At 70.3% G+C, this 49,915-nt stretch carries 82 protein-coding genes and 2 pseudogenes (1 of these 84 cut by a window edge); 64 read left to right on the top strand and 20 right to left on the bottom strand.

All coding sequences use genetic code 11. The annotated features are described in order from the left end of the window. Positions 1-185 carry the 3' portion of a tyrosine-type recombinase/integrase gene (locus tag ACFWVV_RS24770; RefSeq protein WP_384354531.1) on the top strand. Its footprint begins 853 nt before the window's first position, so 185 of the gene's 1,038 nt are visible here — the last part of the coding sequence; its start codon lies off the left edge, out of view; the stop codon is at positions 183-185. Further along, the gene (locus ACFWVV_RS24765; protein ID WP_384354533.1) at positions 182-1,333 is read left to right on the top strand and encodes a hypothetical protein; all 1,152 of its coding nucleotides are present in this window, start codon (positions 182-184) and stop codon (positions 1,331-1,333) included. Before ACFWVV_RS24770 ends, ACFWVV_RS24765 begins: the two co-directional genes overlap by 4 nt. A gap of 4 nt (positions 1,334-1,337) precedes the next feature. Here ACFWVV_RS24765 and ACFWVV_RS24760 read toward each other — a convergent pair whose 3' ends face one another. The 3 genes from ACFWVV_RS24760 to ACFWVV_RS24750 form a co-directional block, all read right to left on the bottom strand. Then, positions 1,338-1,541 carry a DUF6011 domain-containing protein gene (locus ACFWVV_RS24760; RefSeq protein WP_384354535.1) on the bottom strand — a complete coding sequence of 68 codons (204 nt, stop codon included), beginning with the start codon at positions 1,539-1,541 and terminating at the stop codon, positions 1,338-1,340. A gap of 139 nt (positions 1,542-1,680) precedes the next feature. Then, a complete protein-coding gene (locus ACFWVV_RS24755; protein WP_384354537.1) occupies positions 1,681-2,061 on the bottom strand; it encodes a hypothetical protein in 381 nt (126 codons plus the stop codon). 11 nt (positions 2,062-2,072) lie between these two features. Further along, the gene (locus ACFWVV_RS24750; protein WP_384354539.1) at positions 2,073-2,489 is read right to left on the bottom strand and encodes a hypothetical protein; all 417 of its coding nucleotides are present in this window, start codon (positions 2,487-2,489) and stop codon (positions 2,073-2,075) included. 226 nt (positions 2,490-2,715) lie between these two features. Between ACFWVV_RS24750 and ACFWVV_RS24745 the strand changes: the two genes are divergently transcribed. The 48 genes from ACFWVV_RS24745 (at position 2,716) to ACFWVV_RS24510 (ending at position 31,069) form a co-directional block, all read left to right on the top strand. Then, positions 2,716-3,231 (top strand): hypothetical protein, encoded by a 516-nt coding sequence (locus tag ACFWVV_RS24745; protein ID WP_384354541.1) that lies wholly within the window; start codon positions 2,716-2,718, stop codon positions 3,229-3,231. Between the two features lie 83 nt (positions 3,232-3,314). Continuing rightward, the gene (locus ACFWVV_RS24740; RefSeq protein ID WP_384354543.1) at positions 3,315-4,304 is read left to right on the top strand and encodes an ERF family protein; all 990 of its coding nucleotides are present in this window, start codon (positions 3,315-3,317) and stop codon (positions 4,302-4,304) included. 52 nt (positions 4,305-4,356) lie between these two features. Then, a complete protein-coding gene (locus tag ACFWVV_RS24735; protein WP_384354545.1) occupies positions 4,357-5,907 on the top strand; it encodes a DNA cytosine methyltransferase in 1,551 nt (516 codons plus the stop codon). An 85-nt stretch (positions 5,908-5,992) separates the two neighbouring features. Next, positions 5,993-6,361 carry a hypothetical protein gene (locus tag ACFWVV_RS24730; RefSeq protein WP_384354547.1) on the top strand — a complete coding sequence of 123 codons (369 nt, stop codon included), beginning with the start codon at positions 5,993-5,995 and terminating at the stop codon, positions 6,359-6,361. A gap of 2 nt (positions 6,362-6,363) precedes the next feature. Further along, entirely contained in the window at positions 6,364-6,600 is a 237-nt protein-coding gene (locus ACFWVV_RS24725) for a hypothetical protein (protein ID WP_384354549.1), read from the top strand. Next, positions 6,593-7,579: a WhiB family transcriptional regulator gene (locus tag ACFWVV_RS24720; RefSeq protein WP_384354551.1), complete on the top strand. Its 987-nt coding sequence runs from the start codon at positions 6,593-6,595 to the stop codon at positions 7,577-7,579. The genes ACFWVV_RS24725 and ACFWVV_RS24720 overlap by 8 nt, the downstream gene beginning before the upstream one ends. Further along, positions 7,576-8,040, top strand: a complete 465-nt coding sequence (locus ACFWVV_RS24715) for a hypothetical protein (RefSeq protein WP_384354553.1) — start codon at positions 7,576-7,578, stop codon at positions 8,038-8,040. The genes ACFWVV_RS24720 and ACFWVV_RS24715 overlap by 4 nt, the downstream gene beginning before the upstream one ends. Continuing rightward, a complete protein-coding gene (locus ACFWVV_RS24710) occupies positions 8,037-8,501 on the top strand; it encodes a hypothetical protein (RefSeq protein ID WP_384354555.1) in 465 nt (154 codons plus the stop codon). Before ACFWVV_RS24715 ends, ACFWVV_RS24710 begins: the two co-directional genes overlap by 4 nt. A gap of 1,193 nt (positions 8,502-9,694) precedes the next feature. After that, on the top strand, positions 9,695-11,002 hold the full coding sequence (locus tag ACFWVV_RS24705; RefSeq protein WP_384354557.1) for a helix-turn-helix domain-containing protein: 1,308 nt from the start codon (positions 9,695-9,697) through the stop codon (positions 11,000-11,002). Beyond that, complete coding sequence (locus tag ACFWVV_RS24700) at positions 10,995-11,789, top strand: DciA family protein (RefSeq protein ID WP_384354559.1); 795 nt, start codon at positions 10,995-10,997, stop codon at positions 11,787-11,789. The genes ACFWVV_RS24705 and ACFWVV_RS24700 overlap by 8 nt, the downstream gene beginning before the upstream one ends. 446 nt (positions 11,790-12,235) lie before the next feature. Beyond that, complete coding sequence (locus ACFWVV_RS24695) at positions 12,236-12,895, top strand: ParA family protein (RefSeq protein ID WP_384354561.1); 660 nt, start codon at positions 12,236-12,238, stop codon at positions 12,893-12,895. After that, positions 12,895-14,076: a ParB/RepB/Spo0J family partition protein gene (locus ACFWVV_RS24690; RefSeq protein WP_384354563.1), complete on the top strand. Its 1,182-nt coding sequence runs from the start codon at positions 12,895-12,897 to the stop codon at positions 14,074-14,076. The genes ACFWVV_RS24695 and ACFWVV_RS24690 overlap by 1 nt, the downstream gene beginning before the upstream one ends. A gap of 738 nt (positions 14,077-14,814) precedes the next feature. Next, positions 14,815-15,123: a hypothetical protein gene (locus ACFWVV_RS24685; RefSeq protein ID WP_384354565.1), complete on the top strand. Its 309-nt coding sequence runs from the start codon at positions 14,815-14,817 to the stop codon at positions 15,121-15,123. 209 nt (positions 15,124-15,332) lie between these two features. Further along, positions 15,333-15,875 (top strand): hypothetical protein, encoded by a 543-nt coding sequence (locus tag ACFWVV_RS24680; protein WP_384354567.1) that lies wholly within the window; start codon positions 15,333-15,335, stop codon positions 15,873-15,875. 112 nt (positions 15,876-15,987) lie between these two features. Beyond that, a complete protein-coding gene (locus ACFWVV_RS24675) occupies positions 15,988-16,221 on the top strand; it encodes a hypothetical protein (protein WP_384354569.1) in 234 nt (77 codons plus the stop codon). 168 nt (positions 16,222-16,389) lie between these two features. Continuing rightward, positions 16,390-16,728 (top strand): hypothetical protein, encoded by a 339-nt coding sequence (locus tag ACFWVV_RS24670; protein WP_384354571.1) that lies wholly within the window; start codon positions 16,390-16,392, stop codon positions 16,726-16,728. A 113-nt stretch (positions 16,729-16,841) separates the two neighbouring features. Then, positions 16,842-17,279 (top strand): hypothetical protein, encoded by a 438-nt coding sequence (locus tag ACFWVV_RS24665; RefSeq protein ID WP_384354573.1) that lies wholly within the window; start codon positions 16,842-16,844, stop codon positions 17,277-17,279. 35 nt (positions 17,280-17,314) lie between these two features. Further along, positions 17,315-17,578 carry a hypothetical protein gene (locus tag ACFWVV_RS24660; RefSeq protein WP_384354575.1) on the top strand — a complete coding sequence of 88 codons (264 nt, stop codon included), beginning with the start codon at positions 17,315-17,317 and terminating at the stop codon, positions 17,576-17,578. Further along, positions 17,575-17,922, top strand: coding sequence for a DUF6181 family protein (locus ACFWVV_RS24655; RefSeq protein WP_384354577.1), 348 nt, complete (start codon positions 17,575-17,577; stop codon positions 17,920-17,922). Before ACFWVV_RS24660 ends, ACFWVV_RS24655 begins: the two co-directional genes overlap by 4 nt. After that, complete coding sequence (locus ACFWVV_RS24650) at positions 17,919-18,299, top strand: hypothetical protein (protein WP_384354579.1); 381 nt, start codon at positions 17,919-17,921, stop codon at positions 18,297-18,299. The genes ACFWVV_RS24655 and ACFWVV_RS24650 overlap by 4 nt, the downstream gene beginning before the upstream one ends. Next, a complete protein-coding gene (locus ACFWVV_RS24645) occupies positions 18,296-18,421 on the top strand; it encodes a hypothetical protein (protein ID WP_384354581.1) in 126 nt (41 codons plus the stop codon). Before ACFWVV_RS24650 ends, ACFWVV_RS24645 begins: the two co-directional genes overlap by 4 nt. Beyond that, on the top strand, positions 18,418-18,996 hold the full coding sequence (locus ACFWVV_RS24640) for a hypothetical protein (RefSeq protein ID WP_384354583.1): 579 nt from the start codon (positions 18,418-18,420) through the stop codon (positions 18,994-18,996). The genes ACFWVV_RS24645 and ACFWVV_RS24640 overlap by 4 nt, the downstream gene beginning before the upstream one ends. Continuing rightward, positions 18,989-19,723 carry an HNH endonuclease gene (locus ACFWVV_RS24635; protein ID WP_384354585.1) on the top strand — a complete coding sequence of 245 codons (735 nt, stop codon included), beginning with the start codon at positions 18,989-18,991 and terminating at the stop codon, positions 19,721-19,723. The genes ACFWVV_RS24640 and ACFWVV_RS24635 overlap by 8 nt, the downstream gene beginning before the upstream one ends. Next, positions 19,716-20,750 carry a phage Gp37/Gp68 family protein gene (locus ACFWVV_RS24630; RefSeq protein ID WP_384354587.1) on the top strand — a complete coding sequence of 345 codons (1,035 nt, stop codon included), beginning with the start codon at positions 19,716-19,718 and terminating at the stop codon, positions 20,748-20,750. Before ACFWVV_RS24635 ends, ACFWVV_RS24630 begins: the two co-directional genes overlap by 8 nt. Next, entirely contained in the window at positions 20,743-21,087 is a 345-nt protein-coding gene (locus ACFWVV_RS24625) for a hypothetical protein (protein WP_384354589.1), read from the top strand. Before ACFWVV_RS24630 ends, ACFWVV_RS24625 begins: the two co-directional genes overlap by 8 nt. Then, on the top strand, positions 21,080-21,331 hold the full coding sequence (locus ACFWVV_RS24620) for a hypothetical protein (RefSeq protein WP_384354591.1): 252 nt from the start codon (positions 21,080-21,082) through the stop codon (positions 21,329-21,331). The genes ACFWVV_RS24625 and ACFWVV_RS24620 overlap by 8 nt, the downstream gene beginning before the upstream one ends. Further along, on the top strand, positions 21,324-21,614 hold the full coding sequence (locus tag ACFWVV_RS24615; RefSeq protein WP_384354593.1) for a hypothetical protein: 291 nt from the start codon (positions 21,324-21,326) through the stop codon (positions 21,612-21,614). Before ACFWVV_RS24620 ends, ACFWVV_RS24615 begins: the two co-directional genes overlap by 8 nt. After that, positions 21,611-21,841, top strand: a complete 231-nt coding sequence (locus ACFWVV_RS24610) for a hypothetical protein (RefSeq protein ID WP_384354595.1) — start codon at positions 21,611-21,613, stop codon at positions 21,839-21,841. The genes ACFWVV_RS24615 and ACFWVV_RS24610 overlap by 4 nt, the downstream gene beginning before the upstream one ends. Then, the gene (locus ACFWVV_RS24605; RefSeq protein ID WP_384354597.1) at positions 21,838-22,596 is read left to right on the top strand and encodes a hypothetical protein; all 759 of its coding nucleotides are present in this window, start codon (positions 21,838-21,840) and stop codon (positions 22,594-22,596) included. Before ACFWVV_RS24610 ends, ACFWVV_RS24605 begins: the two co-directional genes overlap by 4 nt. Beyond that, positions 22,596-23,195: a hypothetical protein gene (locus ACFWVV_RS24600; RefSeq protein WP_384354599.1), complete on the top strand. Its 600-nt coding sequence runs from the start codon at positions 22,596-22,598 to the stop codon at positions 23,193-23,195. The genes ACFWVV_RS24605 and ACFWVV_RS24600 overlap by 1 nt, the downstream gene beginning before the upstream one ends. Before the next feature lie 5 nt (positions 23,196-23,200). After that, positions 23,201-23,674, top strand: a complete 474-nt coding sequence (locus ACFWVV_RS24595) for a WhiB family transcriptional regulator (protein ID WP_384354601.1) — start codon at positions 23,201-23,203, stop codon at positions 23,672-23,674. Next, the gene (locus tag ACFWVV_RS24590; RefSeq protein WP_384354603.1) at positions 23,671-24,237 is read left to right on the top strand and encodes a hypothetical protein; all 567 of its coding nucleotides are present in this window, start codon (positions 23,671-23,673) and stop codon (positions 24,235-24,237) included. Before ACFWVV_RS24595 ends, ACFWVV_RS24590 begins: the two co-directional genes overlap by 4 nt. 160 nt (positions 24,238-24,397) lie before the next feature. Continuing rightward, the gene (locus ACFWVV_RS24585) at positions 24,398-24,577 is read left to right on the top strand and encodes a hypothetical protein (RefSeq protein ID WP_384354605.1); all 180 of its coding nucleotides are present in this window, start codon (positions 24,398-24,400) and stop codon (positions 24,575-24,577) included. Positions 24,578-24,591: 14 nt separating this feature from the next. Further along, the gene (locus tag ACFWVV_RS24580; protein WP_384354607.1) at positions 24,592-24,855 is read left to right on the top strand and encodes a hypothetical protein; all 264 of its coding nucleotides are present in this window, start codon (positions 24,592-24,594) and stop codon (positions 24,853-24,855) included. Next, positions 24,852-25,079 carry a hypothetical protein gene (locus tag ACFWVV_RS24575; RefSeq protein ID WP_384354609.1) on the top strand — a complete coding sequence of 76 codons (228 nt, stop codon included), beginning with the start codon at positions 24,852-24,854 and terminating at the stop codon, positions 25,077-25,079. The genes ACFWVV_RS24580 and ACFWVV_RS24575 overlap by 4 nt, the downstream gene beginning before the upstream one ends. Beyond that, positions 25,076-25,492 carry a hypothetical protein gene (locus tag ACFWVV_RS24570; RefSeq protein ID WP_384354611.1) on the top strand — a complete coding sequence of 139 codons (417 nt, stop codon included), beginning with the start codon at positions 25,076-25,078 and terminating at the stop codon, positions 25,490-25,492. Before ACFWVV_RS24575 ends, ACFWVV_RS24570 begins: the two co-directional genes overlap by 4 nt. Then, a complete protein-coding gene (locus ACFWVV_RS24565) occupies positions 25,489-26,007 on the top strand; it encodes a hypothetical protein (protein WP_384354613.1) in 519 nt (172 codons plus the stop codon). The genes ACFWVV_RS24570 and ACFWVV_RS24565 overlap by 4 nt, the downstream gene beginning before the upstream one ends. Next, entirely contained in the window at positions 26,004-26,543 is a 540-nt protein-coding gene (locus ACFWVV_RS24560) for a helix-turn-helix domain-containing protein (protein WP_384354615.1), read from the top strand. The genes ACFWVV_RS24565 and ACFWVV_RS24560 overlap by 4 nt, the downstream gene beginning before the upstream one ends. Positions 26,544-26,638: 95 nt before the next feature. Next, positions 26,639-27,076: a hypothetical protein gene (locus tag ACFWVV_RS24555; RefSeq protein WP_384354617.1), complete on the top strand. Its 438-nt coding sequence runs from the start codon at positions 26,639-26,641 to the stop codon at positions 27,074-27,076. After that, positions 27,073-27,252, top strand: a complete 180-nt coding sequence (locus ACFWVV_RS24550) for a hypothetical protein (protein WP_384354619.1) — start codon at positions 27,073-27,075, stop codon at positions 27,250-27,252. Before ACFWVV_RS24555 ends, ACFWVV_RS24550 begins: the two co-directional genes overlap by 4 nt. Before the next feature lie 14 nt (positions 27,253-27,266). After that, the gene (locus ACFWVV_RS24545; RefSeq protein ID WP_384354621.1) at positions 27,267-27,671 is read left to right on the top strand and encodes a hypothetical protein; all 405 of its coding nucleotides are present in this window, start codon (positions 27,267-27,269) and stop codon (positions 27,669-27,671) included. Next, positions 27,668-28,573 (top strand): hypothetical protein, encoded by a 906-nt coding sequence (locus ACFWVV_RS24540; RefSeq protein ID WP_384354623.1) that lies wholly within the window; start codon positions 27,668-27,670, stop codon positions 28,571-28,573. Before ACFWVV_RS24545 ends, ACFWVV_RS24540 begins: the two co-directional genes overlap by 4 nt. Then, complete coding sequence (locus tag ACFWVV_RS24535) at positions 28,570-28,734, top strand: hypothetical protein (protein WP_384354625.1); 165 nt, start codon at positions 28,570-28,572, stop codon at positions 28,732-28,734. The genes ACFWVV_RS24540 and ACFWVV_RS24535 overlap by 4 nt, the downstream gene beginning before the upstream one ends. Then, positions 28,731-29,012, top strand: a complete 282-nt coding sequence (locus ACFWVV_RS24530) for a hypothetical protein (protein WP_384354627.1) — start codon at positions 28,731-28,733, stop codon at positions 29,010-29,012. The genes ACFWVV_RS24535 and ACFWVV_RS24530 overlap by 4 nt, the downstream gene beginning before the upstream one ends. Beyond that, the gene (locus ACFWVV_RS24525; protein WP_384354629.1) at positions 29,012-29,407 is read left to right on the top strand and encodes a DUF4326 domain-containing protein; all 396 of its coding nucleotides are present in this window, start codon (positions 29,012-29,014) and stop codon (positions 29,405-29,407) included. Before ACFWVV_RS24530 ends, ACFWVV_RS24525 begins: the two co-directional genes overlap by 1 nt. Then, positions 29,404-30,042, top strand: a complete 639-nt coding sequence (locus ACFWVV_RS24520) for a hypothetical protein (RefSeq protein WP_384354631.1) — start codon at positions 29,404-29,406, stop codon at positions 30,040-30,042. Before ACFWVV_RS24525 ends, ACFWVV_RS24520 begins: the two co-directional genes overlap by 4 nt. After that, on the top strand, positions 30,039-30,395 hold the full coding sequence (locus tag ACFWVV_RS24515; protein ID WP_384354633.1) for a hypothetical protein: 357 nt from the start codon (positions 30,039-30,041) through the stop codon (positions 30,393-30,395). Before ACFWVV_RS24520 ends, ACFWVV_RS24515 begins: the two co-directional genes overlap by 4 nt. Further along, complete coding sequence (locus ACFWVV_RS24510) at positions 30,392-31,069, top strand: nuclease-related domain-containing protein (protein ID WP_384354635.1); 678 nt, start codon at positions 30,392-30,394, stop codon at positions 31,067-31,069. Before ACFWVV_RS24515 ends, ACFWVV_RS24510 begins: the two co-directional genes overlap by 4 nt. 28 nt (positions 31,070-31,097) lie before the next feature. Here the strand turns inward: ACFWVV_RS24510 and ACFWVV_RS24505 are convergent, their stop codons facing one another. Beyond that, entirely contained in the window at positions 31,098-31,307 is a 210-nt protein-coding gene (locus tag ACFWVV_RS24505) for a hypothetical protein (protein ID WP_384354636.1), read from the bottom strand. 55 nt (positions 31,308-31,362) lie between these two features. Beyond that, entirely contained in the window at positions 31,363-31,614 is a 252-nt protein-coding gene (locus ACFWVV_RS24500) for a hypothetical protein (protein WP_384354638.1), read from the bottom strand. Positions 31,615-31,720: 106 nt separating this feature from the next. On the opposite strand from ACFWVV_RS24500, the gene ACFWVV_RS24495 reads away from it, so the two are divergent. The 7 genes from ACFWVV_RS24495 (at position 31,721) to ACFWVV_RS24465 (ending at position 35,860) form a co-directional block, all read left to right on the top strand. Continuing rightward, positions 31,721-32,086 (top strand): hypothetical protein, encoded by a 366-nt coding sequence (locus ACFWVV_RS24495; RefSeq protein ID WP_384354640.1) that lies wholly within the window; start codon positions 31,721-31,723, stop codon positions 32,084-32,086. Between the two features lie 5 nt (positions 32,087-32,091). Beyond that, positions 32,092-32,424 carry a DUF6233 domain-containing protein gene (locus ACFWVV_RS24490; RefSeq protein WP_384354642.1) on the top strand — a complete coding sequence of 111 codons (333 nt, stop codon included), beginning with the start codon at positions 32,092-32,094 and terminating at the stop codon, positions 32,422-32,424. A gap of 119 nt (positions 32,425-32,543) precedes the next feature. Continuing rightward, positions 32,544-33,065 (top strand): hypothetical protein, encoded by a 522-nt coding sequence (locus ACFWVV_RS24485; RefSeq protein WP_384354644.1) that lies wholly within the window; start codon positions 32,544-32,546, stop codon positions 33,063-33,065. Positions 33,066-33,091: 26 nt separating this feature from the next. After that, positions 33,092-33,421, top strand: coding sequence for a hypothetical protein (locus ACFWVV_RS24480; RefSeq protein ID WP_384354646.1), 330 nt, complete (start codon positions 33,092-33,094; stop codon positions 33,419-33,421). A 71-nt stretch (positions 33,422-33,492) separates the two neighbouring features. Next, positions 33,493-34,041, top strand: coding sequence for a hypothetical protein (locus ACFWVV_RS24475; protein WP_384354648.1), 549 nt, complete (start codon positions 33,493-33,495; stop codon positions 34,039-34,041). After that, positions 34,038-34,907: a hypothetical protein gene (locus tag ACFWVV_RS24470; RefSeq protein ID WP_384354652.1), complete on the top strand. Its 870-nt coding sequence runs from the start codon at positions 34,038-34,040 to the stop codon at positions 34,905-34,907. Before ACFWVV_RS24475 ends, ACFWVV_RS24470 begins: the two co-directional genes overlap by 4 nt. An 80-nt stretch (positions 34,908-34,987) precedes the next feature. After that, complete coding sequence (locus ACFWVV_RS24465; protein WP_384354654.1) at positions 34,988-35,860, top strand: hypothetical protein; 873 nt, start codon at positions 34,988-34,990, stop codon at positions 35,858-35,860. A 10-nt stretch (positions 35,861-35,870) separates the two neighbouring features. On the opposite strand, the gene ACFWVV_RS24460 is transcribed toward ACFWVV_RS24465, so the two are convergent. From ACFWVV_RS24460 to ACFWVV_RS24440, 5 genes are all read right to left on the bottom strand, one after another. Next, complete coding sequence (locus tag ACFWVV_RS24460) at positions 35,871-36,920, bottom strand: PhlD (RefSeq protein WP_384354656.1); 1,050 nt, start codon at positions 36,918-36,920, stop codon at positions 35,871-35,873. A 322-nt stretch (positions 36,921-37,242) separates the two neighbouring features. After that, positions 37,243-38,064 (bottom strand): helix-turn-helix domain-containing protein, encoded by an 822-nt coding sequence (locus tag ACFWVV_RS24455; protein WP_384354658.1) that lies wholly within the window; start codon positions 38,062-38,064, stop codon positions 37,243-37,245. A 519-nt stretch (positions 38,065-38,583) separates the two neighbouring features. Continuing rightward, complete coding sequence (locus ACFWVV_RS24450; protein ID WP_384354660.1) at positions 38,584-38,766, bottom strand: hypothetical protein; 183 nt, start codon at positions 38,764-38,766, stop codon at positions 38,584-38,586. Between the two features lie 46 nt (positions 38,767-38,812). Continuing rightward, on the bottom strand, positions 38,813-39,061 hold the full coding sequence (locus ACFWVV_RS24445) for a hypothetical protein (RefSeq protein ID WP_384354662.1): 249 nt from the start codon (positions 39,059-39,061) through the stop codon (positions 38,813-38,815). Then, positions 39,058-39,363 (bottom strand): hypothetical protein, encoded by a 306-nt coding sequence (locus tag ACFWVV_RS24440; RefSeq protein ID WP_384354664.1) that lies wholly within the window; start codon positions 39,361-39,363, stop codon positions 39,058-39,060. The genes ACFWVV_RS24445 and ACFWVV_RS24440 overlap by 4 nt, the downstream gene beginning before the upstream one ends. A 112-nt stretch (positions 39,364-39,475) precedes the next feature. Between ACFWVV_RS24440 and ACFWVV_RS24435 the strand changes: the two genes are divergently transcribed. Together ACFWVV_RS24435 and ACFWVV_RS24430 are read left to right on the top strand one after the other, a co-directional pair. Then, positions 39,476-39,823 carry a hypothetical protein gene (locus ACFWVV_RS24435; RefSeq protein WP_384354666.1) on the top strand — a complete coding sequence of 116 codons (348 nt, stop codon included), beginning with the start codon at positions 39,476-39,478 and terminating at the stop codon, positions 39,821-39,823. Positions 39,824-39,901: 78 nt separating this feature from the next. Next, entirely contained in the window at positions 39,902-40,111 is a 210-nt protein-coding gene (locus ACFWVV_RS24430; RefSeq protein ID WP_384354668.1) for a hypothetical protein, read from the top strand. Between the two features lie 100 nt (positions 40,112-40,211). Here ACFWVV_RS24430 and ACFWVV_RS24425 read toward each other — a convergent pair whose 3' ends face one another. From ACFWVV_RS24425 to ACFWVV_RS24380, 10 genes and pseudogenes are all read right to left on the bottom strand, one after another. Next, positions 40,212-40,664: a hypothetical protein gene (locus tag ACFWVV_RS24425; protein WP_384354670.1), complete on the bottom strand. Its 453-nt coding sequence runs from the start codon at positions 40,662-40,664 to the stop codon at positions 40,212-40,214. Positions 40,665-40,773: 109 nt separating this feature from the next. After that, positions 40,774-41,223, bottom strand: coding sequence for a hypothetical protein (locus tag ACFWVV_RS24420; RefSeq protein WP_384354672.1), 450 nt, complete (start codon positions 41,221-41,223; stop codon positions 40,774-40,776). Between the two features lie 108 nt (positions 41,224-41,331). After that, a complete protein-coding gene (locus ACFWVV_RS24415) occupies positions 41,332-41,712 on the bottom strand; it encodes a hypothetical protein (protein WP_384354674.1) in 381 nt (126 codons plus the stop codon). A 217-nt stretch (positions 41,713-41,929) separates the two neighbouring features. Continuing rightward, positions 41,930-43,120: pseudogene (locus tag ACFWVV_RS24410) on the bottom strand (dihydrofolate reductase family protein). Positions 43,121-43,167: 47 nt separating this feature from the next. Further along, the gene (locus ACFWVV_RS24405; protein ID WP_384354713.1) at positions 43,168-44,175 is read right to left on the bottom strand and encodes a DNA-binding protein; all 1,008 of its coding nucleotides are present in this window, start codon (positions 44,173-44,175) and stop codon (positions 43,168-43,170) included. Between the two features lie 252 nt (positions 44,176-44,427). Next, positions 44,428-44,637 (bottom strand): annotated as a pseudogene (locus ACFWVV_RS24400) (multiprotein-bridging factor 1 family protein); the annotation flags it as partial. Between the two features lie 357 nt (positions 44,638-44,994). Next, complete coding sequence (locus ACFWVV_RS24395; RefSeq protein WP_384354676.1) at positions 44,995-45,171, bottom strand: hypothetical protein; 177 nt, start codon at positions 45,169-45,171, stop codon at positions 44,995-44,997. A gap of 168 nt (positions 45,172-45,339) precedes the next feature. Then, positions 45,340-46,614 carry a hypothetical protein gene (locus tag ACFWVV_RS24390; RefSeq protein ID WP_384354678.1) on the bottom strand — a complete coding sequence of 425 codons (1,275 nt, stop codon included), beginning with the start codon at positions 46,612-46,614 and terminating at the stop codon, positions 45,340-45,342. A gap of 207 nt (positions 46,615-46,821) precedes the next feature. After that, a complete protein-coding gene (locus ACFWVV_RS24385) occupies positions 46,822-47,118 on the bottom strand; it encodes a hypothetical protein (protein ID WP_384354680.1) in 297 nt (98 codons plus the stop codon). A 159-nt stretch (positions 47,119-47,277) separates the two neighbouring features. After that, on the bottom strand, positions 47,278-48,063 hold the full coding sequence (locus ACFWVV_RS24380; protein ID WP_384354681.1) for a GntR family transcriptional regulator: 786 nt from the start codon (positions 48,061-48,063) through the stop codon (positions 47,278-47,280). Between the two features lie 195 nt (positions 48,064-48,258). Here ACFWVV_RS24380 and ACFWVV_RS24375 point away from each other — a divergent pair, with 195 nt between their 5' ends. The 5 genes from ACFWVV_RS24375 to ACFWVV_RS24355 all read left to right on the top strand — a co-directional run bounded on the left by ACFWVV_RS24375 (position 48,259) and on the right by ACFWVV_RS24355 (position 49,798). Further along, entirely contained in the window at positions 48,259-48,585 is a 327-nt protein-coding gene (locus ACFWVV_RS24375) for a hypothetical protein (protein ID WP_384354683.1), read from the top strand. Then, positions 48,585-48,959, top strand: a complete 375-nt coding sequence (locus ACFWVV_RS24370) for a hypothetical protein (protein WP_384354685.1) — start codon at positions 48,585-48,587, stop codon at positions 48,957-48,959. Before ACFWVV_RS24375 ends, ACFWVV_RS24370 begins: the two co-directional genes overlap by 1 nt. Next, entirely contained in the window at positions 48,959-49,366 is a 408-nt protein-coding gene (locus ACFWVV_RS24365) for a hypothetical protein (protein ID WP_384354687.1), read from the top strand. The genes ACFWVV_RS24370 and ACFWVV_RS24365 overlap by 1 nt, the downstream gene beginning before the upstream one ends. 14 nt (positions 49,367-49,380) lie before the next feature. Further along, positions 49,381-49,557, top strand: coding sequence for a hypothetical protein (locus ACFWVV_RS24360; RefSeq protein ID WP_384354689.1), 177 nt, complete (start codon positions 49,381-49,383; stop codon positions 49,555-49,557). A gap of 73 nt (positions 49,558-49,630) precedes the next feature. Then, positions 49,631-49,798, top strand: coding sequence for a hypothetical protein (locus ACFWVV_RS24355; protein ID WP_384354691.1), 168 nt, complete (start codon positions 49,631-49,633; stop codon positions 49,796-49,798). The last annotated feature ends 117 nt before the right edge of the window (positions 49,799-49,915 follow it).

Below are 49,915 nucleotides of genomic sequence, written 5' to 3'. Positions count from 1 at the left end.
ACCTGTTCACCGGGCATTCCGTGCGCTCCGGGTTCGCCACGGAGGCCCGCCGGGCAGGCAAGGACCGCAAGGCGATTGCCGCCGTCACCGGCCACAGGGAGGGCTCCAAGGTGCTCGACGGGTACATGCAGATCGTCGACCAGTGGGACGAGAAGGACAACGCACTGATCGGGCTCGGCTTGTGACCGGGCAGGGCCGCACCCACGCACCCTCGGTACGCCAGCTCCACGCGCTGATCGACACCGTGGAGGCGGACGTGTCGGCGTCGCGGCTGCGGCAGCTGCGGATGGTCGCGGACATGTTCGGGCGGGCGGTGGGCCGCGAGGAGTTGCCCGCCCGGGCGGAACGCACGGTGGCCCAGCTGTTCACGTGGGCGGCGCTGCCCCCGTTCTGGGAGCTGGCGGTGGCGGGAGAGCTCGCGGAAGACGGGAGGTCCTCGGGGGTGCCGATGCCACTGGCGACGCAGCGCATTGTGCGGGACTGCCTCGCCCGGCTGGCCGAGTTGGCAGTGCCGGACAAGAAGGTGTCGCTGCCTCAGGTGCCGCAGTCGGCTGCCAGGGCGACGGTGCCCGCTGAACAGTTGGTGCCGTTGTACCGGCGGCTGGTGGAGATGGCGGGTATCGGCCCGCTGGACCGGCAGGGGGTCGGGTTGTCCTTCGAGGACCGGACGCGGTTGCTGGCCATGGTGGCGGTGGTGCTGGATACGGGGTCGCGGTCGGGGGAGCTGGAGCGCCAGCGGATGTCGGACCTGGCGGACGGCGAGAAGGCGCTGCGGGTGGAGCGGCGGCCGCAGAATGCGACACATCTCCCGGCCCTGGAGCGGGTGTGGCCGTTGCGGAACGGCACGCAGGTGGCGCTGCGGCGGTGGCTGGAGGTGCGCGAGAAGCTGGTGTACGGCGTGGACGGGGGCCGGGAGGCGCTCTGGGTGACGCTGGTGGCTTCGCCGGCCGGGCCCAAGGGGATCTCGATCCGGGGGCAGGGGATTCGGAAGGCGTATGCGCGGGGGATGGCGGCGTTGAACTGGGTGATGGCGGGTGAGTTCGGGTGGGAGCCGTTGCCGTTGACGTTGGAGCAGTTGTCCCGGACTGTGCGGGCGGAGCTGGGTGAGGTGCGTCCGCCGCGGGAGAAGCCGCCGGGTCGCCCGGTGGGGCGGCCGCGGTTGCCTGAGGATCGTCCTCTGGAGCATGGGAAGCCGTCGACGTACAAGCATCGGGGGTGCCGGTGTGCGGAGTGCCGGGAGTCGGTGGCGAACCTGCGTCGTGCTTACCGGCGTCAGGCGGCGGCGCGGGAGGCTGAGCGGCGGGAGCGGCGGGCGCGGAGGGGCGGGCGGTAGTGGGTCAGGTGCCGGGGAGGGTGTCCTGGTCGACCTGGTGGGTGTCGGCGGCGCCGGGGCGCCGCTGGGGATCGCAGTCGGGTCCATAGCCGTTCAACCTCGACCGCGGGCTCGTGAGTTCGGCCCCGCAGCGCCGACAGTAGCGGTGGCGGTAGCCGGTCGTCGGGTTGTCGATGAGGGTGGGCTGGTCGGGGTGGCGGTGCTTCACCTGGCCAGTGTGCCTTCTACGTGAAGAGGGTGGCAGGGTTGCGCGTTGATCGGCTACGCTTGCCGCATTGTCTGCGGCGTATGCGCAGAGTTGAGGCCACCACCCGAATGCGGGGCGGTGGCCTTCGTGGTTCGTGGGCTTAGGCGGCCGTACGGATCGTGATTCCGTGACGCTCGGCCATGTGAAGGCAGCGGGGGCACGACACCTTTCGGTCCGGGCTCTCGTAGAGGCCCCAGAACTTCGCCTGGGGCTTGCACAGGGCGTCGCCGGTGTCGCGGTTGAGCCGGCCAGAGTGAATCGGCTGGTCGAGTACGGCGTGTTCGCCGTTGTTCATGTTCGGTCCCTGCCGGAGGTGGAAGGCGGTTCGTACGTGCGCGGAGGAGACGTACGGGTCTACGGGCGGCAGTTTCCGCGCTTCGGTGTACGGGGTGGCTGTGGGGGGCGCGGGGTCACCCTCGCCGGGGTGGTCCCGTTCATATGCCGCCTTCATGGCGTTGAACATCTCCTGGAAGCTGCCCATCGTCGTCTCCTCTACGCGGCGAGTGTGGTTGCGGTACGGGGGAGGTAGTCGCGGCCGAGTTCGCGGGCGATGACCTGGGCGGTGCTCCGGACGATGGTGACGATGTGTCCGGCGGGGGTGGTGGGCTCGGGTCGGGTGAGGGCGTAGGCCATGCGGTGCGTGGTGTAGGTGAGGATGCGGTCGACGCGGACGGTGCGGGTCTCTTCGGAGTCGCGGTCCATGCCCTTGATGACGATGTGCCCTTCGGCGGTGGTGGACACCTCGTAGAGCTCCAGGGTGCGGACCGTGGTGATGAGGCGTCCGGTTCGGCGGCCTGCGTCGTCCTTCTCCTCTTTAAGGAAGGTGAGGGTGACGGGGCGTTGGTGGTCGAGGGCGCGGTAGAGGTCGGTGAGGGTGCGGGTGGTGGTCTGGGTGTTGGTGTGCCGCATCTGGTGCCCCCGTGTGGTTGGTGTGGGTTCACCGTAACCCATATTGCATTGCGCGCGCAAGACAATATGGGTTACGGTGTGGAGGCAGCACAGGGAACCTCCCCGCACCAGACGTATTGCATTGCCCCTGCACCGAAATATGAGGAGACTAGGGATGCCCCCAACCCCCAGCCGGCGCCCACCCGACCGCCCCACCCACGGCAGGCGCCCGAAAGGACGCCCCACCGTGCCTGCCCCCAACCGCCGCGCCGCCACCGAAGCCGCCCTCCCCCAAGCCCACGCCGCAGTCGCGTTCCTGCGCGCCGAGGGGCAGGAGGACCTCGCCGACGCGGTCACGGTGGTGACCGAGTACGCCGCCGACTCCGCAGCCCGGCAGACCCGGAAGGCGGAGACGAACAGTCACAGCGCACCCAGCTTCACCATCGCCGGCACCGCCTCGGACGTGCAGCGGGTCAAGAGCCTGTCCCCGAACGTCACCAGTGACGTCATCGAGGGCTTCGAGCGCTTCCTGGCAGGCGAGTGGGAGCCGGCCCAGCCGGAGCGCTCCCGCCGGCACAGCGGGCAGGCGCGGGAGGCCATCACCATCCGCGTCCCTGCCGACCTGGTGGACAGGGTGAACGAGCGGGCCGCCCACTACGCGACCGAGCACAACTTCCGGACGGGCCGCGGCTACGACCTGCACGCGCGCAGCATCGCCCTGCAGTGGCTGATCCGGAAGTACCCGGAGCCCACCACCACGTAGGCACCACCGGGCGGCAGCGGGACCCGGACGCCGACACCGGGCCCGCCACCCCTCCTTCTCCTTCACCTTCTTACGGAGACCTCATGGCTGACGCCATTGAGGCCCCCGCCACCAGCACCACGGCGGAGGGCCCCACCACGCACACCCAAAACCAGGCCCACCCGACAATCTTCGAGCTCATGAACCGCGTCATGCGCGACGTGCGCAACGTCGGCAAGGACGGCTTCAACGACCACCAGAAGTACAAGTTCCGGGGCGTTGACGGCGCGATCGGCGCCCTCGCGCAGCCGCTCCGTAGCCACGGGGTGTTCATGACCCCGGAAGTCCTCGACTGCGAGACCGAGGTGCGGGGGGAGATGAACGCCGTCCGCATGCGAGTGGCGTTCCACTTCTACGGCCCGGCCGGCGACAAGGTCACCGCCATCACGATGGGCGAGGCCTCCGACACTGCGGACAAGGCGTCGAACAAGGCGATGTCCGCGGCTCTGAAGTACGCCCTGATCCACACCTTCATGATTCCCGTCGACGAGGGCTCGCTGGACGACGGGGACCGCGACCACCCGGCCGGTGCCCGCTCGCCCGCCGACGAGTACGTGGAACGGCTGCGCAAACCTGCGGTGTGGAACAGCGTGGCCGCACTGCAGGGGATGCATGGCGAGGCCAAGGCGGACGGGTTGCTGAACGCCACGGTGGCGGGCCTGGACGGCACCGACACGACGCTGGGCGCCCTCCTGGTCGCCCGCGGCACCTCCCTCAAGGAGGAAGCCGCAGCGCGGGAGGAGCGCAAGGCTGCGGAGCTTCCTGCCGCTGCTGCACAGGTGTCCGCCGAGCACGGCGTCGACTACCTCGACCAGGTGATGGCCAAGGTGCAGAAGCACTGGAAGCACTCCGAGGAACTGACGAAGACGCTGGCCGAAGCAGGCCGCCGCGGGCTCCTCCACCGGCAGGTCGACGGCCCGCTGGGCACCCCGGTGTCCTTGGGTCCGATGGTCACCGCCCGTATCGCCGAGCTCAAGGCGCTGGAGGCCGAGGAGACCGAGCACGCCCGCACTGCCGAGCGGAGCGCCGGATGAGCCCTGCCGGCACACCCCTCAGGATCCGTAACGTGCGCAAGGAGGCGGCGTAATGGCCCGTAGGACCACCCAGCAGACCCGCACGGCCGTGCACCGGCCGGCCACCAGGCGCCGCCGGTTCCGTCACGACGACCCCGTCGCGGTCGACCTGTTCTCCGGGTTCGGAGGCCTGACCCAGGGCATCAAGGACGCCGGATTCACCACGATCATGGCCGCGAACCACAACAGCTACAAGGTCGAGGTCCACGAGGCGAACCACCCGGAGGCCGAGCACTGGATCGCCGACCTGGTCGACCCGGAGTCGTCCGACTACCACTCGGTGCGCGACCTCCCTGCAGCCGACCTCCTCGTGGCCGGCGTGAGCTGCGTGAACCACTCCCCGGCCAACACCCTCAAGGCCTACGCACAGGGCCTGAGCCTGTTCGGCATGGAGGACCCCGACTACGAAGAAAGGGTCACCCGCTCGGAACGGGACCGTGCCACAGCGAACTGCGTCCTCCACTACGCCGCCCAGCACCGCCCTCGGATGATCCTCGTCGAGTGCACCACCGAGCTGCAGTCCTGGGGCCCGCTCCGGCCGGGAAGCAAGAAGGTCGGGGACGGGACGACCTACCGGTGGTGGCTTAAGCAGTTCGACCTGATCGACTACAACCACCAGGTGCTGTTCCTCAACAGCCAGTTCTTCGGCGTCCCGCAGTCCCGCAACCGCGGCTACTGGGTGTTCGTCCACAAGTCGCTGCCGATGCCGGACCTCGAACACCGGCCGGTGTCCCGGTGCCACCGCTGCGACAGGGACGTCGAAGCGCTGTGGACGTGGCGCACCGGAATCCCGCCGACGGGGAAAGTCGCGTACGGCGAGCAGTACGAGTACCGGTGCCCGTCCTGCCGTACCGCGGTCAAGCCGCCCATGACCCCGTCCATCGCCGCGCTCGACCTTTCGGACCTCGGGACCCGCATCGGCGACCGGCCGGTCAAGGCGTTCAAGGACGGCCACCGCGGACCGTTCGCCGCGTCGACGACCGCCCGCATCGAGCGCTGCCGCAGGAAGTTCGCAGACTTCCCTGCCATCCTCATGCCGGCCAAGGGAGTGCACGGCTCGGAACGGCTCCTGCTGCAGCCGCTGGCAACCCAGACCAGCCAGCAGGAAGCAGCGCTGCTCTCCACCGGCCAGGCACTGTGGGACGAGCCGTCACTGGCGCTCGCCGTCGACAACTACCAGGGCGCACCGCGTGGTCCCGGTGAGCCGCTGCCCACGCAGGTCGGTTCCGAGACGCTCGGGGTGCTGACCTCCGGCGTCATCCCGTACCGCAAGAACACCGTGCCCGCCGTCTACACCGAGCCGATGTCGACGTTCACCGCCGAGCAGATCCCAGGACTGCTCACCGCAGCCGGCTGGTTCAAGCAGAACGGCCCCACGGGCACCGAGACCGCCGCCCACCCGGTCACCGACCCGCTCGGGACACTCACCTCCCGCGACCAAGTGGACGGCTTTGGTAATGCCGTATCGCCGCAGGTCGGCACGTGGATCGGGGCCCGACTGCGCGCCGTTCTCCACTCGCCCCAGGACCGCGGCCCGGAGCTCACCACCTCGCTCGCAGCGTAGCCACCGCCTACCCCCGCACCGCTGGCCGCCCGCACCGCACCCCGCGGTACGGGCGGCTGCTTCGTCCTGCCCGAAGGAGACCGCCGTGGACTGGTTCCTCGCCCTCATCCTGCCCCTCCTCCTCATCAGCTGGTTCCTCGTCGGGCTCGCACACGCCGCATCCCGCCGGTGGCGGCACCGCATCAACGCGCGCGCGGACCTTTACCCGGGCAGCGCCCGCCACCAGCAGGCCCTGGAGGGCATGTCGCTGGCGCAGTACCGGCTGCTGCCGACCGAGGAGCAGGCCGCCCTGGACGCCGAACGCCTGTGGGCGGACGCCAACGCGGTGGCCTGGCGGGCGTCGTGGGACGAAGCCCAGCATCGGGTGGAACTCCTGCGCCTGATCCAGGACCACACCACCGCGACGGCCGCGCCCCCGCCCCCGCCCGTTGCTGCCAAGTCGAAGGAGGACTGACCATGCCGTACCTCGTCGCTGTCCTCGCCGTGGCCATCGCACTGACGGCCGCCGGCGGGTGGACGGCCACCCACCGGGCGCTCGCCGCCGAACGCGCCCGTCAGCGCCTCCTCGACCTGTCCCTGTACCGGGAGCTCGACGCCCACCACGCCCGCCCCGTACCCCCGCCCGATCCCGCCCGGCCGCCACTGGCCGCGGTACCGGCACCCCGCACCCCCGCAGGAGGCGACGATGCCTGACACCCCCACCACCCCGGCCAGCGTTGCCGCCGCGGACAGCGCCCTGACCGGGCACCGCCACTACGACTACCGGGGGTGCGCCCCCGACCCCGACCGCCCCGGCCTGGCGGCCGCCGCCGACATCCCCCTCACGTCCTGGGACGCCCCCGACCTCCCCGGCGGGGAACCGCAGGAGGACCGCCTCACCCGGGAGGAGGCGGCGCTGGCGGTATGCGCGGCCTGCCCGGTGCTGGCCGCATGCCGCACCTGGTCGATGGCCGCGACCGAGACGGACGTCCTGCCGTACGGGGTGTCCGGTGGGCTGACCGCCCTGGAGCGCCACCGCCTGATCATCGAGTCCCGGATGGCCGCAGGCACCCACCAGCCAGTTCGGCAGGAGCAGAGGGAGAGCTCGCGGTACAGGCGCGAGTTGGTGCGGGTGGCGTCCACCCCGCAGAAGCTCGCCGTCCTGCGCGCCCTGGCCACGCACACCCGGCCGGAGGATGTCGCCGCGGCGGCCGGCCTGGACGTGCGGACTGCGAACTGGCAGCGGTCGAAGCTGGCCGGCCTGTTCGGCCTGGACCGCCACCGGGCGACCCGCCTCGACCTGCTGCACGCCGCCCGGGCGGCCGGGCTCCTCGACGGGGTGGTCCTGGCACCTGATGACGGCAGTGTGCTGGCGGCGCCCGCCCTGGAGTCCCCGGACGGCCCCCGCCGCACCGTCCCCGCACCCGCCCCGGACACCGTGCGAGCGACTGAAGCGACCCGCACCCCCAACCTCACCCCGCCGCCGACTCCGGCCCCAGCACAGGTGGTTGCGGTAGCAGATGCCGGCCGCCGGGTGGCGGTGCGCGTACGGGTCCCGGCCCGCACCCGGTTCGCCGACATCCCCGGGCAGCTCTGCCTCGACGACGCCGCCCCGCCCGGCCGCCGCACCCTGCGCCTGCTCCGCACCACCCCCGCCGTCGCCACCGCCCCCGCACTGGAGTCCGCCGCATGAACCACACCCACAGCCTCCCGCCCCGCCCCGCCACCGGCCCAGCGGCGCCCGTACCCGACCCGGTCGGCCCCGGCGGCACGAGCACGAGCATCGCGGACACCGACAGCGTCCTCGCTGAACGGTGCGGCTCCGCGGGCGAATACCTGGCCGGGCTCCTGGCCGCCGCCCAACTCGACACCGTCGCCCGCCCCAACCAGCTCCCCGAGGACCTCTTCTCGCACCTCGACCCGTGGGACGTACGGCAGGTCTGGGACCGTGCCCTCGCCGTCGGCTACCGGGCCGGGAAAATGGCCTCCAACCCCCAGTGGACGACCGAAGGCCTCGACCGCATGCGCAGGGCCCTCGCGGACGCCGGGTACGGGCAGATGGCCACCCAGGCCGCCCGCTCCCACCGCACCACCACCCCCCGCACCCACCCCGCCGACCCAGACACCCACACCGCCCGCGGAACCCACCCGTGACCGCCCCACGGCGCGGCCGCGCCGGCCGGCCCAGCCTCCTCGACCCCGCCCCCCGCGGCCGGCCGCCCATCTTCGACACCGCCCTGCGCGCCCAATACCTCGACCTCGTCACCGCCGGAATGCCGCTCGGAGAAGCCGCCCTCACCGTCGGCATCAGCCTGCGCCTGCCCACCTCCACCGCCCAGCGGGAACCCGCCTTCGCCCAACTGCTCCTGACCGCCAAGCAGAAGGGGCGCCAGGTACGCGCCGAGAGCAAGGAACACGGGGTCACCCGGTACAAGCACTACGACTGCCGATGCCCCACCTGCACCAAAGCCGTCGCCGTCCAACGCGCCAACGCCCCCTCCCGCACCACCCACCCCGACCACCCCAGCCCCCAGGAGACCCCGCCCGCAGAAGTGATCCACATGCCCGAACCCAAGTCCTCTACTTCCTTTTTGCTGCTGGTCAGGGCCTCTTGAAGCGAAGCAGACCAGCTCTGCAAGATCACGTTATTTACTTCCGATTCTTGGGTGACACCCAACGAGGCCCGGACGGCTGTGCGATGAGCTGGATATCTGATGACCAGTCGGACTATCGACACGATGCACGGAGGTGCGAGACAAGTGGCGAGTAGAACGAGTAGGCTGCGCCTGACGCCAGACGACCACTCAGGTCTCAGGCGTCTCCAGGGCAAAGAGATGGCCCCGCTTGAACCCCAGGTGGTTGCACACCCGGGAGCGGGGCCGTGTCGGCGCCAAGTCCGATTCGCAGCGAATGAAGGCACCGACATGGCAGAGAGTACCCGGGGACACCCCGATGTAGACAGTGGGACCCAGCAGTCCGCCGTGAAGATCACACCGGCGTCGTACTGCTCGGGCCCTGTCGCCACTACACACACCACCGCGTGACGAGGACGGCCGCGAAGTCGGCCGGCCGCCTCTGGACCATCGAAGTATCGTGCCCTCGCCCTCGTCCGCGGGTGACCCGGCAACAGCAGGCATGGCACCTGGAACCCACACGGCTAGAGCGACAGGTCGAGGCGTTCTTCGGGACAGAAACCGACGTCACGCTCACAGCCCGAACGGTGTACGTCCGTCAGTCGTTCTGCGGCGACAGCCTCGGAACGATGCCTGACCAGGTACAGGACCGCCTGGCCCGAGTGCTCGATGGTCTGTACTTCGACATACAGCGACTGGGCACTTACGGCCCCTATCAACTTCCGCGGCCTGTTCGTGTGGTCATCACCGAGCAGACGGCGGGTGCCGAACAGAGCTCACCCAGTAAGGGAGATCGGTTGACTTAGCGACTTTCCTAGCGGGAGGTCCTGGGCCCTTTGACGAGGGCGCTTCCTCTACCGCTGGCCGCTTGGTGTTGACGCACCGTCGCGGCCTTCATTCCACGGCTCGCAGTTGACGCTACGAGCTAAGGCCCGATCTTCGCTTCCGGTTTGACGACCGGTCGGTCAGGTCGAGCGTCCTTCAGGTTCTCCCCAGAACCAGCACCGCCGAAGCGGGCCCTTTGTCATCCCAAAAACACTTTGGAAGACGGGTACATAGTGCACGACGTCGCACCCTCTTGTCAGCTTTTGCATGTCCGTCCGAGCGATTCGTCCCAGATTTCCCCCCGCGAGGGGGACACCGCATGCCTCTCGGACGGCACCAAGTGCCTCCGAGTGCCCCCGGCGCAGCAGTGGATCGGCACGACGCTCGGCCGTCTCGCGGTCGACCCGCAGTCCTGGATGCAGGCGGTGCACTGGGTTGGCGGGTCCGGCCTGTACGTCCCGTCCCGTAAGCACGGCCCTGGGTGGGGTGTCGCCACGGTGCAGATCGCGCAGGAGTGCGCGGCGCTGAAGGAGTGCCGGCCGTCGGTCGACTACCTCGCGCGGAAGCTCGGCATGTCGGAGCGGACGGTGCAGTACCACCTGGGCATCCTGCGGGAGGCCGGGCTGCTCGTGTACCGGGAGGTGGGCACCCGGCGCAGCAAGGCGAACGGCGGGAACCTCGCCTCGCGCTTCGAGCGGGTCATCCCCCCTGATTTCGACGAGGCGTTGGGGATCCGTACGGTGCTGCGCCGCGAGGACGAGCCGGCCGTGGCACGGGTGGCGGTGGGGATTGCCGAGGCGGGCCGCAAGACGATCGCCAGGCTGGCGCGGAAGGCTTGCCGGAAGGTGCGCGGCCGCCGCTCCCGGACCGCCTCCCCGGCCAAGATCGATTGCACCCTAATGTCTGTAGCTGATGTGGACTCTTCCCGCACAGCTAGTACTCACCTCAGGCCCTCTGAGAGCAAGCTCGCAAGCGGGCCGAAGAAGTCCCCCACCCCGAAGCAGCAGAGGCGCAGGCCGCAGAAGCTCAACCGGGTCGGCCGCCGGTGGCAGCTCGCCCGGCAGCTCCTGCAGCAGGTGCCGTGGCTGACCGGGACGAGCCTGCCGCGCATTGCGTGGATCGTGGGCCCCCTCGCCGATGCAGGCTGGTCCGTCGACGAGGTCCGGGCACTGATCGCCCTCGGCTCCGACCCGTACGAGGTACGGCGCCCGTCCGGGCTCCTCGCTGCCCGTCTGCGCAGTCACGAGATGTGGGCGGCACCGGGCCGCCGGGCAGCGCTGGTCGAGGGGTGGCGGGACTCGAGGGCAGCCACCTCCGAGCGCCACGCAGAGTGGACTGCCCCCCAGGTGCGAGCCGCGAAGGCTCCGCGGGTGCGTGCGGCCCTGGCCGACGTCTTCGACCAGTTCAACGGCCGCCGCCAGCCGGGCGCCGTCGAGGTCGCCGCCGGGGCCGCCGCCGACCTCAGCGCCCTGGATGAAGCCGCCCTTGCCGAGCAGAAGACCGCGGCACTCGCTGACCCGGGGCTCGTCCTCGCCGCCCTCGACGGTGGTGCACCGGAGGACCTGGTGCGCCACCTCTACAGCGACCAGGCCGTCGACCAGGCCCTGCACCTCAACCGGCTGAACCGCAGCACCAACATCTGGGGGATCAATGTCTGACGTCCAGCCGCCCGCCGGTGCCGACCTCGCCCGCCAGGCCCTCAACGCCTACAGGGCGTCCAGCAAGCCCTCCCAGGCGGTCCGCAGGAGGAAGCCGCTGCGCAGTGTGGCCCGCCGCGGGGATGGCCGGGACCCGGTCGGCCTCGGCGCGGTCATGGACCGGCTCACCACGGACGCCGGGTGGCAGGACAGCGTCGGCGGCGGCACCCTGCGCGAGCGGTGGCCGACCTTGTGCCCGCAGTACGCCGGACACGTCGAACCTGTCGGCTACGACCCGGAGCGCCGGTGCCTGGAACTCCGGCCCGGCTCCCCCGCGTACGCCACGCAGCTGCGGCTCCTCGGCGGGCAGCTCGCCAAGCAGATCAACGACAAGGTCGGCCGCCCCGTCGTCGACCGCATCAAGATCCTGCCCGTCGGCAACCTCACCCCCGCCGCCCCCGCCCGGAGTTCGGGCACCATCCAGGCCCCCCGCCAGCAGCCGCCCGTAGAGCCCCGCCCGTACGGGGCCGCCAGGTACGCGGACGCCATGGCTGCGGTGCGGGCCCACAAGCCGGACTGGCGCAAGGCCGACCCCAGCATCACCGCGGCGATCGAGGACCAGACCCGGCGGATGCGGCGCCACCGCGCACCCGAGGCCGTCGGCGTCGACACCTCCGCTGAAGTCGACCGGTTCACCGCCCAGGCCCGCGCCGCCGCGGCAAGTGAGCGGGCGGCCCTGCACCGGGCCCGGGAGGAGAAGGCCGGCCGCCAGCGGCTCGACGTGGCCCCACTGTTCCGCACCGCGTGACCCGCCCCGCTCCCGGGCCGCTGTTCCCGTCCCGCACTGCCTGAGCGACACTCAGCTCAGCACCCCCGCAGCCCACTTCGGAGCCTCCATGACCACATACCCCCACGCCCGCCCCGTCGAGACCGTCGGCGTGCAGCGCCTGGCCAAGCCCGCCTGGTCCGGCCTGTTCGTCGAACCTGACCTTCCGGCAGCCAGTCCCCTGGCGGAAGAGGAAGGCGATGAGGGGTATACCGCGGTATACCCCCGCGAGACACACCGGCCGACTGGCAGACCCTCATCTCGCTGATGGCACCTCACCGCAGGCCTACCCAAAGGCGTATACCGCGGTATACGCCTGCGCCTCGCCGAACAGCGGGGTGATGCAAATGTCCCATTCACTGATCTGCCATGCTGTCCCGGTCCGAGTACCGAGAGCCTTCTCGGGAAGCACACGGAAACGGAGCATCATGGCTTCCTCCATCCTCGTCGTGTCCACAGACCCCCAGGGGTCGACCATCTGGTGGGCCGACCGAGTCAGCGAACTCCCCTTTGACTTCACGACCGCTCACGACGACCCCGAGAGTCTCGCGGAACTGAAGAACCTCGGCGCGGAGATCCACGTCATCGCCAACCAGAAGGGCGGCGTTGGTAAGACGACGACGACCGTCAACCTGGCGGCAGTCACCCACGATGTCCTGGGCTCGAGCGACAAGCGGGCGCACGTCTTCATCGACACCCCCGGCAGCCTGGAGAACGAGCACATCCTCTCCGCCGCCCTCGACATTGCCGACGACGTCCTGGTGCCTCTCCCCCCGGAGCCACTCGCGTTCGACCCGACGGCCCGCACCATCAGCCAGGTCATCGAACCCCGCGGGCTCCCGTACAAGGTGTTCGTGAACGCGTGGGACCCGCGCGACGGCAAGGCCGACCGCGACGACACCATCGCCTACATCGAGGCCAAGGGCTGGCCCCGTGCCAACACGGTGATCCGCCGGTACAAGATTCACACCCGCGCCGCTGCCGAGGGCAAGGTCGTCACGCAGTACGCGGACAACGGCACCACCCTGCGGGCCCGGGAGGACTACTTCCGCCTGGCGCTCGAGCTCGGATACGGAGGGCGCCGCTGATGGCCGGCTCAAGGTTCTCCCTCGCGGAGCTCGCAGGAGAGAAGGTCGAGGCGACCCCCGGAGCAGCCAAGCCGACCCTGGCGCACCTGTCGCCCGAGCAGCTCGTCCCTACGCCGCTCAACCCGCGGCAGGATTTCGACAAGGCCAAGCTCATCGAGCTGGGCAACAGCATGCGCAACGGGCAGCTGCAGCCGTGCGTCGGCATTGCCCGTGCCGCGTACGTGAAGCTTTTCCCTGAGCACGCCGACCAGGTCGGCCCGTGCCGTGTCGTCATGGCGGCAGGGGAGCGGCGCTGGAAGGCCGCGCAGGAAGTGGGACTCAAGCTCCTCGACGTCCACATCCGCGCCGACATCGCGTCGAGCAGGGAGGCGTTCCTGGCGGCTGTTCTCGCCGAGAACATGGAGCGCGCGAACTTCAACGCCATCGAGGAGGCGAACGGGCTGAAGGCCATGCTGAGCATGACCGACGGCAACCAGACGCGCGCCGCCGAGCGGGTCGGCAAGTCGAAGCAGTGGTTCAGCCACCACCTTGGTCTGCTGCGGCTTACCGAGGAGATGCAGGCGCTCATCATCGACGGCACCATCACCGCGTTCCGGGACATGCGCCGCTACTCGGCGCTCCCCGCTGAGGAGCAGCGCGGAGCGTGGGAAGCCGACCAGCGCGCCCGCCAGGAGAAGAAGGACGCCCCGAAGCCGGCCTCCGGGCAGCGGCCTCAGCCCGCTGCCCGGCCCGCGGCCGAACTGGCCCCCCAGCGGAGCGAGCCGGGGCGGGAGACGTATACCGCGGTATACGCCCCTCCCGCTGAGGCACAACAGCCCCGGGGCCCGCGGGAGGACACCCCACCCGTACCGGAGCGGGCGCCCGCCAGTGCGCCGAGGGCGGACCCGAGGGACGAAACCCATAACAGTGTTATGGGTTCGCCGCTCCCGACGGTCACCCCCGCGCAGGGAGATCTGGCCCGGAGCGCACCTCCTGCGGAGCCGGTCGGTGCGACGGTCGTCGCCCCCAGGAACAGCGCCCCGGCGCACCAGGGCGAAGCTCCCGTGCTCGATTGGGAGGACGAGGCGTTCATCCGGGCGGTGGCCGAGGATGTCCCCCTGGAGCTGCTGTGCGAGCACATGCCGCTCGAGCGTCGTAGGGCGCTCGCGAAGATGCTGTTCCCGTTGAACAAGAGCGACTGACCCTTCAACCCGACGGCCCGTCTACTGCTGCCGTGAACCGGCGCAGGTGCGGGCCGTCGGCGTCCCACCACTCAGCCGGTGGGTGGTTTGGGTGGTTTCGGTGTCACCCGACCGAGTGATACCAGCCATTAGTGATTCCGGGCGTGCATCAACGCATAACGGCTGGTGAGGCTGCCGTACGCAGTGTCTGCCGGTACGCGGGAGCTGCCGCCAGCCGGGGGAGCGGGTGCAGTACCTCGCAGCCTGCTCCGCCCGCCCCCGCCTGCGCGGCCCCCGGCGACTAGACCCCCGGCATACCCGCCCCAGCGCCCCGTGCCGCCCACCTTTTGGGGGCGCACCGCCCCTACCTGCATTGCCAGTTCCGCGGCTACAATCCCCGTAGTCTTACGGGCATGCCCGTGAGGTCTCCCCGCCCCCGCGCGGCTGCTCCGGGTGTTGTCGGCAAAACTCCGCCTGGTGCAGTCGCCGGGGGCGGTCTCATGCGGTACCACATCGTGGGACGCGAGGATGTCAAAACCTGCTCTGTCTTCACACACCGGGTGAATCTAGTGTCAGGGTGTGTCCTTACCGGCCGGTTGGACCGGCAGACCTGACCGGCCTGCACCCGCACCCGCCCCATAGAGGTGCACCCCTTCCCTCTGCCGTCCGCGAGCGGAGACCTGCATGCCCAGTGACGCGGCTGCCCCTCTCGGGCAGGAGCCCCACCGTCCTGCCCCGTCCGACAGCCAGGTGATCCCCTTGTCCTCCCGCCGAGGCGTCCGCGGCCGCCGGCCACCGCCGGTCCCTGCCCAGCCCGCCGACGGGCCTGTATCGCAGCGGGACGAACTCGCGGTGGTGGTCCAGGCCCGGTTCCAGCAGAAGCACCTCTCGCTTGCCGACCCCGCCACCGCCACCGTCTTCGACACGACCGTGGCGACCATCCGCCTCCTGGTCGACGGCCTCGCCGGCACCGGGCAGCTGGGGGAGGAGCAGAGCGATCTGGTGCGCCATCACCTCGATGTGCTGCGCACGGTGCCGGACACGTTCCGGGAGCATATTCAAGGCTGACGATTCGTCATATGTTGCGGCGCCGAAACAAATTAGCGGAGCGCGCTGATCCATTTACACAACGTGTTCAACTTCCGCCTCCTCCGTGGCAGCATGGGGCCCCCGGGTCACACCGGGTCACAACTCTCGGCCCCGCGCGCGCCCCCGAGCCCCCTCTTCACGGCTGCTCGCGCCCCGCCCGGCGGCCGCAGCACGGGACGGGGACGCACATGGCGGGAGACACCACCACCGAGGCCATCAAGGCCGGCCAGCAGCTCCACCTGATCCAGGGCCTCAAAACCCAGCCCACCCGGCGGCCATCCACCGGCCAGCCCACTTCCCGCAGCGTCCACGGGCCCGCACCCGCCGACCTCCGCGTCGTCGACTACATCGCTGGCCACGTCGGCGAAGTCGTCGCCTACACCCAGGCCGTCGCCCCCCAGGCCCCGCCCCCGCCCGAGCAGGACGGCCGCGTCTACGCCTGGATGTGCGAGCACACCGCCGACGTCGAGGAGTACGCCCGCCGCCAGAGAGAAGCCCTCCTCTACCGGCACACCCTCGAGCACGCCATCGAGCTCCACGGCGACACCCACCTCATACGCAAGCACCCCTGTCCCGCCTGCGGCTGCTGGTCGCTGATGTGGCAGCGCGGGGAAGCGGTGTGCATCTACTCCCGCTGCACCGAGGACGGCACGCGCCGCGTGTGGACCCTGCAGCAGCTCGCCGAACGGCATGTTGCCGCCTCAACATATTCGCGGAGGCGTGCAACCTAACGGGCCCTTCGGAGGTCTAGGAACTGCTGCCACTGCTGTACCAGCACCACCCCCAGTAACCCGCACAGGACGCCGGAGCTGCGACCGACGGCCTCCTCACTCGGGAGCCCCCGTGGCCATCTACCACTCCGTCCCCGCCGCCGCCCCGCACATCCGGGACCTGGTCACCCTCAATGAGGCCGTCGCCCTGTTCGGCGAGACCGGCCGGCCCGCGGCGAAGTCGACGCTGCGCAGCTGGATCACCAAGCGCGGCATCTGCACCCAGCGTTCCGGCGGTCGGGTCCTCGTGTCGTACTCCGACCTGCTGGAGGCGCACCGCGACGCCCAGCTCTCCAGAGACTCCTGACGGGCCGTCCGAGGCCCGAGCAGCCCCTTGCCCCGAGACCCCGGGCCAGGGGCTTTCTCATCCCCTCGCCATATTGCATTGCGCATGCACCACAATATGGTTAGTCTGGTGGAGCCGACAACGACAGACCCCCTTCCGGGACTGTCGGAGACCCCACAGGAGTGCGCCATGCTGCTCACCCACACCCGGTCCACCACCACCCAACTCCCCACCACCCGCCGCATCAGCGACTTGGGGGAGTACCAGCAGGACCGCGTCAACGCCCTGCTCGAAGAGGCACGCGAAGCCGCGGACAACAGCGCCTACTTCGCGATCGTCGCCCTCATCGCCGCCCACGCCGGTATCCGCCTCCCGGACCACGGCGAGATCGTCCGCTGCACCTGCGGCTGCCTGTGCGACCTCCTCTTCGACGGCAACCACGCCCGCACCTACCAGCCCGGCCCCGTGGCCCAAGAGATCGCCCAGTGCCCCGACTGCGCGGACGACCACCCCGCCGAAGAAGCCTGACCCACCCTCACCCCGCAACTCCCGGCCCCGGTAGAGCACCCCGCCCACAGGGCGAGCAGTAGCTCCCGGGACCGGGGTGACCACCCCACCCCAGCACGCACCGGGAGACACCCATGTCCAGCACCGGCACCCTCCTGCGCCTGACCGCCGACACCATCACCGATTTCGGGCTCGAGCGCGACCAGCTCGCCAACCCCGCCACCGGGGCCCTCTCCCTCGAAGCCGCCGTCTACCGGGCCGTCACCGGCACCACCCCCAACGCCTTCACCGACCCCACGGCCACCCAGTACGCCGACGTCCTCATCACCACCAACACCACCGTCATGGAGGTCATCGCCTGGATCTCCGTCGTCCTGCCCACCGAACCCCCGGGCGACTCGGCCTCCGGGGGCGACGACCACCTCGAACACCTCCGCACCTGGACCACCGAGAACGACTTCTTCACCGGCGTACTCCCCACCCCCGCCGAGGTTACCGGCATCCTCCTGCGTGCCGCCCAGACCGCCGACAACCTCACCGACGTCCCCACCCCCCGCCCCGCCGCAGCCTGACCCGTACGGCGAAGAGCACGAGAGAGGACAACGCCGTGACTGCCCTGACCCTCGCCCCGGCCGCCACCGACGAGCCCAACCCCTACTTCGTCGGCCGCGCCGACGCGTACGACGACACCGCCACCCTGACCATCCCGCAGCTCATCGTCCGCGCCGGCCTCTACGCAGACCACCACCCCGACCTCGGATACGCCCTCGGCTACATGGACCGCCTCCTCGAACTCCGCAGGGAGAACCGGGCCGTCATCGCCGCCGAGACCGAGCTCGCCCACACCGACCTCGTCCAGGTGACGTCATGAGTGCCTACCTGAGCCGCGGCCGGGGCGTCCTGATCAAGACCCGCGTCGAACACCGCCTCTCCCTCGAGGAACTCGCCCTCGTCCTGGTTGCCTCCGACGAAGACGAGGAGGCCGAGGACTACTTCACCATCGCCGACATCCGGCACGTCGTCGCCACCCAACTCGTACGCCAGGGCACCGACGCCCTCATCGAGGCGTCGGATCACATCCGGGACGCCGACGACGGTGGAGCCGAGCGCCTCGCCTGGGCACGCCGCCTCATCACCAAGGCGTACCGCCGGGACTTCACCGAGTTCCCCGACGACCTGGCCGCGTTCGAGCGCACCCAGGCCGCGGCGTCATGACCGAAGCCCGCCGCGCCGCGCTGGCCATCGCCAACCACTCCCACAACGCCGACGACTGCCGAGCCCTCCTCGACATGCTCGGCCTGAGCGCAGTCCTCGCCACCCAGGCCCGGCAGCACGACGGCATCCGACACGGCACCCCCTACGCGTACACCAAGGGCGGATGCCGTTGCGACGACTGCCGCGAAGCGAACCGCAAGCGCTGCCAGGCCTCCCGCCAACGCTCAGCGGCCGACCCGTCCCGGGCCGACCGGGCCGGCCACGGCAAGGCGTCCACCTACAAGAACCACGGCTGCCGATGCGCGGAGTGCTCGGCCGCCAACACTGCCGACGTCAGCGCCTACCGGGCCCGCCGCCGTGTCAAGGCTCGTGCGTGACCTGGCCCGCCGCCATCGCCACCGTGCTGGGAGTCGTCGCCGCCCTCCTGCTCCACGCCTCCCAGCACGGCCCACGCTCCACCCCACCCGAGCACGACCCGCCGGACGGAGACCCGCCATGACCACCAAGGCCCGCAAGCGCCGCCTCACCAGCACCCGCAGCACCAAGTCCGCCTCCAAGCCCGCGGTCGTCTCGCTCCTCCGCGCCCGGCCCCCGCTCCCCAAGCGCACCCCCACCGCGCCCTCCACCCCCGACTTCATCACCCACGAAGCCATCAACGCCGCCTACGCCGCCCGCCTCGCCGGCCTCCCCGGCCTCCCCATACGCGCCTGGATAGCCGCCGACAGCACCATCGCCGCCGACTTCCGCTCCGGCGCCCGCCTCATCCACCACCCCGGCTCCACCACACCCTTCACCGCCCTCACCCCCTGCCCCTCCGGCACCCACCACGTCCACCCCATCACCACCGGCAACGACCTCGACGAGGCCTGCCGCACCGCAGCCGCCTGCACCAGCCACCACGGCCGACCCACCCCCGACCCCACCCCGGACACCGCACCCACCGTCCAGGTCAACAACCTCGCCCCCGCCTTCGGCCACCGGAACGACACCACCGAATCCCTCAGCCTCGCCGCCATCGCCGCCGAACTCGCCGCCCACACCGACCAGCCCAAGGAGCACCCCGACCATGGCTGACACCGCCATCGAATGGACGGAGCGAACTCCAGCCCGTCGCTTCCGCGCATCAGCTGCAACTCGGATCGGTGTGAGCCTCGCCGAATATGACACCAAGCTCGCCGCCGGGCTCAAGTGGTGTACCGGCTGCAAGGAGTGGCATACGCGTCAGGCCTTCGCGAAGGACCGGACCCGTTGGGACGGCCTCAAGGCCGCGTGCACCGCCCGCACTCCGAGGAAGAGGCCGGGCCCCACCATCCCCGAGCGAAGACGCCGCGCCGCTCTAGGCCAGGCGTGGTGCAGCGTCTGTCAGCTGTGGCTCACCACCAGCGAAGTACGCGGCGGCATCTGTAAGCCGCATGCAGCGGCAGCAGCCAGGGACGCCTACCGCGGCCACGCAGGAGAGCAAATCCGAGCCCGGGTGTACGCCCGTGCGCGAGGACTCGACCCGATCCCGCCCTGGTGGCGAACACAGCAGTTCGGATCGTTCGACGGGCTCTGCGCCTACGCCTGTAACCGCCCCGCCACATCGATCGACCACGTCTGGCCGGTGGCCCGAGGCGGACGATCCGTACCGGGAAACCTCGCGCCTGCCTGCACCTCCTGCAACAGCAGCAAGGGCGACCGGCACCCCGCTCCTTGGGTCGAACGCGGAATCACCTCGCACCCACATGCCTGGGAGCAGCTGATCGCTCTCGCACTGGAACACAACACCGACGAATGGCTAGAGGAGATCAACGATGGCTAAGACGAACATCGAATGGACCCGAGGCGACGACGGATCCGCCGGGGTCACTTGGAATCCGATCACCGGCTGCGACCGCGTCAGCCCCGGATGTGACAACTGCTACGCCCTGACCATGGCCAAGCGCCTCAAGGGCATGGGCTCCGCGAAGTACCAGACCGACGGCAACCCGGAAACGTCCGGCCCTGGCTTCGGCATCACCTCTCACGCCGCAGCCATCCGCGAACCGCTCCGGTGGAAGAACCCGCGCCGCGTCTTCGTGAACTCCATGGGCGACCTCTTCCACGCCGGCATCCACGAAGCCGACCTTCACCTCGTCTTCGGCGTCATGGCTGCCACCCCCCAGCACACCTACCAGGTCCTCACCAAGCGCCACGGCCGCATGCGCAGCCTCCTCAACAACCCCACCTTCGCCCACATGACGTACCACCGGGCCGCCATGGTCTTCGGGCTCCCCGAAACCGCACCACGGCCCTGGCCCCTGCCCAACGTGTGGCTCGGCGTCAGCGTCGAGGACCAGCACTGGGCAGACATCCGCATCCCCGCCCTCCTCAACACCCCGGCCGCCGTACGGTTCCTCTCCTGCGAACCCCTCCTCGGCCCCGTTCGGCTCAACCGCAACCACGCCCACTGCCCCACCCACGACTTCACGGGCGGGTTCTGCACCGGCCCGTGCCCCGACCTCGTCCGTCCCAACTGGGTGATCTGCGGAGGGGAATCCGGCCGCAATGCCCGCCCCGCAGCCCTCGACTGGTTCCGCACCCTCCGCGACGACTGCGCGGCCGCGAACATCCCCTACTTCTTCAAGCAGCACGGCGAGTACCGCGGGTTCCTCACCCATGCCGAAGGGCCCCGCCCCGCCGACCTGTACGTGAACACCGAGACCGGTGAAGCACTCCCCGAAGCCCAGGTACCCGACACCGGGTCCTGGAGCGGCGTCTGGCGGCTCGGGAAGAAGCAGGCCGGCCGGACCCTCGACGGCCGCGAGTGGAGCGACTTCCCGGTCACCGCGGAGGCACCCTGTGGCTGACCTCCCCGAACCCACCGTCAAGGCCGTGGAGTACGTAGTCACCTGTGTTCCCGAAGACGGCATCGACGCGCACGTCTTCGAGATCCGCGTCGAGTACCGCGGCGGGGGCCGCTGGGCCGTCACCCGACTCGGTTCCTGCCTCGGCACCGACGGCACCTGGGCCCAGGGCGTCAAGGAGTACGACCGCGGCGACCAGTGGCTCGACGACCACCGCTTCGACCTCGACACCGCCCTGCACCTCGCCCAGCAGGCAGCCCCGCACATCACCGTCAACGGCTACACCGTCACCGACGCCCTCACCATGCAGGCCAACCGAGAGGCGACCACAGATGAATGACACCCACGGAGCCAGCCGCTACAACAGCGGCTGCCGCTGCACCACTTGCCGGGCAGGCCACGCCCAACGCATCCGCGCCGCCATCGCCCGCCGCGCCCAAGACCCCGCAGCCGCCGACCGGGCCGGCCACGGCAAAGCCACCACCTACAACAACTACGCCTGCCGCTGCACCCCCTGCACCCGCGCCCAGACCGCCGCCGTCCTCGAACGCCGGGCCCGCAAGAAGGCCTCCGTCGATGACTGACACCCCCTTCTACGCGCCCCTGCCCCTCCTCGCCCCCACCGTCGGCCCCACCGCCCTTGAGCAGCGCCTCTACCGTGCTGGCTGCCTCGGCAAGACCCGCTTCCGCAGCAGACGGGCCGCCCGCCGCCGCGCCCGCCAAATACATGGCATTGGCGGCCCCCGCTACCAGGCCTACCGGTGCCTGTTTTGTCTCGGCGTCCATCTGGGCCATCAAGAAGGCCACGCCACCCACCTCCGCGGAACCCGCTACGGGCCCATCCCCGCAAAGGACCTCACCGCATGAAGTTCACCCTCCTCCACACGGCCGCCGCGCACCTCGTCCTCGGGCTCTTCACCGGCACCCTCCTCCACCTCACCACCGGCGGCCAGGTCGGCCCGTACACCGTCGCGCTCGTCTCCCTAGTCCTGTCACCCGTCATCACCACGACCGCCGTCCGCCTGGGACGCGCCCTCGAGACCCGCCAGCTCAACGACGCCTACAACCAGCCCGCACACGGGGAGCAGCGATGAGCCGCTTGTACACCGGCCAGCCCACCAAGCGCGGCGGCATCCACCCCCCTCGCACCTCGATCAACCGCATCGGCGGTCCGTCCTCCGCCATGCGGCGCCAGGAGGAACGCATCCACGACAAGCGCATCCTGGCCGACTACGTACAGCTCAAGCCTGGCGTCCTCGTCGTCTGGGACTGCCAGCCGTACCGGGTCGTCGAACTCGCCGAACGACCCCTCGACCTGTGGGGCGAAGAACACGAGGCGCGGTACGCGACCGCCCTCGATCGCTGGGAACGCCACCCGCGCGGGGAACGGCCCGAGAAGGCCACCTGGGACGGTCGGCCCTACGTCTTCGTGCTCCTTCCCGACGGCAAGCCCCAGGGAAAGCCTCTCCACCTGGTCGGGCCCGCCAACCACACGTGGGACGTCCTGCCCGAGCACTACGCGATCTGCTCCGCCTGCGGTGAACTCCCGCCCTGCCGCCACGAACTCGCCGAACGCAAAGCCGACCGGCAAGCCGCCCGCGCCGACGTCCTCATGGACATCCCACCCGGCCACTGCCTCGGATGCGGCGAATACATCACCCCACGCCAGCAGGCCGCCCGCTTCCCCGGCCCCAACCTGTGGCGCCCCGACCTTCCCGAGAACTCCGCTTCCTTCCATGCCCGTCTGGAGTGCCGGGGAGAGGTGAACCGCTACCGCCAGCAGTGGGAAGCACACGGCGGACGGGACGTCCAGACCACGCTCACCCTCGACGACGGAGACCAGCCCTGATGACCCTGACCAGCCCCGCCCCTGAAGTCCCTCCCGCCCCGGCCTGGCAACCCGACGTCATCGGCCTCGACACCAGCCTCACCGCCACCGGTATCGCCTCCAGCCGCGGCTGGTGCCAGGTCGTCGGTTACACCGACAAGAAGCGCCCCATCACCACCCTCCCGCACCCGGAACGCCGCGACGCCCTGTACGAGGTCCGCCAATTCATCACCGACACCATCGGCCGCCCCGACCTCGCCGTCCTCGAACTCCCCGCCGTCTCCCGGAGCGGAGGAGGCGCCCATGAACGTGGCTGGCTCTGGTGGGAGATCTACCACCACCTCACCGCCCACGAGATCCCAGTCGGCCTCCTCTCCCCGAACCAGCGCGCCCTCTACGCCACCGGCAAAGGCAACGCCGCCAAGGGGGCCGTCATCGACGCGGTCGCCCGCCGCTGGCCCGCTTGGACCACCGACGGCGACGACAACGCAGCCGACGCCGTCGTCCTCATGGCCGCCGGCCGCGACTGGCTCGGTCACCCCCTCACCACCGTGCCCCTCACCCACAAGGCCGCCATCACCAAGGCGATCTGGCCCGACCCCACCACCGGAACGGAGTGACCCCGATGACCACGACGACAGGCCGCACCATAGCTCTCGCCGTACCGGACTGGCAGTGGCGGGGAGCGTGCAGGGAGGAGAACCCTGAGGTGTTCTTCCCGCACTCCACCAATGAAGTGCTGGCGGAGGTCGCGAAGAGCTGGTGCGCCCGCTGCCCGGTGCAGAAGCCGTGCCTGCAGTGGGCGCTGGAGACCCGGCAGGACTACGGGGTGTGGGGCGGGCTGACGGAGAAGGAGCGGCGCAGGCTGCACGGCCGGAAGCCGCGCGTATACAACACGACGTCGTTGTCGGCGGTGGATCACATCCTTGAGTACCGGCTGGAGGAGTTCCGGGCGGCACGGGCACAGGGCTTTACGCCGTGGCAGGTGGCGGAGGTGCTTGGGACGAATGTGCAGACGGTGAACAACGTGGTGGCGGCGCTGGAGTACATGGGCGCGGTGGCTGAGGTTCTGGCTGAGGAGAGGGTGGAAGCGCCGTGAGGGCGATGTCGGCGGGGGAGCGCGGGGACCTGGCGGAGGCCCTGCTGCCGGAGGCGGCCGGGTTGATGGTCGAGGTGCGGGAGGGGACTCCGGAGGAGATCGGGGACCGGCTTGGGGGGATGTCGCGTACGGAGTTGGAGGGGCTGGCGGTGGTGCTGGCCGCGCTGGCGGACCCGGAGATGGTGTTGCGGGATGCGCTGGCGTGGGTGGACTTCGACGAGTACGGGCGGCCGGCTGCGGCCGTGCCGAGGTGGCGTGTTCCGCGGTTGGACCGGTCGGTGCGGGACTTGGTGCCGGATGCGGCGCCGCGGTCGGCGGGGGTGGACCGGGTGGCGGTGGAGCGGGCGTTGCAGCAGGGCGGGACGGTGCTGACGTCTGCGGAGCGGGCGGTGGCGGTGGATGTGGGGATCCGCAAGGGGATGGGGTACGACCTGGTGGCGTCGCGGCTGGGGATGTCCAGGTATGCGGTGGAGCAGGCGTGGACGCGGGCGAAGGTGCGGGCGCGGGCGGAGGGGCGTTCGGTGCCGGTGGAGTCGGTGGATGAGATTCGGGACGCCGGCTGAGGGGTGCGGGGTGGTGTGAGGGGTCTGGCCTTTGGGTCGGGCCCCTCTTTGCGTGGCATCCTCTGCCATATTATATTGCGCGTGCACCACAATATGGGTAGTCTGGTGGAGCCGACAACGAGGGCCAACGGCCCCGGAGTTACCACCCCAAGGGGAACCCATGCTCACCGAACTGCGCCTCGTCGACCCCCACGGATACACCGTCCCCGGCACCCTCCACACCGTCTCCGACGGCACCGCCGACGACATCCGCGAGCACCTCCTCACCGAGGTCGCCCCCGCACACGCCGCCCAGTGGGCCGACCACGGCTACGACGCCCGCAACTACCGCATCGCCTGAGGGAGCAGCAGCCCATGACCCACCTGCCGTTCAAGGGCCGTGTCACCGGCATGAGGCGTGGCCACATCCGCTTCCCCTTCGGTACCGTCCCCGCCCCCTTCGGATGCCGCTGGTGCGGCCACGGCACCGCCCGAAGCCATGGCCGGGCGTACATCCCCAGCAAGGGCATCCACGGGTGGGAGCAGCCCACCCCGGCCCAGATCCTCGCCCGCATGCGCTACCGACGCCGGCTGCGCCTGCAGGCCCGCGCCCTCACCAACGAAGGAGAACTGACGTGAGCGTCTACTACCCGCCGCCCGCCGAGCACGAGAACCTCATCAGGGCCGCGCTGCGCGTCATCGAGTCCACCCACTACCAGCGCGCTGACGACCCGCACGCCGACGCGGAAGTGCAGTACGCGCAGGAGCAGCTGGCCCTCGCTGCCCGCGCCCTCACGGAGGCCGTGGACCGCCAGAAGCCGGACGAGCAGCCCATCGGCTGGACGGTCGGTGAGGTGCGATGAACCAAGCCGTCACCGACCCCATGAAGTACGCCTACAGCCTGTGGGTGCAGCTCAAGAGGCACCAGCCGGCCGTCGCGGCAGCCCTCGCTGTTCAGCTTGAGGCGGTAGGCGCGGAGTGGCCGCAGCGCGAGTTCTTCGGCACGCGAAGCATTCCTCTCCTCCTCGCCTCCCGCCCCAACATTGCCCCGGAGTACGACGTCCTGCCGGAGATCGCCCCGTTCTATGCGGATGACCCGGAGGAGTGCGAAGCGTGCCTGGAGGTCGGTGACCAGTGCCGGTGGCACCGCGGCTACGGCACGGGTCACGACGAGCTACGCCACTGGCTCCTCCAGGTCCTCAAGGAGAACCCTGCTATCACTGTTGCTGAGGCACTCGAGCAGCACGCCGCAGAGGCTGACGGTGAGGGCCTGTGAGTGCCTGGGCTGTCGGAACGCGCATTGCTGCGGTCCGGGACGCGACGGACACCACCGTGTACCTGTACGGGCGCGGTGTGTACGCCGGCGACTTCCCCCGCCCCGGCTCCGGGAACTGGTCCGAGGAGATCCGGCAGTCGGCCAGGAACGTCATCGAGGCCGAACTGCGGGCCACGGACACTGAGCAGCTTCGGGCCTCTGACGATGCCTGGATGGTCCGCACGATCGCCGAGACCGTGACCGCGGGCAAGCGCACGCAGGAGGAAGCTGACCGCGACCTTGCCGAGTACCGGAAGGTCCGTGCGGAGCGGGATGCCCACCGTGCTGCGACACCCCTGGAGGAGCAGGTCGACGAGCTACTCAACGCCATGGATCTGAACCCGCGCCTGGATCTGGATGGCGGGGGAGTGGTGTGGGGCTACGAGTGCTGGTGGATGCCGGAGGCGAAGTTCGACGCCATGTACGGCGAGCACACCGTCGTGGAGGTTCCGGAGCCTGTACGGAGCGATAGGTGACCGCCCGCGCCCAGGTGGGCCCGTCGCCGGTCGGTGGCGGGCCCGTCGTCTCCCTGGACCTGGACGACCTGGTCGCCGACATCGGTGACCGGATTCGCGCCGAGCGACAGCACCGCGGCTGGTCCCAGGCCGAGCTCGGAACTAGGGCCGGCATCCCTACGCAGTACGTCGGCCTGGCCGAGGCCGGGAACGCCGCACTGCCCGTGGCCCGCCTTGCGCAGTTGTGTCACGGGCTGGGTGTGTCCATGGGGTACCTGCTGGCCGACGGGTGGGAGATGCCGGAGCGGAAGGCGCCGGTGGTGGCGCTGACATCCCGGCAGGCCCAGGTCTTGGTAGAGGCCAGGTCCGGGGCGCCGTTGTCCCGGGTTGCGGTGCGGCTCGGCATGTCGCGGGAGTCGGTGAGCGCCCGGTTGTCGGAGGCGTACCGGGTGCTGGGGGTGTCGCACTTGCCGCACGGGGGCCGCCGGGAGGCTGCGGTGCGGGCGGCGGTGGACCGCGGGCTCCTCGACGTGACCATGTTCGACAACTCAGCGTGACCGATTCGTGGTGCGGGTCTCCCGATCCCCGGGCTGAGAGCCGCACCGCCCCCTGATCCGTAACCCACCGTCACATCACTGATGAGAGGCCCCACATGAACCCACGCACCCACACCCCAGACTGCGTCACCCTCACAGACGACGGCCACGAGAGCATCCGGTTCACCCTCAAGCGGGCCTGCAACGGCTGCGGAAATCTCCTCGGCGACCTCGACGACCGGGACCTCGACGGCAACGGCCACACCACCGATGTCCGCGGCGAGTGCCCGAACTGTGAGGAGCTCGTCCGCCTGGAGCGGATCGGATGCCGGACCTGGCACGTCACCCTCCGAAGCATCACCCAGGTCGACAACGACATCGACAAGCTGGGCGTGTTCGCCAAGGGGTACCGGCAGGAGGTCGACGGCAAGCTCCAGGCGGTCGGCCTCCGCGTCGGTGACGGCTACGCGGACCGGGTGGTCGCCCTGTACGGGGACTGGCTCGTCTACCACCCCGACGGGCACTTCAGCGTCCATAAGGCGCCCGCGACGTGACCGCCGGCCCGCTCCCGCCCTGTGACCCGGAGTGGACCTGCGACGACGTCGACGACACCTCCGACGATCCCCGGCTCTGCGACCTCCGCGGCCAAGGACTTACCGCAATCCAGCTCCACACCATCACCGACGTGCCGCTCACCACCGACCACCTCACCGAACAGCCCACCCACTGACCAGGAGGCATCCCATGCCGTACCCCCAGCTGCTCACCCCCGAAGAGATGCTGACATCCGCGATGGCACGGCTCGGCATCAACGACGTCGTCGTGCTGTGCGGGTCCATGCGGTTCGCCGACCAGATGGCCGAAGTCGGGGTCGAGGAGTCCGTGGCCGGCGCCTTGGTCCTCAAGCCGGACTGCAACATGAAGCTCTCCCACCGGCTGTGGGAGGACTCGGCCGAGGCGGAGGCACTGAAGGCACGCCTGGACGACCAGCACCGGCAGAAGATCCGCCTGGCCCACCGGGTCATCGTCGTGGGGGACTACGTTGGCGACTCCACGAAAGCGGAGATCCGATACGCCCGAGGGCTGGGCAAACCGGTCCGGTTCACGCACCCCGAGGTCGACCCGTCCGTGGACGGGGGCCAGCGATGACCGAGCAGACCCCCAGCCTCCGCGACCGGATCCGCCGCGCGTGCGCCGAAGCCGACGGCTTCCGCTTCGAAAGCCTGGAGCCGCACGACTACCAGAAGCACGCCGACGCGCTGCTGGCCCTCCACCCCGTGGGCGCCGACCGGGCCGAACTCCGCGACCGCATCGCAGAGGTGTGGACCGTTTGGGCCGAGGACGAATCCACACTTGGTCACTACAGCGACGAGGTCACCGCGAAGCTCGCCGCAATCGAGTTCCACCAGGAGACAGAAACCCCCGGGCTGGAGTTCGTGTACGGGTGGCACGAGTACGGGGGGCGGCTGGAGCTGATTGCTGGCGGCGACGACACTGGGCTCCGCGTTAGGTGCGAGAAGGTGCGCGGCACAGTCCCGGCCTGGCCCGGCGAGAAGCGCGCGGGCTGTGAGGAGACCACCCTCCGCGCCCGGATCGCCCAGACGCTCGCCGACGCGGATGGATGGCAGTGGGCCGAGGGATGGGACAAGACGAAGAGCCCGAGCTTCCAGGAGTACCTGCGCCACGCCGACGCGGTGCTGGCCGTGCTCCCCGCAGGCGCCGACCGGGCCACTGCGGTTCTCGCCCGAGTCCGCAGCTGGATGACGAGTGACGTCGTCACCGCGCGCAGCGAGTTCGGTGAGGGATACCGCGAGGCGCAACGCGACATCCGAGACCTCCTCGATGGCGGCCGCCTGGCCGACGAGGCCGAGCGGCAGCCCGGGGAGGCGCCCGCGCCCGCCACCGTCCACGCGTGCCCGGGCCCCGACGATAACGGCATCAGCCCCTGCTGCTGCCGACCTCCGTTCGAGATGCCCCGGGGTGAGCGGATCACCCGCGACCCGGACGCCGTCACCTGCACCGGCACGCCTGCCGAGGGGAGCACCTCGTGACCCTGGAAGCCGCGTTCAACACCTTGCTCCGCGCTCTCGCCAGCCTCCCCGACCCGGCGTCCGTCCTCATCGCTGGTGTGGTCATGGTGCTCGCCACCGCACACGTCTGCGGCCACCTCGTCCTGTCCCTGCCCTGGGCCCGTACGGGGGAGGGCCGGTGATCCTCCTCGCCGTCCTCTGCGCGCTCACCCTGGGGTACGTGGTCGGCCGGTGGAAGCCCGCCTACCGCACCCTCTCCTGGGCCCTACGCGAGAGCGCCCTTGACGGCGTCAGGTACGAGAGCGGCCGCCCCCGTCCCACCAACGTCCGCTACCGGGCCGCCCGGGCGGTGCAGCGCACGGATGTCCTGCTGTGGTTTGCCCGCCACCCCCTCGACACCTGGCGGTACCGCAGCGACCAGCCGATCACCTTCCAAGACCCCACCGAGGAGCCCTCCTGATGCCCGAACGACTCCAGCGCCAGCGCACCAAGGGCTGGCGCAAGCCCGAGAACTGCGTGATCGTCAGCCGACCCAGCAGGTTCGGCAACCCATTCACGCTGGCCTTGGCCTACGAGCTCGGCTACGCCCCCGCAGGTGACGCGGAAGCCGCACGGCGAGCAGCGTCCGGTGCCTTCCAGTCCTGGCTGGACGGCGACCGCAACATGTGGACGTCACCCAAGGGTGACGAGGCACGCGACCGGATCCTTGCCGACCTGCCCCTGCTGCGCGGCAAGGACCTGGCGTGCACGTGCCCGCTGCCGGAGCCGGGCGAGCCTGACCACTGCCATGCCGTAGCGCTGCTGCGTCTGGCCAACATCACCGCCGCAGAAGCGACAGAGGAGCCCACCGCATGATCGAGCCCCGCCGCTCCGTCGCTACCATCACCGACCGCGAACTCGCCCGGCTGTACCTCCGCATCGAGGCGCTGGAGCGTGCGGTCGGTGAGGTGGCCACCGAAGCAGCAGCCCACCGGTTCTGCCTGATGCGGCAGAACACCGTGATCCAGCGGGCCGAACACGCCGAGGCCGCCCTCGCCCGGATTGGTCAGATGGTCGACGCGTGGGAGCGGCGGCTGCCCGAGACCGTCCGCACCGCAACGGTGATCGAGGCCATCCGCCACGCCCTGGGGCGCAACGCGTACTCCCGGGCGGGCGCCGTGCTGGCGGCGCTTGATGACGTCGACTGGCGCGGCCCGGTGCGTGACGAGTTGGCCCCGATGTTCGAGGGGTTCGAGCGGCTCCTGACTACGAGCAGCCGTGACTGGGGGGAGTACTGGGTCGATGCGTGGTTGTACGCCGTCCTAGTCGGCTGGGACTGTGAGGACGCGGAGCACAACAGGACGTGTGTGCACGGAGCGTTGGAGGAGATGGCGGCCCGGCACGGGTGGGATGACGAGACGGTGGCGAAGGTGCGCCGGTACCGGTCTGCGGTGCGTGCCGTCGTCGAGGCCGGCCAGGGCGGAAGCAACACGAGTGGGGGAGAAGGTTGAGCACGGCGAAGCGGTTGGCGTTGCTGGGGGCCCTGTGGGGTATCGGTCTGCTTGCTGCGGGGCTGATCCCGTACGTGTGGACGCACGAGCCCGGGAAGCGGGTGCCGTGGCTGCTCCTGGCGGTCCTGACCCTGCTGGGCGCGTGCCTGTACACGTTCGTCGAGATGCGGGTCCGGCGGTTGTCGGCGCGTGCGGCGTCAGGTCACGTGTACCTGTCGACGGGGTGCTTCCACGGGGAGCACGCGTACTGCCAGTCGATGACCGGGCAGCAGGGGGAGAAGCGTCCGGGGCGGTGCAAGTTCTGTGAGGCGCGGTGCACGTGCTCGTGCCACGTGGGGGAGGTGCCGGCGTGAGCGCGGTGAACTCTGCGGCCGCGCAGGCGGCGGCTCTGCGGGCAGGTGCGCGAAAGGGGGTGTGGCGGCGCCTGGTCGCGTTCTGCGGGCTCCGTACGAAGGCGATGGTCCGTGCGGACGTTGCGGCTGCCCGGTGGGCTCACGGGGCCGCTGGGGAGGCTGCGACTGCCCGGCTGGTGGAACCGCTGCGGGCCGAGGGGTGGCATGTGCTGCACGACCGGGCGTTACCCGGCTCGAGGGCGAACCTCGACACCATCCTCGTGACCCCCTGCGGCACTGGTGTCGTGGTGCTGGACACGAAGGCGTGGCACCGGGGCCGGCCCACCACCCTGATACGGGGGAGGGTGTGCTGCGGGGCGGAGGACCGGCACCGTCAGGTCGAGGCGGTCGTGTCGTACGCGCACCGGGTGGCGGCCGCGGTCGGGATACCAGTGGGCCACGTGGCGCCGCTCCTGGTGGTGCACGGCTCTCCGATACCCGGCGGGCACCTGGCGGCCCGGGTGGACGGGTGGGAGGCGCCGGTGTTCGTGCTGGGGGCGGACTGGCTGCTGTCGACGCTGCGGAAGACGGCCCAGGACCGGATGCCGAACGCGGTGATGGCCGGGCAGCTCGCACGGCATGCGGAGGTGGTACTCCCGCGGTACCTCAGCGGGAGCCAGGCCCCGTCCGCCTAGGAAACAGGCAGGGTGCGTGCACCTTGGGTCAAGCCCGCCTGGTGGCGGTTCGGCGCTCTTCGCGGCGCCGCTTCCACCACTCCAGGCCCAGAGCGCACGCTAGGTACGCGCCCGCTGCTGTCCCCCCGTACGCCGCCGCATCCCACCCCCAGTTCCAGTCCTTGAGGAACCCACGTCCCACCCCCATCACGACGCCGTAGACGAGCGCCACCACGGCGTACTTCCGCCAGTTCGTCATAGGCACCGGCTACCCCGGCCGAAGCGGCGCACCAGACCTGAGGCCTCCGGTCTGGCTACGACGGCGGCGGCCTGTGCCCGGGCTCCCCGACGCCCCATCCGTAGTCGTGTGCCGCTGCGCCCCGCCATTCGATCCACGGGGTGTCAGCGGCCACCAGGTCTTCTGCGTCCTCGACGCCGGCGAGGCGGAGGAGCTCGGCCAGGTCGCCGTCGGAGTAGGCCATGCCGAGGATGGTTCCGTCTGCGGTGACGCGGCGGCCGCCGGTCTCGCCGCGGGGTGGGTGCACGGTGATGGGTGATCCGGACATGACTCCACCGTCGCCCTGGGCGGGGGTGGGCGCATCTGGGTGGGGTGTGGCGCAGATATCGGGGTGTCTGCACGTTCCGATATTCGAACAGACGTAGCATTCGGGTATGGCCTCCTTCACGTTCCCGCCCGCCCTCCTCGACGCGCAGACCCGCCTCCACCAGGCATGGGCCGACCTCGAGGAGCTCGGCAAGACCTTGCCCTGGTCCGCCGAGCCCGCGGAGGGGTACACCGCCCGGCACCGCACCCCCGACCCGGACACCGGTGAGCTCCGCTACAAAGAGTTCCCGGAGAGCCCCGGGTACACCGAAGAGCAGGCCGCGGAGCGCGAGCGCCTGTACGCCCTGATCGGTGAGCTGTCGGAGGAAGTCCGCGGCCACGCCTACTGGGAGTCCCTCGCCGGATCCGGCGACCTGGTCGCTGCCCGGTCCGCGTTGAAGGCGGCCGCCCGCGACAAGGCCCAGGCGGCCTGAGCACCATGTCCGATCTGCCCCCGGATCTGCCGCGTCTCCTCACGTTGGAGACCTGGCACGCCATGCAGCTGGAGCGGATACGGGCGGCGATCCGCGTGGCGGAGGAGGCGGAGGTGTCCCGGCGGCGGGAGGAGGAGCTGCTCGCGCAGCCAGCGCCGGAGTGGCTGGCCGAGTCGAGCCCTGCCGGTGGGCCGGGGGCTGTTCACCGTGGGGACTGCGGGCTGCACGGCGGGCGGGTCAAGGGGATCGGGATCGATGCGGCCAGGAGGGCGATTGTCGAGGGTGCGGAGCCGTGCCCGGCGTGCCGGCCGGAGACGGCGCTGGGGCTGCTGGATTAGGGGAGGTTCCTCCGGACTTCCCAGAAAGCTATGCCCTACCCCATAGACAGATTGCTATGGGGTAGGGCATAGTCATGGGTGTCGGGGAGAACGCGCCCCGCCAACCCGAGGGGGACACGATGACCGCACTCACCGCCACCGCCGCCGCGACCGAGGCCCACGTCACCGTCGCCACCATCCGTACCTGGTGCCGCAAGGGCGTCGTCGCCGCCACGAAGACGGCCGGCCGCTGGGTCATCGACACCGTCTCCCTCGCCCGCCGCATCGCCATCGGTGCCCGCCGCACCGCCCGCAAGGCTCAGGCCCCCGTGTGGACGGTCGAGAACATGCAGGCCATCGGCGGTAACCGCTGGCAGCGGGGCGACATGGACCGCGTGTACTTCAACAACTGGGCCGAGCTCGCCGGGATCGAGACCACCCACTTCGGTACGGGCAACATCTCCTCCGCCTCCTACCAGGGCGAAGGCGTCTCCAACCGCCAGGCGCACAAGCTGCTGGACTCGATCGACAAGGTCTGGTTCGACGCCGCCGACGGCAAGCTCCACGTCCGCTACGGCTACAGCGAGTCCCGCGTCGCCACCCGCCAGGACGTCTGGGACGCCGTCGTCACCGGCATCCGCACGGCCATCGCCGCCCTCTGAACCCTCCACCCCACAAGGAGCCCAACATGATCACCACCGGATACGGCAGCTGGTACAACCACACCGGCAGCAACCTCAACCCCGAGAGCGACATCGCCGACTACATGAACGGCGGCGGCACCGACTGGTGCGAGCGCATGGACGAGGCAGGCGCGACCAAGGCCATCGCGGACGACTACCGCGCCGCCGTCGACGCCGCCCTCCCCGACGGGATCTACCTGACCGGTGACGAGTTCCTCGGCCTGCACCGCACCGACCCGAACTACTCCGACGAGATCGGCGACTTCGACATCAAGGGCGCCATCGCGGAGATCGACCTCGGGCCGATCGTCCAGAAGCACGACATCGACGCCTGACCCACCCACCCGTGCGGGACCGCTCCACTCATTGGTCCCGCACCCCTCTGCCCAGGAAGGCCCTTTTGCCGATGACCACCGAGCATGACGACGTCCGGGCGCAACTCCTCGCCGCCGTGGCCGCAGCCGCCGCCCGCGCCGAGGAAGCCCGCTTCCGGGTGGAACTGGCAGCAGATGAGCGGGCGCACGCCATCCGTGCCGCCGTGGAAGCCCTGCCGCGCGGCGGGCGGCCCGTGGTAGCGGACTGGCTGGGGGTGAATGTCCTCCAGGTCGACGTCGCACTGCGCCGGGCCCGGCAGGGAAGCCCCGCGCGCACCCTGCCTGTCGGAGCCACGGACCGCATCCTGGAGGAGCTGCGCGCATCCCTTCCTCCGCTGCCCAGCGAACAGTGGCAGGCGCTCGCGTTCGTGGTGCGCGCCATTTTCATCGACCACGCCTGGCTGAACGACCCCTCCGGCCTCCTCGCCGATGAGGTCGCGGAGGCGAGCGAGGACCTGGAGCTCGCCGACGGCCACGTGCTGGCGAAGGCTGTCCGTAGCTGGTCGGCCGGCCAGACGCTCGCGGTCATCGACGCCTGCCAGCAGGGCAACATCGACGCCCTGCCCACTCAGCCGTCGTGAGCGTGCGCCCCAGCGGCCTGCCCAGAGTCCGCACCCAGCTCCTGCGGCATCTCGAAGACCCGGCGTCCGCGCTGCGCAGCAAGACCGGCGAGGAGAGCCGGCCGGGCCTGGAGGTCGCAACGTCGCACGTGCGGGCAGCGGACCTCTACTGGGTGACCGCAGACATGGCCTCGCTTGCCATGTCGGCAGGCAGCAAGCTCGCCGCGGCACGGTGGGCGACTGCGGACCGGCCCTCCGCGTGCGGGCTGGTCTACTTCGACGGCGGCATCGGCATGCTCGACGCGCAGGGTGTGGAGATGCCCGTGCACGCGATGACGTGGGGACCGAGCAGAGCAGGGTGCGAGGTCGGCATGTACATGGACCGCCGCTACCTCGAACAGCGCTTGCACGGCACGGGCAGGACCGTGGCCCCAGATGAGGTGCCACCGCTGATTCCGATGGTGTCCTACGCGGCCCCGGTCACCGCCGAACCGCACCCGATGGCGGACCTCGACGGCGCCCCGGTGGCACTGTTCGGGGCCCTGGCCGCCGCGTGGCTGCTGATGCAACAGCCCCAGCTCGTCGACCGCTCGCAAGAGCGCCCGAAGGGGCCCACCCGCCGGGCATACGCGCGCGACGGGCTGCCGTCTCCAGACGTGACGGTTGTAGATCTGCGCCGCCAGTACACGCCCAACGGCCAGGAACCCGACGGAGCGAGTGACGGGCGCACGTACCGGCACCGGTGGGTGGTGTCCGGGCACTGGCGCAACCAGGCCTACGGGCCCAGGCAGTCCCTGCGCCGCCAGACCTACGTGCCCGCATACGTGAAGGGCCCGGACGGGGCGCCGCTGCTGAGCACCGAGAAGGTCAACGTGTGGCGACGGTAGGGGAAGTCCTGCCTTCTGGCGCTCCGGTTGTCGGGCTAGTACCGCGCGCGGGTGACGGCAGGTCGTCGGAGGGTGGGGGCATGGACGCCCCGATCACCCTGGCTCTCGCCCAGGCCGTGGACACTTTGCCCGTCGGGCCCGGTCTGTTGGCGTATGAGCCGAAGTTCGACGGGGACCGGGTGACGATCTGGCGGGGTGAGCACTCGACGGTGTTGCGGTCCAAGTCCGGGCGGGTCGTCACGTCGACGTGGATGGACCTGGCGGTCGCCGCGATGGACCTGCCGCCCGGTGTTCTTCTGGACGGCGAGGCAGTTATCTACCGGGAGGGCCGCCTGGACTTCGGGGCCGTCCGCAGCCGCGCCTCCGCAGGCGCCACTCGTACTGCAGCCCTCATCCAGAAGCTGCCCGCCTCGTTCGCCGCGTTCGACATCCTGCGCACCGCGGACGGCGATCTACGGGGACGCCCGTACCGCGAAAGGAGGGCGCGTCTCCTCGAGGTGCTTGCCCCGCTGGGGCCGCCGCTCCAGCCGGTCCCGATGACGGAGGACGTGGAAGTGGCGCGGCTGTGGTGGGAGCAGCTGCCGGAAATGGGAATCGAAGGCCTGGTAATCAAGAGGTTGGACGCTGCTTATCCGGGAGGGCGGCGTGGGTGGATGAAGTGCCGGCATGCGGATACCGAGGATAGCGAGGTTGTCGGTTTCACCGGGACCCGCGCCCACCCGGTGGCGCTCGCGGTCCGGCTGCCCGACGGGCGTATCGCCTTGTCCCGCCGGATCACGGCCCCGGTTCGTGTCGAAGTGGTCCGGCACCTTGCCGGGTCCGGTCCGGCGGCCCCGGTGCGGACCGAGGCCGGGGAGCGCTACACCCCGTGTGCCCCCGGGTTGCTGGTGGAGGTGCTGGCCGGCACCACGCGGCATGCCACCGTTTCTGTGACGCGGATCCGGGGGGAGTAGCCGCCCGTCCTCAGGAGTGCCAGGTGCCGCGCAGGGCCGCGGTGGAGAAGCCGGGCCCGAATGCGGCCATGACCCCCGTCGACCTGTCGGCGGGGGGCTTTTCGTGTGTGCGGCGCAGGACGTCGAGGACGGCGATCCCGCCGAGGTTGCCGTTCTCGGCGAGGGAGGCGTGGGAGTGGCGGGCGTCCTCGAGGTCGAGGCCCAGGCCGTGGGCGACGTCGCTGATGATGCGGGGGCTGCCGGGGTGGATGACGGCGAAGTCGAGGACGTCGTGGCGGCCGAGCCAGCCCAGGAGGTGGGGGAGGACGTCTCCGGCGGCTTTGATGGCGGCCTTCGTGCTGTCGAAGTGGAGGCCGGTGTGGTCGAGGCGGCCGTAGTAGCGGTCGGTGGAGGCGGGGAGGGTGTACTCCCAGGTGTCTTCGACGCGCAGGCCGGGGCCGAGGGGGTCTGTGGTGACGAGGACGGCGCCCGCGGAGTCTCCGAAGAGGGCCCGGTAGATGATCGCTTCGATGCTGGTGTCGTGGGGGTTGGTGCAGACGCTGGATATCGCTTCGGTGATGACGACGAGGACGGTGGTGCCGGGGCGGGCGGTGACCATGTCGGTGGCCCGTATGAGGGCTTGGGCACCGCCGGCGCAGGCGAGCGTCGTCATCGCGAGGTGGCGGACGTCGGGGCGCAGGCCCAGGGCGTTGGTCAGGCGGACGTCCATGTTGGGGATGCCCCAGCTGGTGGTGTGGCTGGTGATGACGGCGTCCACGTCGGCGGGGGTGAGGTGGTGGTCGTCGAGGACCTGGCGGGCGGCGCGTTCGCCCATGGCCAGGGCGTCGTTGAAGGCGGTGGTGGTGCGCTCTTGGACGGTGGCGTCGGCGCTGAGGCTGTGGTCGTCGAGGGGGCGGGTCAGGTAGCGGGTGTTCACCCCGCAGTTGGCGACGACGCGCAGGAACGCGCCCAGGCGCGGGTGGTCGTGGTGGCGTCGCTGGAGGTCTTCGAGGAGGTGCTCCGTGGTGACCTGGTGGTCAGCCAGGACGACGGCGGGGCGGCTTATGGAGGTGCCGGTCATGGTCTGCTCCCACTGGGTAGAGGTCGGGGGCACCGTGGGGGGTGGCCACAACTTACGGGAGAGTTGGCTGGTATTCCCCGGACGGGGGAAAGAGAGTGCCTGGCCGGGCACCCGGGCCCTGGGTGGGGGGTGGCCAGGGTGCCGTGCGGGGTGGCTGTTTCCCGCCGGTCAGAGGGCGGGCGCGCGGCCAGGGGCGGCGGGCCGGACCGGCGGGGCCGGGAAGGTTGGGGGTGCCGGTGGCAGGGCGGGGACCAGCAGGGCCGGACCGGCGGGGCCGGGGGTGTTGCGGGGACCGGCAGGGCCGGCCCCCGGGGCCTGGGTGTCAGGCGCGGAGCATGGGCGTGCGGCCGCCGTGCTCGGTACCGGGCTGGAATATCAGCACGATGAGGCGGGCGCCGGGGGCCGACATCGGCTGGGCGGCGCACATCGTGACCCAGCCCCGCCCGTGCTGGGGGTGGTGGAGGGGGCGGATGTCGCCGTCGGGGTGGATGTAGGCGACGCCCTGCTCGTACAGGGGCCCGGTGACGGGGTCGGCCATGACGTCGGCCTCTATGGCGCGCAGCACCCTGTCGCGGGGGCGGGCGGCCAGCGCGGTACGCAGCTGCGGCAGGACGAAGGGTGCCCAGTCGGTGTCCCAGTTCTGGAGGGTGGTGCGGGCGGCGGGGTCCAGGAGCATCCAGCGGAGCGTGTTTTCGGGAGGGGTCCCGGAGGGGAAGAGGGCGTCGAACGCCTTGTTGTGGGCGACGAGTTGCCAGGAGCAGTCGGTGACGTACGCCATGTGGGAGATCCCGTCGACGGCTTCCTGCCAGGCGCCGGGGACTTCCTTGCCGGAGCGGGGGTACAGGGGGGCGGGCGGGTCGGAGGCGCGGGCGTAGCGGCACAGGGACACCCACTCCTGCTCGTCGAGGCGGAAGAGGCGGGCGACGTCGGCGAGGAGGTCGAAGGGCGGGTTGGTGTAGGTGCCGGTCTCGAGGCGGTGGTAGACGCCGGCGGCCCGGTTGATGAGTTGGTCGACCTGGGTCTGGGAGAGGCCGCGGGCGCGCCGCCCTTGGCGTCCGGGGGTGCGGACGAAGCCCATGGTTTCGGCGTCGATGCGTTCTCTGCGCGCCTTGAGTAGTGCTTTGAGTGCGGTCTTGTTCGTCATGCGGTTCCCCCCGTTGAGAGCGCTTGCTGTGAGCTCGCAGTCTATAAATTCGTACGGAATTTATTCAAAGAAAGTGTACGAAGAAATGAGGGGAGGGGTGGGGCATCATCGTGCGGGCGGGACGCTTCCGGCCAGCGGCGACACGAGGTCGGAGCGCTTTCGCCAGGGTTGGGATAATCTCGGGCCGTCGCCCCCAAATAGGGCGTTTCGATTCCGAGATTAGGAATACCTAACCTGCTGGTTCATCCGGCGGGGAGGGGCAGGAGCGATGATCCGCCGCTAAATCGCAGCGCGGTGGCAATTCGCGGCAGCCCTTCCCCTCCGGAAACCAGAAAAAGATTGGCCATTCGGTTTCCGGGCCCGCCCCGCCGTCCTGCCCGGGGGTGCGGGTGTCCGTGGCCCGGCGGCAGCATCGGCTTCATGGAGGGCGCCGCCGGGCCACCCGCTCGAGGATGCCAGGCACCACTGACAATCCCTCCAGAGCCCGGGCCCCGCGGTGAGGTAACCCCCGCGCGCCGCCTACGGGGCAGGGAGCCGGCGGGCCAGCCGCATCCGCAACTCACCGACCATCGGGTGGACTTCCTCGTCCAGGTGTCCCAGGAGCAGCAGGACGGCCCGGGCCTCCGCCTCGGTCACGAGCGGCACCCGCTCGTGTGCCCCATCCCCGTCGGCCAGCAGTTCGTCCACGGTCATCTCGTCCATGCCCGCCCAACGGGCCAGCACGGCCCGGAGTCACCCGGCACGACCGTCAGGACGTCCACACGACGGACAGCAGCGTGATCCTGCGGGTGATGGGGTTGCACAGCACGACCATCGTTCCCCACACCCCGAACCAGGCCTGCCGGGTGAGGCCGTCGTCCTCGCCGTACGGCACGGTGTGCGCGTACGGGTCCGCCTCAAGGCGGTCGAAGAGCTGCAGGGCGGCGTGGCGTGCGTCGTCGGGGAGGCCGGAGAGCTGGTCGACGGTGTGCGGGCTGTAGAGGACCGTCCAGCTCACGCAGCGCCACGCCTCTGGAGTGCCTCGCGGGCCTGCGCCCGCCACCCGGCGAGGACGTCCGCGGACGCGTCGTCGTGCTGGAGGGCGGGGGGCAGGTCCTCGCCGGCGGCCGCCTGCGCGCGCAGGGTGTCGATGGCGGGCTTCGCCGCCTCGAGCGCGGACACGTGCCGCACCCACCGGTCGATGACCGTAGGCAGGTCGGGGAGGGGAGTGAGGTTGATGTCGCGGAGGAACTGCATGCGCTGCTCGGGGACACCCAGGGCGTGGGCGATCCCGTCGATGGTCCATTCCTGGCTGCTCACCGTGAACCCCTCCCTGTGCCGTGGTGCATCGAGCGTAGCGGAGGCGCGCTTCGTGCCGCAGGCCCACCGGACCGCCGCATACCCCAGCACCACTCCGGAAAGGAATCCGCCCATGCCCCTCATCGGCCCCGGCCACGACGACCCCGAGTACGACAACTACGATCCCGCCTGGGAGTCCCAGGACACCCTGTTCCGGCGGTGGCTGTACGAGAAGCTCACCGCGGCAGGGTGCAGCTTCGCCCGAGACATGGCGTTCTCCACCGCCCCTGCCAACCGGTACAACGGGCTCAGCGAGGACGACATGGACGACATCGCCCTGCTCGCGGGCGTTACCGTCGAGGAGGTCCGGGCCGCCCACAAGGCCGACCTTGCTGAGTGGGCGCGCGAGCAGCAGTTGCGGGACCACCCGGACCTTGCGGTCCTCGACGCGGACCTGGACCGTATCCGGCACCGCTCCTGACGGCGCCCGGCGTCCCACCGGCCGTCAGGCAGTTTCCGGCGGATAGCCTGGCGGTGATCCGGCCGAAAGGAAGAACTGATGCCGAAGACGAAGCCGATGTCCGTCACCTGCACTCGGTGTGCGGCAAGTGCACCGCTGCCGGAAGACCGGCACCACTCGGCCCTGTGGGACGGCGGATGGCGCTGGATCGGTCCCGACCTCATGTCCTGCCCGGACTGCCCGCCCGTGATCGCGGTGGCCGAGGACGGCCGGCACCTCCGGGGGCCGGGAGCAGCGGCCGCACACTAGGTGGGCCTGGGGAAGGAGGGCCTGGAGGTCGGTGGCGGTCACTCTGGCCGCCGTGATCAAGGCGCGGATCTCCTGCACCTGCTGTTCGCGTCCCGAAGCTTCATCGGGCCCCTTCCTGGCCGTCCTCGCTGAAGCTGGCATCGTCGTACATGTTGTCCAGGAGCACGTTCAGCTCGGCGAGGTCCGGATGCGTTGCCACGTCCTGTGCCACGGACTCGTTGAACGCCTCGACGAACAGGCGCATCTGCCCTGCGGTTTTCACCATGGCCGCTTCCATGTCGCAGGCCGTCGCCTGGGTGCGCAACAAGGCCGCCTTCAGGCGCAGGGCAGCGACGCGCTGTTCGTCCGGCGGCAGTGCAGCGAACTGGGCGGCCATCCGCTCCGACTTCACCCGGGAGGTCTCTCTGTAGCACTCCCTGCACACCTGTACCTGGGTCTGGCCTGACTTTCCGGCCTTTACGGTGAGGCCGGGCACGGCCGCACGTCCGGTGCATGCCCCTACGCCTTCGTGGTTCACCGCGCACAGACAGTCGCACGTCTTCTGCTCGTCCATGGCGGCCAGTCTGCCGTAAGGGGCAAGGCAGTTGGGTCCGTTCCGGACACTCCCGCCCGCACGTGCACCCGGGCGCGCCAGGGGGAGCGGTGACCACCGGGTTATGGGTTCAACACATGCCGGGCATGGCGCGCAGCCGTCCGGCCTCCTCGATCGCCTCGTCCAGGGCGGAGACGAGATCGTCGGACTCGGTGATGGTGTGGGTGGCCTGGTACTCGGAGCGGCGCAGTCGGTCCTGGAGGAGCGCACCGCGCAATGCCGACGACATGTTCGTGGGTCCGCCGCTGCTGAACGCGACCACGAAGCCGAAGAAGCCGTGCATCAGGTCGCGCAGTGCCTCCTGCCCGTTCGGGTCGTCGGGGGAGCAGGTCACGTCGCGGGCGAGGACTTCGGCGGCAGCGAGAAGGCGGCCGGCTGCGATGGCGGGCCGTTCGTAGGCGCCGCCGCTGTCGGGGTCGATGCCGAGCGCCCGCAGCGCCTTCTCAACCTGCCTGACTGCGGCAGGGGGCTCGGGAGCTTCGTACTCGTCCTCGTCGGCGGGGGTGTCCTGGTAGGTCATGGGCGGCAGCGTAGTGGCCCCGGACTGGCCACCGCCGGGCTTCTCCAGCATCGCTTCTGACGCACAGCCAGGAGCGGTGACCGGTCGCTCTGGTGGCTCCAGAGGGGACTACTCAGGTACCCCTTCCCGGCGGGACTTTCCTTCCTGCTCCCATTCCTCTTCGAGGAAAGCGATGTGCTCGTCCAGCCACTCCTGCATGGCCGCCTCTTCGGCTTCGCCCCTGTCGAACGGGGAGAAGTCATGGGCTGGGGCGATGCCCCACTTCTCGTCCAGGCCGGGGAGACCGTCGGAGCCGCTCCAGCCGCAGGTGCAATAGGCCACCAGAGCCATGACCTCCCAGCCGTTATCCAGGAACGCGGTGTAGAAGTGGTGCCCCTTCATGGGGTCTTCCTCGTGGCGAACCCGGTCGACGGCCTGGCGGTGGTTCTCGCCGGCGTGCTCACGGCGGCGGTTCCGTGCGGCGTTCTTCCGGGCGTGCTTCTTGACCATGACGACTCCATGGGTGCGCACGCAAAGTCCCGTGTACCGGCGCACCAGTCGTGATGGGCATGCCGAAAGGAGGGGGGGTTGCTGCGCTGATGCGAGGCACCTGGGGCTGTGAGCACCCACCGCTCACGGGCCGGTGGGCTGAAGCCGGGCCGACGCTGCGGCCATCGCCCACAGCATAGCCCCTGCGCGAAGTGCTCCAAGCCGTAGCCGCACGCAGTCAGTTCAGCAGGTGCCGGTTCGGCTTCTTGGCCGCGGCCGCGTACTCGGGCAGCTCGATGACGGTGACGCCGGCGGACTCGAGGCGCTCGGTGCCATCCGCGCCGGGGACGAAGGTGTCCGGCTCCCGCCACGCGGTGACCACCCGGCGGATGCCCGCCTGCCGGATCAGCTCGGCGCACGGGCGCGGACGGGAGGCCCGCTTCGCGCACGGCTCGAGGCTTGAGTAGACCGTGGCGCCCGCCAAGCGGTCGTCATCGGCCGGAATCTTGGCGAGGGCGGCTTCCTCGGCGTGGTCGTGCGGGTCGGCCTCGCGGGAGTAGCCCCGGGCCAGCTCCGTGCCGTCCGCCGCGACGATGACCGCGCCCACACTGAACGCCGTGGTGGAGGGCGGGCATTGGGCGGCGAGGTTGCAGGCGACTGCGAGCCAGCCCTGGTCGGCGAGCGTGGGGTGGGCGTCGGGGCCGGGCTGGCCGCATTCCGAGGCGGACGTCATGAGCTACTCCTGGGAGTCTTCCTTGGGGGCGTACCGCAGGAGTACCACGTCGCCGATCTGCCGGGTCTCCAGAAGCCGCATCCGGCGGGTGGGGCCACCCGGGTATGCGGCGGGGCCGAGCATGCGGATGCCGTCGGGCTGGCCGACGAGGAGGGGCGCGACAACGAGCTGGAGCTCGTCCGCGAGGCCTTGCTGAAGGAGCTGGGTGTGGATGGTGCCGCCGCCCTCGACCATGAGCTGCTTCACCCCTACCTGGGCGAGCACATCGAGTGCAGCAAGCCAGGTGAGGTGTCCGTCCGGGAGGATCTGCACGGACGCGAGGTCACCCAGCGCCTCCTGCGCCTTCTTCCGGGCTTCTTCTCCTACGGCGAGGACCGCTTTGTGGCCTCCGTGGTGCCAGAAGTTCCAGTTCGGGTCGAGGTCGCCGGTCCGGGTGATGGTCAGCTTCAGCGGGTACTCCGGCAGGCCGGCTGCGACCCGCTGGGCACGACGCTCTTCGGACTTGACCAGCAGGCGCGGGTTGTCGGCCCGGAGCGTGCCCGCGCCGACGAGGATCGCGTCGGATGCCGCCCTTTCCGCGTCGACCCGGTCGAAGTCGGCGGCGTTGGACAGCATCAGCCGGTCTTCGCCGGGACGGGTGTCGAGGTACCCGTCGAGCGAGACGGCAGCGGACAGCAGGACGCGGGGGCGGGGCACAGGGCAGCTCCAGGGCGGCGTAGGGGCGGGCGGAGACCGGGTCGGGCTTACGGGGCTGCGGGCGTCGGCGGGTGCAGCACGATGCGGTCCAGGGCGGAACGGAACTCGGCGACCTGCGGGACGCCGGCCACGGGAACGAGCGCTTCGTCGAGCTTCGCGAGCTGCCCGATGATGCGCGCCGACCCGGTCTCCGCCGCGATGTTCACGGCCTGGAGGGCGACCTCGGCGGCCTTGGCGTGGTCCCCCGTTCCGGCGAGCGAGCGGGCCGTACGGGCCTGGTAGACGCCCCGGTCCCGCCGGTACGCAACCGGTACGGCGGCAATCGCCTCGGTGAACCCGGTCACGGCCTGGTCGTGGTGGCCGAGGGCGGCCAGCGACCGCGCCCGGGCGGTGTGCACGTACGGTGCGTCGAGCCACGACCCCCATACCCCGTCGCCGTCGGTGCGCTCGAGGAGGGACAGCGCGGTGTCGTACCCGCGGAGCCCCTGCGTCTCGTCACCGAGGACGCTGTGGGCGTGGGCCTGGTGCACGACCGCGATGACTTCGAGGCGGCTGCCGGGCATGGCGGTGCGGCGAGCGGCGGTGGCCAGGCCGAGGGCGTCGTGCGGGTTCCCGGTGTCCGCGGCGAGTTGGGCCTGGCGGCCGAGGATGTACGCCGTCAGGTCGCTGTCGCCCGTCATGTGGGAGGCGGTCAGGGCGCGGGAGGTGTGCCCGTACGCGGTGCGGGTGTCGCCGATGTCCTGCGCCAGCCACCCGGCGAGCTCCTCGTAGCGGGTCTCCAGCGCGAGGAGGCGGGCGGCGTCGGCGCCGCGGGCGTGCTTGCGGTGCCCGGTGAGCATGGCCAGGCGCTGCTGCACCGCGGGGAGGACGTGGCGGGGGCCCATGAGGTTGTCGGACTGGATCAGGACCCGTCGCAGCTGCGTGTACTCCTCCACAGGGGAGGCGCCCGGGCCTGGTGCGTAGACGGGCCGGGCGGCTGCGGCGGGGGTGTGGGGGAGTGCGGCGGCGAGGCCGGCCAGTCCGGAGGCCAGCACGGTACGTCGGGGCACGGGCACGAAGACGATCCTTCCGTTGATGCGGCAGGGGACGACCTCTGTGTCCGTGTCGTCATGCTCTGAGCCTGCCTGCCCCCAGGGGGTGCGGGCCAGGTCCGCCGGGGGGTTGGCCCCATCCAGGAAGGGGCTGGCCCCATGGCCCGTTGTGCGAGGGCTGGACACCACCCCGGGCCCCGGTCCCGCCGCGGCCGTGAAAGTACGAGGGGCCAAACGGTGTGCGACGTCCCAGCCCCGGACCAGGGCACCGCATGCGTCGAGTGCCCGGTCGAGGTCCACGGCGGTTGCGCGGGGGACGGGCCGCTCTGCCCGCTCGAATCGGCCCAGGTGCCCGCGGTCGCAGTGCGCCTTGCGGCTTAACGCCTGTTGGGACATGCCGCGCGCTTCACGGGTCTGCCGGAGTTCGGATCCCCACCGCTCCCACGGCCCGGCGTCCGGGTTCAGGTCGTTCGGGCGCTGCGCCATCTCCTGATCATCCCCCTTGTGCAACTCCGCCCCGTGCGGGGGCTGTTGTCGGCCGCCCCAGCATGACCCGGATGGGGCCTGCGGGGCCAGCCGCTGGGGCCCCGTGCCGGGGCTCCCGGGGGCAGGGGTGGCGGGCCTACAACGGTGGAGCGAGCACGTTCGTGACGCCGCACCCACCCGTCGAGGAGGCCTCTGTTGGACACCACATGTGTGCGGCCAGGGCCCGTGAGCTCGTACGGGATGGGCGTGGAGCGAGTTCTCGCCCGGGGGGAAGCCGAGCGGATCGCAGCCTCGGCTTCCCCCGTGGTCAGGTCGGGTGGGGTTGCCCCTGGTACAAGCAGGGGCAACCCGGCTGCCCTACTTGCCCCTCGTGGGGCGCAGGGAAGCAATTCCGGTGACCACGCTGGTGGCGGTCGCGAGTTGTTCGAGCGTTGCTGGATCCAGTGTGGCGGCCAGCAGCATGGCAATGAGAACCCAAGCCGCGGGTTCCGGGTTGTGCATCGTGGCCTGAATCATTTCGATGGAGCGGCTCAACTTGGCCTCTTCCGCAGCAGTCGGATACAGGACGATGGGGGGTCCATCGGCCTTTTGGCTGCTGGGGTGCGAAGTGGCCCAGGCGGGGCTCCTTGCCCGAGTCCCCGCCTGGGTGCATCCACCGTATCCATATTATGGTGCACGCGCAATACGATATGGCGAGAGGTGTCAGCGCAGCACGGGCGCTTCTTCCGCGACCGCTCTCGTGCAGGGAACACACAGGCCCGGCTCAGGTGCACGGAACGCCCGGTCGTCACACCGCAAGCAGTACCGCAACGGGTCCCGCTCAGGATCGGCAGGCCGGCGCGGCCCAGGGACTGGTTCACCGTCCTGTGGGTGCGGCCTGGCCTGACCGTCGGCCGCCAGCTTCGCGAGCCGGGCCTCCTCGCACCGCGGGCACACGGCCCCTGTGTTCAGGTCGGCGCCGTCCTCGCAGAACACGTTGTTGCCCCAGCACTTCGAGGTGGAGAGCAGTTCCTCCAGGACACCCAGTGCCGACCGGATGCCGTTGCCCGAACCGTCGTAGGCGTCGACCTCGTAGCCGAACTCCTCCCAGCGGCGGCGCATGCGCTCCGTCACCTGCTCGACGGTGCGCATCTCCTCGAGGAGAACCTTCTCGATCAGGGTGTTCACCTCGGTGGGCAGACCGCGGGGCCAGTCCTGCTCCAACTGCGTGACCAGCAGGGGCGGGATGGTGCGTACGACAGCCCCGAGGTCGGCGGGTTTTGCCTTCTCAACCGGTGGATCTGCTTGTGCTGTCGCGGCGCAGCCGCCACCGCTCAGCTCGCTACTACCTGTGGTTGGCCTACGGCCGTCACCCGTATTCGTCTGCTCGTTTCTGTCGTCCTGGTTCGTACCCGTTGCAACGGGTCGGTGGGTACCCGTTGCAACGGGTTGGTGCCTACCCGTTGCAACGGGTACGTCGTTTTCCTCGGACCTACCCGTTGCAACGGGTACGTCGGTAGCCGTGTTGGCCTTCTTGCGTGCTGCTGTCTTGGCGACCCGGGCGCGCTTCTTCACGGCGTACGGCGCCTCCGCCGCTTCGACGATGGCGCGGCGCTCTGCCCGCCACGCCTTGTAGGCCGCCGGATCGTCCTTCTGCCACTTGTCCGCGGCGAAGGTGTTCAGCGGCCCGTCGTACCCGTCCGGGGGCCACAGGGGGAGTTCGTAGGTCGTGCGGACGCCCTTCTTGGCGTGTATGACGATCGCGCCCAGTACCGCGAGTGCGCGCAGGTACGGGTCGACGTCGTCCGGCTTCTTCAGGCCGACGTCGTTCGCCAGGCGGGCACGGCTTGGGTCCACTTGCCGGGATCCGCTCGCGTGGTGCAGGCGCTTGGCGAGGTGCTGGTAGACGGCCGCTTCCATGCCGTTCGCCCCGCATTCACTGACCCATTCCGCGATCTTCGTGTAGTGCGGCTCTTTGGCCGGTGGGGTGGATGTCACAGCTGCACCTGCTCTGCCTCAGGCAGTGCGGAGCTGTGTTGCTGCGAGTCTCGCGATACGCTCAACGAGCACGCCTTCTTTCACCAGTCGGCTGCCTACATCCGCGGGTTGCCCCCCGCGTTGTTGCTTGAACGGCCGACGAGCGTCCTGCTCTTGTCGGCCGTTCGCGTTTTCCCAAGGACGTCTCTGGCCCGGCGGCTAACGCGCTCACGGCGCGCCGTTGGGCTTGGCCCGCGGCTTCTTGTCGGGCCCCCGTCGTGCCGGGTTGGGCGGATTTTCCTTGAAGTACGCGAGGAGGACGCTCGTGCGCATGGCGCGTGCGTTTGCCTGGCGCACGTACTGGTGCGGGTGCTCCTCGCCGTCGCCGAAGGGCCAGTTCGATCTGGTGCGCGCCACGTGGCGTACGGATCCCGCAGTGGCGTTCGGGTCGATGCCGGTGGTGACCAGCAATCGGGCACCGGCCTCGAAAGTGACGAAATCGGGGTATTCGAACTCGGCGGTCATCGAAATGACCCCCCGAGACTTTTCACGTGTCCCATCAAAGCGCGTAGCATTCTTCGCGACAGCCTCTCCTCATACGGGCGGTCTGTTGAGCCGGTGTTCGTCGCAGGGCGCCGGCATGGGGCGGTCGGCCGGTCTCTACACCGGTCGGCCGTTCCTGTCTCAGGCAGCCTCCTCTCGCGGCCATACGGCCGATGCATCGCGCTGCACGCTGTAGGACACCGCGAACTGCTCGGCGGGCATACGAGTCTCGTTAACCTCTACAACGAGCCACTCGCCCTTGCGGTAGACCCGCGACTCACGCGTCACGACCAGCACCGGCACCGTCGGCGGCACTCCCAGCAGATCCTGTTCTGCATCACTGGGCAGCCGGGCGGAGATCGTCTCGCGCCAGTCGATCGACGCGTCGAAGTGCTCCTCGATCCGGTCGTAGATCCCTCCGGGCCCGGTCTGTTCCGCGCGCAGCGCAGGGATATCCGACGCGACAGCGACCGGGATGTAGCTGGTGGCCAACTGGAGCGGCCGTACTGCTCCGGCCGGCCCCATCTGTCGATCCCGTACGACGACGTCTTCGCCCTGGGGAATTCCCAGCAGGTCGGCGACATGGTTCGGCGGTACGCCCAGGCCGCGGGTCGGTGTACCTACCGCGCTCCAGTCGGCGGCGTTCCGGTCGAAGAAGTAGCCGAGCTCATCCCGGTATACGCAGCGGTCCCGAATGATCGCGCGCTCTCGCGGCAGTTCTCGGACGTACGAGCCGCGCCGGTACTGGACGCGCACCAACCCCTCGTTGGCGAGGGCCTTGATTGCGTTGTGGGCGGTCTGCTTGGAGACCTCGAATCGGTCGGCGATCTCCTGGACGGTCGGCAGGGCCGCGCCCGGCGGGTACGTCCCCGCCTCAATCGCAGCGCGCAGCTCTCCCGCTACGCGGCGAAACGCGGACTCTGCCATCGATCCTCCTTCGGTTTCACTGATTTCCTCCACTGTACTAGATACAGGCCTCTGTTTGGTATAGAGTCTGTCGTGTGCCAAGCAATACGGCCCCGACCCGGCGCATGCCGGACGGGGCCGTACCTCCCGACCAGGCGCTCGAACGCCGAATCGGAATTGAACCGCCCTACCTGCCACAACAGGAGGTCGATCCCTGTGGATCGTACAGAATCGGTACAGCAGGACACCATGAGGCCGCGCGCCACAGTTCCTGACACCTTCAACCCCGACACCGCCGAGGCCTTGCGCCGGGTGGTCGCCGACGCGGTCGGCCCTCGCCGGCCGGGTGTCGTGTACGACAACGTCGACGGCACCTTCGAGGTCCGCCACGTCACCACCGACCCGGCCGAGGCGCGCCGGATGCTGAACCGGCGCGGCTCGCAGTTCGCCATCGTCGTCCGCAATCTGCACGACGGCCGTGAGCACACCATCGGTACCGCTTGGTCCACCAGCGACCGCCTCTGCGCGACGGCAGGTGCGTGATGGACAAGGACGCGCTGGCGCTCGCCCTTCTCGCCCAGGTTCACCGCCTCAACGGCACCGGCCCGGCCGCAGTGCGCGTCATCCTGCGCAGCGCGGAGGGGGAGTACCTCGGTGAAGCCGCACTGAACGGCGAGGACACCCGCGCGGTCATCGAGTCCGTGCAGGCCGTCGCCGACCACAACGACTACGCGCCGAACATCCCGTACACCGACGGCCTGGACCCGCTGCTGGTCGCCGACATCGAGGACCACTTCGCGAGCATCGACCCCGCCGCGTTCCTCGGCGAGATCGTGGACGCCGCAGACGAGGAAGCCGCGATCCGCTCGTACGAGGCCCTCGTCCTCGGTACCACCGATGAGGACGGCACCCGGTGATGGCCGACCTGCACAACGGCCTCCCGGCCGCCTCCCGCACCACGGTGCCGCCGCTCGACGACGACCACCAGGCCCTCCTGGAGGAACTCGCCGGCGCCCACCCCGCCTTCGACCAGATCCTCTCCGGTCTCCGCAACCTCGCCCTCGCCCACCTCACCCCGGGCCAGACGCAGACGGTCCTGCACTGCCTCGGCGGGTCCACCGGGGAGGGCACCGACCTCCTCGGGGCGCTCGCCGCAACGGTCCGGCGCCTCACCGACCCCGACACCAACCCCGCCCTCCGCACCCTCCCCGCCGAGCAGCAGGACCTCGCCCGCGAGTACGGCGCCCAATACGCCCACTACGACACGGAGTTCGCCCCGCGCGACCTCATCGCCGAAGCCAACGCCGCCATCAGCGGCATCTGAGAGGGGAGCCCGCCGTGAAGTTCAAGCGCTACCGCGTCACCGACGAGGACGGCACCTTCCTCGACGAGTTCGGCACCAACGCCCCCGACATCGCTACCAAGCGCATCGGCCGCATCCGCAAGCACCGCCCCGGCCTCACCGTCCAGGTGACCGACGACGACCGCAAGGCCACCAGGCCCGAGACCCACTGACCACCCTCCCCGCGGGGTCCGGCCGCCGAGCCGACAGACGGCCGGACCCCCACCCCACCGGAAGGACACCACCGTGACTACACCCCACGACGCCGCACAGCACCTCATCAACACCCTCCGCGACGCCGTCAACGACCCCAACGTCCCCACCGAAACCGTCCAGGCCGCCGCCCAGCACGCCCACAACACCATCGAGGCCCACGGCGGCGACTACAACGCCGCCTTCAAGCAGACCACCTGACCTTCCCCGAACCGGGGTCCGGCCGTCGAGCCGACACACCCCCCGGCCCCCCCCCCCCCCACACCCCCAGGAGACCCCAATGCCACCAAAGAAAACCCCCAGGAAAACCCCAACCCC

Source organism: Streptomyces sp. NPDC058663 (assembly GCF_042716745.1).
Taxonomy (GTDB): Bacteria; Actinomycetota; Actinomycetes; order Streptomycetales; family Streptomycetaceae; genus Streptomyces.
This window is presented reverse-complemented; position numbering and strand designations above follow the sequence as displayed.

What these genes read in the sequence shown, in the direction of transcription:
- ACFWVV_RS24755 (WP_384354537.1), bottom strand. Translation starts at nt 2,061, where the DNA reads ATGGGCAGCTTCCAGGAGATGTTCAACGCCATGAAGGCGGCATATGAA.
- ACFWVV_RS24750 (WP_384354539.1), bottom strand. Translation starts at nt 2,489, where the DNA reads ATGCGGCACACCAACACCCAGACCACCACCCGCACCCTCACCGACCTC.
- ACFWVV_RS24740 (WP_384354543.1), top strand. Translation starts at nt 3,315, where the DNA reads ATGGCTGACGCCATTGAGGCCCCCGCCACCAGCACCACGGCGGAGGGC.
- ACFWVV_RS24735 (WP_384354545.1), top strand. Translation starts at nt 4,357, where the DNA reads ATGGCCCGTAGGACCACCCAGCAGACCCGCACGGCCGTGCACCGGCCG.
- ACFWVV_RS24725 (WP_384354549.1), top strand. Translation starts at nt 6,364, where the DNA reads ATGCCGTACCTCGTCGCTGTCCTCGCCGTGGCCATCGCACTGACGGCC.
- ACFWVV_RS24720 (WP_384354551.1), top strand. Translation starts at nt 6,593, where the DNA reads ATGCCTGACACCCCCACCACCCCGGCCAGCGTTGCCGCCGCGGACAGC.
- ACFWVV_RS24715 (WP_384354553.1), top strand. Translation starts at nt 7,576, where the DNA reads ATGAACCACACCCACAGCCTCCCGCCCCGCCCCGCCACCGGCCCAGCG.
- ACFWVV_RS24700 (WP_384354559.1), top strand. Translation starts at nt 10,995, where the DNA reads ATGTCTGACGTCCAGCCGCCCGCCGGTGCCGACCTCGCCCGCCAGGCC.
- ACFWVV_RS24695 (WP_384354561.1), top strand. Translation starts at nt 12,236, where the DNA reads ATGGCTTCCTCCATCCTCGTCGTGTCCACAGACCCCCAGGGGTCGACC.
- ACFWVV_RS24690 (WP_384354563.1), top strand. Translation starts at nt 12,895, where the DNA reads ATGGCCGGCTCAAGGTTCTCCCTCGCGGAGCTCGCAGGAGAGAAGGTC.
- ACFWVV_RS24680 (WP_384354567.1), top strand. Translation starts at nt 15,333, where the DNA reads ATGGCGGGAGACACCACCACCGAGGCCATCAAGGCCGGCCAGCAGCTC.
- ACFWVV_RS24670 (WP_384354571.1), top strand. Translation starts at nt 16,390, where the DNA reads ATGCTGCTCACCCACACCCGGTCCACCACCACCCAACTCCCCACCACC.
- ACFWVV_RS24665 (WP_384354573.1), top strand. Translation starts at nt 16,842, where the DNA reads ATGTCCAGCACCGGCACCCTCCTGCGCCTGACCGCCGACACCATCACC.
- ACFWVV_RS24655 (WP_384354577.1), top strand. Translation starts at nt 17,575, where the DNA reads ATGAGTGCCTACCTGAGCCGCGGCCGGGGCGTCCTGATCAAGACCCGC.
- ACFWVV_RS24650 (WP_384354579.1), top strand. Translation starts at nt 17,919, where the DNA reads ATGACCGAAGCCCGCCGCGCCGCGCTGGCCATCGCCAACCACTCCCAC.
- ACFWVV_RS24640 (WP_384354583.1), top strand. Translation starts at nt 18,418, where the DNA reads ATGACCACCAAGGCCCGCAAGCGCCGCCTCACCAGCACCCGCAGCACC.
- ACFWVV_RS24635 (WP_384354585.1), top strand. Translation starts at nt 18,989, where the DNA reads ATGGCTGACACCGCCATCGAATGGACGGAGCGAACTCCAGCCCGTCGC.
- ACFWVV_RS24630 (WP_384354587.1), top strand. Translation starts at nt 19,716, where the DNA reads ATGGCTAAGACGAACATCGAATGGACCCGAGGCGACGACGGATCCGCC.
- ACFWVV_RS24620 (WP_384354591.1), top strand. Translation starts at nt 21,080, where the DNA reads ATGAATGACACCCACGGAGCCAGCCGCTACAACAGCGGCTGCCGCTGC.
- ACFWVV_RS24615 (WP_384354593.1), top strand. Translation starts at nt 21,324, where the DNA reads ATGACTGACACCCCCTTCTACGCGCCCCTGCCCCTCCTCGCCCCCACC.
- ACFWVV_RS24610 (WP_384354595.1), top strand. Translation starts at nt 21,611, where the DNA reads ATGAAGTTCACCCTCCTCCACACGGCCGCCGCGCACCTCGTCCTCGGG.
- ACFWVV_RS24605 (WP_384354597.1), top strand. Translation starts at nt 21,838, where the DNA reads ATGAGCCGCTTGTACACCGGCCAGCCCACCAAGCGCGGCGGCATCCAC.
- ACFWVV_RS24600 (WP_384354599.1), top strand. Translation starts at nt 22,596, where the DNA reads ATGACCCTGACCAGCCCCGCCCCTGAAGTCCCTCCCGCCCCGGCCTGG.
- ACFWVV_RS24595 (WP_384354601.1), top strand. Translation starts at nt 23,201, where the DNA reads ATGACCACGACGACAGGCCGCACCATAGCTCTCGCCGTACCGGACTGG.
- ACFWVV_RS24585 (WP_384354605.1), top strand. Translation starts at nt 24,398, where the DNA reads ATGCTCACCGAACTGCGCCTCGTCGACCCCCACGGATACACCGTCCCC.
- ACFWVV_RS24580 (WP_384354607.1), top strand. Translation starts at nt 24,592, where the DNA reads ATGACCCACCTGCCGTTCAAGGGCCGTGTCACCGGCATGAGGCGTGGC.
- ACFWVV_RS24570 (WP_384354611.1), top strand. Translation starts at nt 25,076, where the DNA reads ATGAACCAAGCCGTCACCGACCCCATGAAGTACGCCTACAGCCTGTGG.
- ACFWVV_RS24555 (WP_384354617.1), top strand. Translation starts at nt 26,639, where the DNA reads ATGAACCCACGCACCCACACCCCAGACTGCGTCACCCTCACAGACGAC.
- ACFWVV_RS24545 (WP_384354621.1), top strand. Translation starts at nt 27,267, where the DNA reads ATGCCGTACCCCCAGCTGCTCACCCCCGAAGAGATGCTGACATCCGCG.
- ACFWVV_RS24540 (WP_384354623.1), top strand. Translation starts at nt 27,668, where the DNA reads ATGACCGAGCAGACCCCCAGCCTCCGCGACCGGATCCGCCGCGCGTGC.
- ACFWVV_RS24525 (WP_384354629.1), top strand. Translation starts at nt 29,012, where the DNA reads ATGCCCGAACGACTCCAGCGCCAGCGCACCAAGGGCTGGCGCAAGCCC.
- ACFWVV_RS24520 (WP_384354631.1), top strand. Translation starts at nt 29,404, where the DNA reads ATGATCGAGCCCCGCCGCTCCGTCGCTACCATCACCGACCGCGAACTC.
- ACFWVV_RS24505 (WP_384354636.1), bottom strand. Translation starts at nt 31,307, where the DNA reads ATGACGAACTGGCGGAAGTACGCCGTGGTGGCGCTCGTCTACGGCGTC.
- ACFWVV_RS24500 (WP_384354638.1), bottom strand. Translation starts at nt 31,614, where the DNA reads ATGTCCGGATCACCCATCACCGTGCACCCACCCCGCGGCGAGACCGGC.
- ACFWVV_RS24495 (WP_384354640.1), top strand. Translation starts at nt 31,721, where the DNA reads ATGGCCTCCTTCACGTTCCCGCCCGCCCTCCTCGACGCGCAGACCCGC.
- ACFWVV_RS24490 (WP_384354642.1), top strand. Translation starts at nt 32,092, where the DNA reads ATGTCCGATCTGCCCCCGGATCTGCCGCGTCTCCTCACGTTGGAGACC.
- ACFWVV_RS24485 (WP_384354644.1), top strand. Translation starts at nt 32,544, where the DNA reads ATGACCGCACTCACCGCCACCGCCGCCGCGACCGAGGCCCACGTCACC.
- ACFWVV_RS24480 (WP_384354646.1), top strand. Translation starts at nt 33,092, where the DNA reads ATGATCACCACCGGATACGGCAGCTGGTACAACCACACCGGCAGCAAC.
- ACFWVV_RS24475 (WP_384354648.1), top strand. Translation starts at nt 33,493, where the DNA reads ATGACCACCGAGCATGACGACGTCCGGGCGCAACTCCTCGCCGCCGTG.
- ACFWVV_RS24465 (WP_384354654.1), top strand. Translation starts at nt 34,988, where the DNA reads ATGGACGCCCCGATCACCCTGGCTCTCGCCCAGGCCGTGGACACTTTG.
- ACFWVV_RS24460 (WP_384354656.1), bottom strand. Translation starts at nt 36,920, where the DNA reads ATGACCGGCACCTCCATAAGCCGCCCCGCCGTCGTCCTGGCTGACCAC.
- ACFWVV_RS24455 (WP_384354658.1), bottom strand. Translation starts at nt 38,064, where the DNA reads ATGACGAACAAGACCGCACTCAAAGCACTACTCAAGGCGCGCAGAGAA.
- ACFWVV_RS24450 (WP_384354660.1), bottom strand. Translation starts at nt 38,766, where the DNA reads ATGGACGAGATGACCGTGGACGAACTGCTGGCCGACGGGGATGGGGCA.
- ACFWVV_RS24435 (WP_384354666.1), top strand. Translation starts at nt 39,476, where the DNA reads ATGCCCCTCATCGGCCCCGGCCACGACGACCCCGAGTACGACAACTAC.
- ACFWVV_RS24430 (WP_384354668.1), top strand. Translation starts at nt 39,902, where the DNA reads ATGCCGAAGACGAAGCCGATGTCCGTCACCTGCACTCGGTGTGCGGCA.
- ACFWVV_RS24425 (WP_384354670.1), bottom strand. Translation starts at nt 40,664, where the DNA reads ATGGACGAGCAGAAGACGTGCGACTGTCTGTGCGCGGTGAACCACGAA.
- ACFWVV_RS24420 (WP_384354672.1), bottom strand. Translation starts at nt 41,223, where the DNA reads ATGACCTACCAGGACACCCCCGCCGACGAGGACGAGTACGAAGCTCCC.
- ACFWVV_RS24415 (WP_384354674.1), bottom strand. Translation starts at nt 41,712, where the DNA reads ATGGTCAAGAAGCACGCCCGGAAGAACGCCGCACGGAACCGCCGCCGT.
- ACFWVV_RS24385 (WP_384354680.1), bottom strand. Translation starts at nt 47,118, where the DNA reads ATGACCGCCGAGTTCGAATACCCCGATTTCGTCACTTTCGAGGCCGGT.
- ACFWVV_RS24380 (WP_384354681.1), bottom strand. Translation starts at nt 48,063, where the DNA reads ATGGCAGAGTCCGCGTTTCGCCGCGTAGCGGGAGAGCTGCGCGCTGCG.
- ACFWVV_RS24370 (WP_384354685.1), top strand. Translation starts at nt 48,585, where the DNA reads ATGGACAAGGACGCGCTGGCGCTCGCCCTTCTCGCCCAGGTTCACCGC.
- ACFWVV_RS24365 (WP_384354687.1), top strand. Translation starts at nt 48,959, where the DNA reads ATGGCCGACCTGCACAACGGCCTCCCGGCCGCCTCCCGCACCACGGTG.